Origin of the sequence: Rheinheimera pacifica (assembly GCF_024809855.1) — a bacterium.
In the GTDB taxonomy this organism is placed as follows: domain Bacteria; phylum Pseudomonadota; class Gammaproteobacteria; order Enterobacterales; family Alteromonadaceae; genus Alishewanella; species Alishewanella pacifica_A.
This window is the reverse complement of record NZ_JANUEM010000016.1, coordinates 57672-103923: the sequence shown is the minus strand read 5'-3', so window position 1 is coordinate 103923 and position 46252 is coordinate 57672. Positions and strand designations below refer to the sequence as shown.

Annotated in this window: 50 protein-coding genes and 6 tRNA genes; 18 read left to right on the top strand and 38 right to left on the bottom strand. The window is 47.7% G+C overall.

Annotated elements, in window-relative coordinates; all coding sequences use genetic code 11:
* Positions 1–129: 129 nt before the first annotated feature.
* Positions 130–993, bottom strand: coding sequence for a protease HtpX (htpX, locus tag M2404_RS17480; protein WP_259241030.1), 864 nt, complete (start codon positions 991–993; stop codon positions 130–132).
* 143 nt (positions 994–1136) lie between these two features.
* On the opposite strand from htpX, the gene pepE reads away from it, so the two are divergent.
* Complete coding sequence (gene pepE / locus M2404_RS17475) at positions 1137–1835, top strand: dipeptidase PepE (protein ID WP_259241029.1); 699 nt, start codon at positions 1137–1139, stop codon at positions 1833–1835.
* 119 nt (positions 1836–1954) lie between these two features.
* Here the strand turns inward: pepE and bioD are convergent, their stop codons facing one another.
* Genes bioD through bioB form a run of 4 tightly spaced genes read right to left on the bottom strand, consistent with a single transcriptional unit; the run spans position 1955 to position 5661 of the window.
* Positions 1955–2641: a dethiobiotin synthase gene (gene bioD / locus M2404_RS17470; protein ID WP_259241028.1), complete on the bottom strand. Its 687-nt coding sequence runs from the start codon at positions 2639–2641 to the stop codon at positions 1955–1957.
* A complete protein-coding gene (locus tag M2404_RS17465; protein ID WP_259241027.1) occupies positions 2631–3470 on the bottom strand; it encodes a methyltransferase domain-containing protein in 840 nt (279 codons plus the stop codon). The genes bioD and M2404_RS17465 overlap by 11 nt, the downstream gene beginning before the upstream one ends.
* Positions 3467–4618 carry an aminotransferase class I/II-fold pyridoxal phosphate-dependent enzyme gene (locus M2404_RS17460; protein ID WP_259241026.1) on the bottom strand — a complete coding sequence of 384 codons (1152 nt, stop codon included), beginning with the start codon at positions 4616–4618 and terminating at the stop codon, positions 3467–3469. The genes M2404_RS17465 and M2404_RS17460 overlap by 4 nt, the downstream gene beginning before the upstream one ends.
* A gap of 2 nt (positions 4619–4620) precedes the next feature.
* On the bottom strand, positions 4621–5661 hold the full coding sequence (gene bioB, locus M2404_RS17455) for a biotin synthase BioB (RefSeq protein ID WP_259241025.1): 1041 nt from the start codon (positions 5659–5661) through the stop codon (positions 4621–4623).
* A gap of 106 nt (positions 5662–5767) precedes the next feature.
* Between bioB and bioA the strand changes: the two genes are divergently transcribed.
* Positions 5768–7039 carry an adenosylmethionine--8-amino-7-oxononanoate transaminase gene (gene bioA / locus M2404_RS17450; RefSeq protein WP_259241024.1) on the top strand — a complete coding sequence of 424 codons (1272 nt, stop codon included), beginning with the start codon at positions 5768–5770 and terminating at the stop codon, positions 7037–7039.
* Positions 7040–7095: 56 nt separating this feature from the next.
* Here bioA and M2404_RS17445 read toward each other — a convergent pair whose 3' ends face one another.
* Complete coding sequence (locus tag M2404_RS17445) at positions 7096–7470, bottom strand: hypothetical protein (RefSeq protein ID WP_259241023.1); 375 nt, start codon at positions 7468–7470, stop codon at positions 7096–7098.
* A 101-nt stretch (positions 7471–7571) separates the two neighbouring features.
* On the opposite strand from M2404_RS17445, the gene asnS reads away from it, so the two are divergent.
* Positions 7572–8972: an asparagine--tRNA ligase gene (gene asnS / locus M2404_RS17440; RefSeq protein WP_259241022.1), complete on the top strand. Its 1401-nt coding sequence runs from the start codon at positions 7572–7574 to the stop codon at positions 8970–8972.
* Positions 8973–9064: 92 nt separating this feature from the next.
* Here the strand turns inward: asnS and M2404_RS17435 are convergent, their stop codons facing one another.
* The 9 genes from M2404_RS17435 to M2404_RS17395 form a co-directional block, all read right to left on the bottom strand.
* Positions 9065–9361, bottom strand: coding sequence for a hypothetical protein (locus M2404_RS17435; RefSeq protein ID WP_259241021.1), 297 nt, complete (start codon positions 9359–9361; stop codon positions 9065–9067).
* A 41-nt stretch (positions 9362–9402) separates the two neighbouring features.
* Positions 9403–9672 (bottom strand): type II toxin-antitoxin system BrnA family antitoxin, encoded by a 270-nt coding sequence (gene brnA / locus M2404_RS17430; protein ID WP_259241020.1) that lies wholly within the window; start codon positions 9670–9672, stop codon positions 9403–9405.
* 186 nt (positions 9673–9858) lie between these two features.
* On the bottom strand, positions 9859–10158 hold the full coding sequence (locus M2404_RS17425; RefSeq protein WP_259241019.1) for a hypothetical protein: 300 nt from the start codon (positions 10156–10158) through the stop codon (positions 9859–9861).
* Between the two features lie 459 nt (positions 10159–10617).
* Positions 10618–11208 (bottom strand): hypothetical protein, encoded by a 591-nt coding sequence (locus M2404_RS17420; protein ID WP_259241018.1) that lies wholly within the window; start codon positions 11206–11208, stop codon positions 10618–10620.
* A 95-nt stretch (positions 11209–11303) separates the two neighbouring features.
* Positions 11304–11942, bottom strand: a complete 639-nt coding sequence (locus tag M2404_RS17415) for a hypothetical protein (protein ID WP_259241017.1) — start codon at positions 11940–11942, stop codon at positions 11304–11306.
* 631 nt (positions 11943–12573) lie between these two features.
* On the bottom strand, positions 12574–13197 hold the full coding sequence (locus tag M2404_RS17410) for a hypothetical protein (protein ID WP_259241016.1): 624 nt from the start codon (positions 13195–13197) through the stop codon (positions 12574–12576).
* A gap of 319 nt (positions 13198–13516) precedes the next feature.
* A complete protein-coding gene (locus M2404_RS17405; RefSeq protein ID WP_259241015.1) occupies positions 13517–14014 on the bottom strand; it encodes a GNAT family N-acetyltransferase in 498 nt (165 codons plus the stop codon).
* A gap of 115 nt (positions 14015–14129) precedes the next feature.
* A complete protein-coding gene (locus tag M2404_RS17400) occupies positions 14130–15056 on the bottom strand; it encodes an electron transfer flavoprotein subunit alpha/FixB family protein (RefSeq protein ID WP_259241014.1) in 927 nt (308 codons plus the stop codon).
* The gene (locus tag M2404_RS17395) at positions 15056–15805 is read right to left on the bottom strand and encodes an electron transfer flavoprotein subunit beta/FixA family protein (RefSeq protein WP_259241013.1); all 750 of its coding nucleotides are present in this window, start codon (positions 15803–15805) and stop codon (positions 15056–15058) included. Before M2404_RS17395 ends, M2404_RS17400 begins: the two co-directional genes overlap by 1 nt.
* A gap of 201 nt (positions 15806–16006) precedes the next feature.
* On the opposite strand from M2404_RS17395, the gene M2404_RS17390 reads away from it, so the two are divergent.
* Both M2404_RS17390 and M2404_RS17385 read left to right on the top strand, forming a co-directional pair.
* On the top strand, positions 16007–17641 hold the full coding sequence (locus M2404_RS17390; protein ID WP_259241012.1) for an electron transfer flavoprotein-ubiquinone oxidoreductase: 1635 nt from the start codon (positions 16007–16009) through the stop codon (positions 17639–17641).
* 329 nt (positions 17642–17970) lie between these two features.
* Entirely contained in the window at positions 17971–20034 is a 2064-nt protein-coding gene (locus tag M2404_RS17385) for a hypothetical protein (RefSeq protein WP_259241032.1), read from the top strand.
* A gap of 78 nt (positions 20035–20112) precedes the next feature.
* On the opposite strand, the gene M2404_RS17380 is transcribed toward M2404_RS17385, so the two are convergent.
* Positions 20113–21072: an aldo/keto reductase gene (locus tag M2404_RS17380; protein ID WP_259241011.1), complete on the bottom strand. Its 960-nt coding sequence runs from the start codon at positions 21070–21072 to the stop codon at positions 20113–20115.
* Between the two features lie 100 nt (positions 21073–21172).
* Between M2404_RS17380 and M2404_RS17375 the strand changes: the two genes are divergently transcribed.
* The 3 genes from M2404_RS17375 to M2404_RS17365 all read left to right on the top strand — a co-directional run bounded on the left by M2404_RS17375 (position 21173) and on the right by M2404_RS17365 (position 24351).
* The gene (locus M2404_RS17375; RefSeq protein WP_259241010.1) at positions 21173–21931 is read left to right on the top strand and encodes a pseudouridine synthase; all 759 of its coding nucleotides are present in this window, start codon (positions 21173–21175) and stop codon (positions 21929–21931) included.
* Between the two features lie 53 nt (positions 21932–21984).
* On the top strand, positions 21985–23427 hold the full coding sequence (locus M2404_RS17370; RefSeq protein WP_259241009.1) for an SLC13 family permease: 1443 nt from the start codon (positions 21985–21987) through the stop codon (positions 23425–23427).
* Positions 23428–23658: 231 nt separating this feature from the next.
* Positions 23659–24351: a hypothetical protein gene (locus tag M2404_RS17365; protein ID WP_259241008.1), complete on the top strand. Its 693-nt coding sequence runs from the start codon at positions 23659–23661 to the stop codon at positions 24349–24351.
* A 14-nt stretch (positions 24352–24365) separates the two neighbouring features.
* Here the strand turns inward: M2404_RS17365 and M2404_RS17360 are convergent, their stop codons facing one another.
* Complete coding sequence (locus M2404_RS17360; protein WP_310503110.1) at positions 24366–24698, bottom strand: hypothetical protein; 333 nt, start codon at positions 24696–24698, stop codon at positions 24366–24368.
* Here M2404_RS17360 and M2404_RS17355 point away from each other — a divergent pair.
* Positions 24669–25289 carry a TIGR03747 family integrating conjugative element membrane protein gene (locus tag M2404_RS17355; RefSeq protein WP_310503109.1) on the top strand — a complete coding sequence of 207 codons (621 nt, stop codon included), beginning with the start codon at positions 24669–24671 and terminating at the stop codon, positions 25287–25289. The genes M2404_RS17360 and M2404_RS17355 overlap by 30 nt on opposite strands.
* A gap of 97 nt (positions 25290–25386) precedes the next feature.
* Complete coding sequence (locus tag M2404_RS17350) at positions 25387–26013, top strand: DUF4019 domain-containing protein (protein WP_259241007.1); 627 nt, start codon at positions 25387–25389, stop codon at positions 26011–26013.
* Positions 26014–26221: 208 nt separating this feature from the next.
* Here M2404_RS17350 and M2404_RS20390 read toward each other — a convergent pair whose 3' ends face one another.
* The 11 genes from M2404_RS20390 to M2404_RS17300 form a co-directional block, all read right to left on the bottom strand.
* Positions 26222–26419 (bottom strand): phage integrase central domain-containing protein, encoded by a 198-nt coding sequence (locus M2404_RS20390; protein ID WP_473091817.1) that lies wholly within the window; start codon positions 26417–26419, stop codon positions 26222–26224.
* Between the two features lie 30 nt (positions 26420–26449).
* Positions 26450–26839 (bottom strand): Arm DNA-binding domain-containing protein, encoded by a 390-nt coding sequence (locus tag M2404_RS20385; protein ID WP_473091816.1) that lies wholly within the window; start codon positions 26837–26839, stop codon positions 26450–26452.
* A 211-nt stretch (positions 26840–27050) separates the two neighbouring features.
* A tRNA-Gly gene (locus tag M2404_RS17340) sits at positions 27051–27126 on the bottom strand.
* 31 nt (positions 27127–27157) lie between these two features.
* Positions 27158–27244 (bottom strand) — tRNA-Leu (locus tag M2404_RS17335).
* A gap of 58 nt (positions 27245–27302) precedes the next feature.
* Positions 27303–27376: transfer RNA gene (locus tag M2404_RS17330), tRNA-Cys, on the bottom strand.
* A 30-nt stretch (positions 27377–27406) separates the two neighbouring features.
* Positions 27407–27482, bottom strand: a tRNA-Gly gene (locus tag M2404_RS17325).
* Positions 27483–27617: 135 nt separating this feature from the next.
* On the bottom strand, positions 27618–28172 hold the full coding sequence (pgsA, locus tag M2404_RS17320) for a CDP-diacylglycerol--glycerol-3-phosphate 3-phosphatidyltransferase (protein WP_259241006.1): 555 nt from the start codon (positions 28170–28172) through the stop codon (positions 27618–27620).
* A gap of 33 nt (positions 28173–28205) precedes the next feature.
* Positions 28206–30023 (bottom strand): excinuclease ABC subunit UvrC, encoded by a 1818-nt coding sequence (gene uvrC, locus M2404_RS17315; RefSeq protein WP_259241005.1) that lies wholly within the window; start codon positions 30021–30023, stop codon positions 28206–28208.
* Positions 30023–30667 carry a UvrY/SirA/GacA family response regulator transcription factor gene (uvrY, locus tag M2404_RS17310; protein WP_259241004.1) on the bottom strand — a complete coding sequence of 215 codons (645 nt, stop codon included), beginning with the start codon at positions 30665–30667 and terminating at the stop codon, positions 30023–30025. The genes uvrC and uvrY overlap by 1 nt, the downstream gene beginning before the upstream one ends.
* A gap of 209 nt (positions 30668–30876) precedes the next feature.
* Positions 30877–30967, bottom strand: a tRNA-Ser gene (locus M2404_RS17305).
* Positions 30968–31152: 185 nt separating this feature from the next.
* Positions 31153–31243, bottom strand: a tRNA-Ser gene (locus M2404_RS17300).
* Between the two features lie 163 nt (positions 31244–31406).
* On the opposite strand from M2404_RS17300, the gene M2404_RS17295 reads away from it, so the two are divergent.
* The 5 genes from M2404_RS17295 (at position 31407) to M2404_RS17275 (ending at position 33460) form a co-directional block, all read left to right on the top strand.
* Complete coding sequence (locus tag M2404_RS17295; protein WP_259241003.1) at positions 31407–32075, top strand: Bax inhibitor-1/YccA family protein; 669 nt, start codon at positions 31407–31409, stop codon at positions 32073–32075.
* A 77-nt stretch (positions 32076–32152) separates the two neighbouring features.
* Positions 32153–32515, top strand: coding sequence for a sulfurtransferase complex subunit TusD (gene tusD, locus M2404_RS17290; protein WP_259241002.1), 363 nt, complete (start codon positions 32153–32155; stop codon positions 32513–32515).
* Positions 32515–32871 (top strand): sulfurtransferase complex subunit TusC, encoded by a 357-nt coding sequence (gene tusC / locus M2404_RS17285; RefSeq protein WP_259241001.1) that lies wholly within the window; start codon positions 32515–32517, stop codon positions 32869–32871. The genes tusD and tusC overlap by 1 nt, the downstream gene beginning before the upstream one ends.
* The gene (locus tag M2404_RS17280; RefSeq protein WP_259241000.1) at positions 32871–33137 is read left to right on the top strand and encodes a DsrH/TusB family sulfur metabolism protein; all 267 of its coding nucleotides are present in this window, start codon (positions 32871–32873) and stop codon (positions 33135–33137) included. Before tusC ends, M2404_RS17280 begins: the two co-directional genes overlap by 1 nt.
* A complete protein-coding gene (locus M2404_RS17275; RefSeq protein WP_259240999.1) occupies positions 33125–33460 on the top strand; it encodes a TusE/DsrC/DsvC family sulfur relay protein in 336 nt (111 codons plus the stop codon). The genes M2404_RS17280 and M2404_RS17275 overlap by 13 nt, the downstream gene beginning before the upstream one ends.
* Positions 33461–33463: 3 nt before the next feature.
* Here M2404_RS17275 and M2404_RS17270 read toward each other — a convergent pair whose 3' ends face one another.
* The 7 genes from M2404_RS17270 to lrp form a co-directional block, all read right to left on the bottom strand.
* Positions 33464–33610, bottom strand: coding sequence for a hypothetical protein (locus tag M2404_RS17270; protein ID WP_259240998.1), 147 nt, complete (start codon positions 33608–33610; stop codon positions 33464–33466).
* Between the two features lie 64 nt (positions 33611–33674).
* Entirely contained in the window at positions 33675–34964 is a 1290-nt protein-coding gene (gene serS / locus M2404_RS17265; protein ID WP_259240997.1) for a serine--tRNA ligase, read from the bottom strand.
* 5 nt (positions 34965–34969) lie between these two features.
* Positions 34970–35344, bottom strand: coding sequence for a fluoride efflux transporter CrcB (gene crcB, locus M2404_RS17260; RefSeq protein ID WP_259240996.1), 375 nt, complete (start codon positions 35342–35344; stop codon positions 34970–34972).
* A complete protein-coding gene (locus M2404_RS17255) occupies positions 35344–36684 on the bottom strand; it encodes a replication-associated recombination protein A (RefSeq protein ID WP_259240995.1) in 1341 nt (446 codons plus the stop codon). The genes crcB and M2404_RS17255 overlap by 1 nt, the downstream gene beginning before the upstream one ends.
* Before the next feature lie 18 nt (positions 36685–36702).
* Entirely contained in the window at positions 36703–37314 is a 612-nt protein-coding gene (gene lolA / locus M2404_RS17250) for an outer membrane lipoprotein periplasmic chaperone LolA (protein ID WP_259240994.1), read from the bottom strand.
* Complete coding sequence (locus M2404_RS17245) at positions 37315–39771, bottom strand: DNA translocase FtsK (RefSeq protein WP_259240993.1); 2457 nt, start codon at positions 39769–39771, stop codon at positions 37315–37317.
* Positions 39772–39891: 120 nt separating this feature from the next.
* A complete protein-coding gene (gene lrp / locus M2404_RS17240) occupies positions 39892–40389 on the bottom strand; it encodes a leucine-responsive transcriptional regulator Lrp (RefSeq protein ID WP_215397736.1) in 498 nt (165 codons plus the stop codon).
* A gap of 148 nt (positions 40390–40537) precedes the next feature.
* Here lrp and ald point away from each other — a divergent pair, with 148 nt between their 5' ends.
* Complete coding sequence (gene ald, locus M2404_RS17235) at positions 40538–41656, top strand: alanine dehydrogenase (protein WP_259240992.1); 1119 nt, start codon at positions 40538–40540, stop codon at positions 41654–41656.
* Between the two features lie 308 nt (positions 41657–41964).
* The gene (gene cspE, locus M2404_RS17230) at positions 41965–42174 is read left to right on the top strand and encodes a transcription antiterminator/RNA stability regulator CspE (RefSeq protein WP_027670166.1); all 210 of its coding nucleotides are present in this window, start codon (positions 41965–41967) and stop codon (positions 42172–42174) included.
* 120 nt (positions 42175–42294) lie between these two features.
* Here the strand turns inward: cspE and M2404_RS17225 are convergent, their stop codons facing one another.
* From M2404_RS17225 to M2404_RS17215, 3 genes are read right to left on the bottom strand one after another with little or no spacing between them, the layout of a single operon-like run.
* The gene (locus M2404_RS17225) at positions 42295–42540 is read right to left on the bottom strand and encodes a DUF2960 domain-containing protein (protein ID WP_259240991.1); all 246 of its coding nucleotides are present in this window, start codon (positions 42538–42540) and stop codon (positions 42295–42297) included.
* Positions 42524–43399, bottom strand: a complete 876-nt coding sequence (locus tag M2404_RS17220) for an EamA/DMT transporter family protein (protein ID WP_259240990.1) — start codon at positions 43397–43399, stop codon at positions 42524–42526. The genes M2404_RS17225 and M2404_RS17220 overlap by 17 nt, the downstream gene beginning before the upstream one ends.
* The gene (locus M2404_RS17215; protein ID WP_259240989.1) at positions 43396–44526 is read right to left on the bottom strand and encodes a lysophospholipid acyltransferase family protein; all 1131 of its coding nucleotides are present in this window, start codon (positions 44524–44526) and stop codon (positions 43396–43398) included. Before M2404_RS17215 ends, M2404_RS17220 begins: the two co-directional genes overlap by 4 nt.
* Before the next feature lie 184 nt (positions 44527–44710).
* Here M2404_RS17215 and M2404_RS17210 point away from each other — a divergent pair, with 184 nt between their 5' ends.
* On the top strand, positions 44711–46225 hold the full coding sequence (locus M2404_RS17210; RefSeq protein WP_259240988.1) for a leucyl aminopeptidase: 1515 nt from the start codon (positions 44711–44713) through the stop codon (positions 46223–46225).
* Positions 46226–46252 lie beyond the last annotated feature (27 nt).

Genomic DNA, 46252 nt, shown 5'->3' with positions numbered 1-46252 from the left:
TAAATATTCAGTGAAAGAGCAGATCGGAGATTTTAGAAAGAGTTCAAAAAAATCCCCCAGTAAAAACCGGGGGATTTGTGTATAAGAGACAGGCTTTAAGCCCCGTTTTGGTTTATTACCTGCAGCAGGTTAAAAACGTCCGCGCAGTGCTGCAATACGTTTTTCCAGCGGCGGGTGGCTTAAAAACAGCTCAGATTTAGCCGCACCACCGGCAATACCAAAAGCCATCATACTGCCTTCCAGACGGCTTTCGTGGTTATGCTTTAACCGCTCCAGCGCAGCAATCATTTTATTCGGCCCGCCTTCCAGCTTAGCCGCACCAGCATCGGCACGGTACTCACGCTGGCGCGAGAACCACATCACGATAATACTGGCCAGTACACCAAATACCATTTCCAGCACAATAACAGTAGCAAAATAAGCGATACCGCCGCCCTGGTTATTATTACCGTTATTGTTCAGCATGCCAGCTACCAAACGGGCAAGGAAAATAACAAAGGTGTTTACCACGCCCTGAATAAGCGTTAGCGTAACCATATCGCCGTTGGCAATGTGCGACACTTCGTGCGCCAGCACGGCTTCTACTTCGTCTTCACGCATATTGCGCAGCAAACCGGTACTTACGGCAACTAAAGCATTGTTGCGGTTCATACCGGTGGCAAAAGCATTCATTTCCGGTGAGTCGTACACGGCTACTTCCGGCATACCAATACCGGCAGCTTTCGCCTGTCGTGCTACGGTGTTCATTAACCATTGTTCGGTAGCATTGCGGGGCTGTTCAATAACCACAGCTCCGGTAGAACGTTTTGCCATCCATTTTGACATTGCCAGGGATATAAAGGAGCCGCCAAAACCAAACACTGCGGCAAATACCAGTAACCCTCCAATACTGCTGCGATCAACCCCAAGGAAACTGAATACGATATTGAGCACTATGCTCAGTACCAGAATAACCGCCAGGTTGGTGGCTAAAAATAAAACGACTCTTTTCATACTGCATTCCTCAAATGGTTTACTGCTTTGTACTATATGGGCTTGCGGGCCTTTTTCAATTTAATCAGCACGGATTATTTGTAAGAAAAGGTGTCTGCCGTAGAGCTTTTGGCTACAATGGCGGCAACATGAAGGAGTTAGCCATGCAATTACTACTACTGAGCAGTTCGCGCGCTAATAACAGCGCTTATCTGGCCCCCTATATGGCGTGGCTTACACAGCATTTAAGCGGTATAGATGAACTGCTGTTTATCCCTTACGCTGGTATCAGTATTAGCTACGATGTATATCTGGCCAACGTGCAGCAGGCACTGGCGCCACAGGGCATTAAGGTGCGCAGCATTCATCAGTTTACTGATGCGCGCCAGGCTGTAACACAAGCGCAGGCTATCGCCGTTGGTGGTGGCAACACTTTTCATCTGCTTTATCAGCTATATCAACAGGATATAGTGCAGCTTATCAAGAAACGCGTAACCGAAGGTGTACCCTATATTGGTTGGAGTGCCGGTTCGAACATTGCAGGCGCAACCATTCGCACCACTAACGATATGCCGATCATTGAACCAGCCTCGTTTAATGCACTAAACCTGCTGCCACTGCAATTAAATCCGCATTACACCGACTATAAACCGGAGGGCTTTCACGGTGAAACCCGCGATATGCGCTTAGCCGAGTTTATGCAGTTGCATCCGGCCACGCCTATTATTGCCCTACCAGAAGGCACGGCACTAAAACGCAGCGGCAACAACCTGACGTTGCTCGGTAAAGAAGGGGGTTATCTGTTTGTCGGCGGTAATAAAACGTCACTGGCAGAAAACAGCGATTTAACTGAGTTTTTGTAGTAACGCGATAATCATCAACTGCTGAGACCCAGAGGTTAGAATACCCGATCAGTCGACACAGAGTGTCTGAGCGGACGCGCAAGCGGTAGCGAGTTGCTGTGGCGAGCTTATCGGGTATTCTAACCGGCGTTGGTGCAAAGTTGTGTCGCCAGCTCTTGCGCCAACTGCTGATACTGCGCGGGTTCCGGCGCAAAAGGTATTACACCTAAACAAGGCGCAGCTATACGCTGGCGTAAGTCGGCAATATTTTGCTCCAGCAGCGCCATATCCGGTTCAATACAATTTGCTACCCAACCCAACAGCTTGCAGCCACTGCGCTCAATCTCTCGCACCGTTAGCATGGCATGGTTTAAACAGCCCAGTTTTATGCCTACCACCAGCACCACCCGTAACTGGTTATCGGCCACCCAATCGGCCAAATAGCGCTGATGGTTTATCGGCAATAACCAACCGCCTGCACCCTCAATTAATAATTGCTGTACCGGTAATTGTTGCCACTGTACCAAGGCCTCATTTAACTGCGCTTCGTCAATCGGCAACTGCTCAGTAATGGCCGCCAAATGCGGTGCCACCGGCGCCTGATAACAAACTGGATTAATCACTTTATAAAGTAACGCGATACCGGAGTGTCGTTGCAGCAGTAACGCGTCACCATTGCGACCCTGGTCGTCAGCACCTGCCGCTATTGGCTTTACGCCAACTGCTGTTGTACCCAGTGCTTTAAAGCCCTGCAGCAACAAGCTACTAACATAAGTTTTGCCGGCGTCGGTATCGGTAGCGGTAATAAAGTAGCGGTTAACTGGCATTTTTATAGCCGGTAATAATAAGCACCTGATAACTGGCCGGTAAGCCCAGCGTGGTGCGATTAAGATCATAAGCAGCCGCCAGTTGTTGCCAATAGCCCTTGCCGGTTAAGCCGCGACTTTGCCGTCCGGCAACCTGATTGGCGCCCAAAGCCTTTAACTCACGCGCCAGGCTGACAACATCGGTATAAAACAGCGGATAACACCGTTGTTCAAATTGCCAGCGAATATTACTGACAGAACCCGCCGCGGCTACCACATCGGCAGCGGGCAAAAAGTGGTTTATATGCTGCTGTTGATCCAGGCTGGCAAACGCCTGCTTTAACTCTGCCAGAGTGCCATCAACCAGGGTGGTCATCACTATCCGCCCGCCGGGGGCTAATATGCGCTCAGCTTCGGCAAATACCGCAGCTGGTTTAGGGCACCACTGCAGCATTAAGCTGGAAAACAGCTTATCAACACTTTGTGCCGGCAATGGCAATTGCCGTGCATCAGCTTGCACATAGGTTGTAGTTAAGGGTGTAGCTATATGGCTAGCTAGTTGCTGGCTGGCGGCTTTAGCCAGCATACCGGCACTTAAGTCTGCCGCAGTAAACTGATTGCAATAGGCAGCAAAGCGCGGATGGATCCAGCCCGGGCCACAGCCTAAATCAAGCAAATGCCCCTGTTTGTCGGCAGGCAGCAATGTCAGCGCATCCAATGCCACCTGCTGCTGTAAACGGGCTGCCGGTAAATAACTGTCGCAGGCTTTACCAAAACTGTGTGCCACCTGACGGATAAACTCCGGCGCAGCGATAGCCGCTGTCAAAGTAGCTGTCATAGTACCGGTCATCGCACCTGCCTTAATTGTTGCGTCAATAGCGTAATATCTTCTGTCGTATGTGCCGCACTTAGTGTAATACGTAAACGGGCACTGCCCTGCGGCACGGTTGGCGGGCGAATGGCACTAAGCCAGATACCCTGTTGTTTTAATTGCTGGCTAACAGCTAAGGCACGCTCGCTGCTACCCAATACCAGGCCCTGAATAGGACTTTGCGAGTTAAGCAAAGGCAGATCGGCGCCCAGGCGACGAAACAAGGCGATGTTGCTCTGTAGTTTGTCGCGCCGCCAGTTGTCAGCCCGGCACAGCTCAATGCTTGTTAGTACGGCAGCGCAAAGTGGCGGTGGCAAGGCTGTGCTGTAAACATAATGGCGGCCGAACTGTTCGATATAATCGATCACCGTTTTACTGCCACCAACAAAAGCACCGCCAAGCCCCAATGCTTTACCAAAGTTAGCCATGGTGCAAAACAACTCGCTCTGTGCAATACCCTGTGCAGCGGCAGTGCCTTTGCCCTCTGGCCCTTGCACACCCAAACCATGGGCATCATCCAGCAATAACGGCGCACCATAGCTGTGGCACAACGCCAACATGGCTGCTAAGTCGGGGCTATCGCCGTCCATACTGAACACACCTTCAGTTACCACCATCGGCTGGGGTTGTTGCGCCAGCAATTGCTGCAATGCTGATAAGTCGTTATGGGCAAAACGTTTAAAACCGGCTTCACTGTGTAGCGCAGCATCAATTAATGAAGCGTGGCTAAGCTTATCCAGCAGCAGGGTGTCACTTTTGCTGCTTAACGTCAGCAGCATGGCCTGGTTGGCGGTAAAACCGGAAGAGAACAGCAATACCCGCTCTACCCCCAGCCAATCGGCCAGGTTGTCGCTAAGCTGCTGATGCACCGCATGCTGGCCGGTAACCAGTGGTGAACCGCTACTACCAGCACCAAACTGTGCCGCGCCATCGGCAAAAGCTTGCAACACCTGCGGCGCGGTTGCCAGGCCAAGATAATCATTGCCGGAAAAATTAAGGTAACTTTTTCCGGCCACAACCAGCACCCTGCCGTCGTAGCGTTCAAGTGTTACCGGGCTGCGCAGCAGCTGTTGAGCTGCGCGCTGCTCAAGTGCCTGGCTTAACTGCGCCAGCTTAGCCTGTGGCATACTTACTGCGCCGCGTGAAACAGCGGCGGGTTAGCCTGTTCTTTTATCGCGTCGGCCAGTGCCAGTTCATGCGCTTCATCAGACACACCGTGGCGCTGCTCCGGCGTAATGCCCAGTTTGGCAAATAGCTGCATGTCGGCATCAGCTTCCGGGTTGTCGGTTGTCAGCAGTTTATCGCCGTAGAAAATAGAATTAGCCCCGGCAAAGAAACACAGCGCCTGCATTTGCTCGTTCATGCGTGAGCGGCCAGCCGATAAGCGCACATGGCTTTGCGGCAACATGATACGCGCCACCGCAATAGTGCGGATAAACTCAAAGGCATCTAAATCGTCAACATTTTCCAGCGGTGTACCGGCTACTTTTACCAGCATATTAATTGGCACACTTTCCGGGTGCTCCGGCAAATTAGCCAGTTGCATTAACAGCGCTGAACGATCGTTAGCGCTTTCGCCCATACCCAGAATACCGCCGCAGCATACTTTCATACCGGCATCGCGCACATGGCTTAAAGTGTCTAAACGGTCCTGATAAGTACGGGTGGTGATAATTTCACCGTAAAACTCTGGCGAGGTATCCAGGTTGTGATTGTAGTAATCCAGCCCGGCACCGGCCAGGGTTTTCGCCTGCTCACCGGTTAACATGCCCAGTGTCATACAGGTTTCCAGCCCCATAGCTTTTACGCCCTGTACCATTTCAATAATGTATGGCATATCGCGCTGTTTCGGGTTAGTCCAGGCGGCGCCCATACAAAAGCGGCTGGCGCCTTTGTCTTTGGCGGCCCTGGCCTGGGTTAATACTTTTTCTACCTCCAGCAGGCGCTCGCGCTCCAGCCCGGTATTGTAGTGGCCGCTTTGCGGGCAATATTTGCAGTCTTCGGCGCATGCGCCGGTTTTAATCGATAACAAGGTGCTTACCTGCACTTCGTTGGGTTTAAAGTGTTGCCGGTGTACCGTTTGCGCCTGAAACAATAAATCATTAAACGGCAGCGCATAAAGTGCATTGACCTGCGCGAGGGTCCAGTTGTGGCGTACAACAGCCTGCATAAAAATCCCTGTTTAAATTGAGGTTAAAAGTGTTTTCGGCTAGTCTAACCGCCACCTCTGCGTTGTCAACGCTGACCAGAATCACAACTTTACTACAGGTTAAATAATGAGCATTGATTTAGCTTTTGATCGCAGCCATATCTGGCACCCCTACACCTCGATGCAAAACCCGCTGCCGGTGTATCCGGTGGTGGCGGCTGAAGGCTGTGAACTGGTGCTGGAAAATGGTCAGCGGTTAATCGATGGCACCGCATCCTGGTGGTCGGCGGTGCATGGTTACAACCATCCTGCCCTTAACGCTGCAGTTACAGAGCAACTAGATAAAATGGCGCATGTGATGTTTGGCGGCATTACCCATCAACCAGCAGTTGCTTTATGTAAACAACTGCTGAGTATGGTGCCGCAAAATTTAACCAAGGTGTTTTTGGCCGACAGCGGCTCTATCGCGGTAGAAGTGGCGATAAAAATGGCGCTGCAGTATTGGCTGGCAAGCGCCACACCGCAAAAGCAAAAACTGATTAGCCTGCGTAAGGGCTATCACGGCGATACCTTCGCCGCCATGGCAGTGTGTGATCCGGTAGATGGTATGCATGATATGTTTGCCGCCTTGCTGCCACAGCATTATTTTTTACCGGCGCCGCAAAGCCGGTTTGATGGTAACTTTTTACACAGTGATATAACCCCGTTGGAACAAATGCTGGCAGAAAAACACCACGAAATTGCCGCGCTGATTTTAGAACCTATAGTGCAGGGTTACGGCGGCATGCGCTTTTATCACCCGGAATATTTACGCCACGCCCGCGCCTTGTGCGATAAATACCAGGTACTGCTGATTGCCGATGAAATTGCCACCGGCTTTGGCCGTAGCGGCAAACTGTTTGCCTGCGAACATGCCGCTATTCAGCCGGATATTATGTGTGTGGGTAAAGCGCTTAGCGGTGGTTATATTACGCTGGCAGCCACACTGTGTACCGATGAAGTAGCACGCGGCATTAGCTTAAGCCAGGCCGGTGGCTTAATGCACGGCCCTACGTTTATGGCCAACCCGCTGGCCTGCGCCGTTGCAAGTGCCAGTTTAGCGCTGATTGCCAAGGGCGACTGGCAGGCGCAGGTAGCCGCAATTGAAGCACAATTACAGCAGGAGCTGGCTGCCTGCCGTTACTCGCCGCTGGTAAAAGATGTGCGGGTATTGGGCGCTATAGGTGTGCTGGAAATGCATAACAAGGTAGATGTTGCCGCCCTGCAGCAGCAGTTTGTTGAACTGGGGGTGTGGATCCGGCCGTTTAATAACCTGATCTACGTTATGCCGCCGTTTATTATCCGCCCAGATCAGCTAAGCCAGCTGACTGCAGCCATGCGCAAGGTAAGCGGAGTATAAAGTGGCCAATGCTCACAACTTACAACTCAAACCTTAAAACTTAGACCTGCCAATACTCATACTTGCCAATAGAGGTACAGCAGCAAGCCAATGCTGCTAAGCAGCAATATAATAATATTAAAATGCAGGTGATCACCGCGGCGGCGCAAACGCAGCCGGTTAAGTAGTAAACTCAAACCGCTGAAAAAGGCGACTGCCCACAGCAGATACTGCAAATATACCGTTAAGCTGGGGTGCCAGTCGCTACGAATTTCAATACCCCAATAACGCACTAAACCGGTATCCAGCTCCGGGCTGGCATAATGCGCCACCACCAAACCAGCAATAAACAATATCCAACCGGTTATCGCCAGCCAGCCTAAAGCCCGGCACAGTATATCCGGCCCATGGCGGCGCTCATATTTTTCTGGCTTTTCCTGCTCTGTGATCAATTTTAAAGTCCTGATAACTTTTACTTGTGTTGTGCGTTTGGCTCAGTATCATTACAGGCTTTACGCAGTTTGCTAAGTTTACACCCTCTGGAGTTTGATGCATGACGCATGCCGTTATTAAAGATGTTTTAGCTGGTCGCTATGCCGTTGGTGACTCTATCACCGTTAAAGGCTGGATCCGTACCCGTCGCGATTCAAAAGCAGGTATTTCCTTTTTAGCTATTCATGATGGCAGCTGCTTTGATGCGGTACAGGCCGTAGCCCCTTCAGACTTACCCAATTACGAAGCTGAAGTAAAACGCCTGACAACGTCATGCTCTGTAGCCGTTACCGGCACTGTGGCACGTTCTGAAGGCCAGGGCCAGGCATTTGAACTGCAAGCTGCTGCCGTTGAAGTATTAGGCTGGGTAGAAAACCCGGACACCTACCCTATGGCACCCAAGCGCCACAGCATGGAATACCTGCGTGAACACGCCCACCTGCGTGCCCGCACCAATATTATGGGTGCCGTTACCCGTGTGCGGCATTGTTTAGCCCAGGCGGTACACCGCTTTTTCCATGAACAGGGTTATTACTGGATCAGCACGCCAATTATTACCGGCTCAGACGCTGAAGGCGCCGGTGAAATGTTCCGCATCAGTACGCTGGATCTGGAAAACCTGCCGCGTACCGACAAAGGTAATATTGATTACAGTAAAGATTTCTTCGGTAAGGAAACCTTTTTAACCGTATCCGGCCAGTTAAACGGCGAAACCTATGCCTGCGCCATGTCAAAAATTTACACCTTTGGCCCAACCTTCCGTGCTGAAAACTCCAACACCAGCCGCCATTTAGCGGAATTCTGGATGATTGAGCCGGAAGTAGCTTTTGCTGAGCTTAAAGACATCGCTCAACTGGCAGAAGATATGCTGAAGTACGTATGTAAAGCGGTACTGACCGAGCGCGCCGATGATATGGCATTTTTCGCCGAGCGTATCGACCCGACAGCCGTAACCCGCTTACAGCAGTTAGTTGATTCATCTTTTGTGCGGATGGATTACACCGACGCTATCGAAATTTTAAAAACCTGCGGTAAGAAGTTCGAATACCCTGTGGAATGGGGTGTCGATTTGCAATCTGAGCACGAGCGCTACCTGGCTGAAGAGCACATCGGCGCGCCGATCATTATGCAAAACTACCCGAAAGACATTAAAGCCTTTTATATGCGCTTAAATGCCGACGGCAAAACCGTAGCAGCAATGGACGTATTGGCACCCGGCATCGGTGAAATTATCGGTGGCAGCCAGCGTGAAGAGCGCTTGGAAGAGTTTGATAAGCGTTTGGCTGAAATGGGCCTGGATAAAGAAGACTACAGCTGGTACCGCGACCTGCGCCGCTACGGCACAGTACCACACGCCGGTTTTGGTTTAGGCTTTGAGCGTTTAGTATCTTACGTTACCGGTGTAGGTAACGTGCGCGACGTTATCGCCTTCCCGCGTACACCGGGCAACGCTGAGTTTTAATAACTCCCGCAATACACAACATGCAAAAAGGCGCTTTAACCAGCGCCTTTTTTATTGCCCCAAGCAAAGGTTATTCGGTTAGCTACTTTTGTTTAACCATATAAAACAGAGACTACTTTTTCTTGCGGGCTAAATTCTATATCGCAGCTAAGCAAGTGAAAATGCAGTGCGCTGCTGTGAATAATGCGTTTACCCTGCTGCAGGTTTTCCACTTTGTATTCCGATAAATTAACCGTGTCTAATTGCCGGATTACACTTGCGTAAGCAGTGCCTTTACTAAAATTGCCGCAAAGGTAATAAATTTCTTTTCGGGCTTCGTTCGCGAAAAAAGCGAAAACCAATAAGCCTAAGATGCTGATTGCGGCAGCAATAAATTTTAGTTTAAGCATAATCCTGCTGTTGATCCGATGATGTTTCTATAGCGCTAAGCTTATAGTGTGCCGCTGGCGGTGTCATTTTTCAGCAGTTTGTTAGCGGCTTCAGCACGCAAACGCTCAACCAGCCAAACTTTAATAATGGATTGGCGAGTAACCCCTATTCGGGCAGCTTCACGGTCGAGCGAGTCAACTACCCAAGCAGGAAAATCAACGTTAATGCGCTTTGCTTCCTGATTTACCCGGCGTGCCGTCGTGATATCAAGGTCATCAATGATGTCTTCTGCGCTCTCATCGAATTTTGTGTCAAACTCTTTAGCTTTCATACAACTCTACCTCACTCTTACACGAACGCCTTAGTTGTGGAACTCTAAATGATTAGAGTCAGATAAAAAACACAATGTATTCCACTTGGAAAATTCAGAATTTCTTGGCATAAACTGGATTGCACAACCGTAAGCATAATTCGATTTCTCATTGTTTTTTTACATCTGACTATTGTTTAGAGTACGTTACGCTCCTTCGAGGCTAGAAAATGATGCATCACTAACTACCACGCCGTTCCCGTAGCGCAGGCCACCACCTTCTGGAAACTTCACCCTAAGATCTTCAATAGGCAGCATACCTTTCATCACAATGATTCGATCTGGACTCTTGTAGTTCTCTAAATAGATACCATCCAGTTCAAGACCGTGCTCAGAACGCAAGTATTCAACCAAAGGTAGGATGTCCTTTGGCATGTACTTGTTGACATACTCGTCCAGTACACGGCCAAATCTGTAGTTACTTGATATAACTCGGTAATAGGTCATTATTACGCCCCACACATAATGACGCTCCCCACGAGATGCAGCTGACCTCAGGGAACTTGGGTTAGCTTTGCAGCCAGAACCATATTCTATTTGATGAAGATACAATACTGGAAGTCAGGATAATTAACAATAGAATAACTTTTATAGACTTAGATACGGACAAAGACTTCTTTGAAATGACTTACATTGAATGAAACTAACTGGCTTAAAGTCTAACGCCCCGAATAGCGCCAAGTATTTTCAAACACAGGAAGATAACACGCCTCCACCAGATAATCCCACCACTGCTGGGTTGTTTAATTTTCTGCTCGAAGACAAACGTTGCGGCCAAGAGAGAAGAGGAATCTAAGAGAATATTGCTGCATACAGATATTGCATAATGCCCCAGCACGCGCGGCTTTTTCGTAGAAGCGAAACTGTAACTAAGAAGAAGTCGCCATGCCTAGCCGTATTAAAAAATTAGCGGCTACCATTGTAGGTTACGGGTTCCTTGTTGAGGCCAATATCGGCTCTCATAGCATTCGTCAAACATAACGCAGAATTTCTGACGGTTTTCCAACTAGTTTGTTCGCCTTCATAAATCAAAGCGAGCAAGAGATCTATAAATTCATCATTTGCATCCATTACAGACTGTGGAGCCAGCATCGCAAGATATCCGTAGATCCGCAGCCTGTCGTTTTCAAACGCCTCTTTCTCTTCAATGGACAAATCGCCCCTCTCTCCGATAACCAAAAGCTCAACCTTGGCCAAAATGGGAACAATCGTATCGAGTGCACCACGATAGATCGCCAGCTTATCGTTGTGTTCGCGTAAATATGCCTGCTTGAAAATTTCAAAGTCACTTGATATTTCAGTCAATTGCTTATCATTCTGAGCTTTTAATGAAGCCCGTAAAGCTTCTAAATCCCTCTCATGCTTGTGGCGCTCGTTATCCATCAATCTGGTAGCCCAAACCTTTCCGAGCCAACTGGAGAGTCCAACAACAATTACACCCGCGCCACCGAGCGATCCCAAAATTGCAGCCGATATTCGAAAATAATACTCCATCATTTCCCCTAATTTTTAACGCCCCAAATTGGCACGGAAAGTCGCACAGAAGATTGACGTCGCAGCCTGCGCTTGTTGTTGGCGATAAAATTTAATTTTTAGCATAAAACTGGCTTTTTGATAGCTTTTTTGATACGAAATACGACTAATAGTAGTGATGTACTTGAGTCGAAACCGTAAGCTCCTGCATCCATGACTTTATATCTACAACTTACATTTACAGCATCGCCAAGTTGCTCTACTAAAAATTCTAGGCGTGTATCCAGCAATTGATCGACATCGTAACTTCTGGCTGTTGAGCCTAATCTGCTGATCGCAGCAATATAGCCAGTTTCAAGACGCTTTGATTGGTGACCTTCTGCTGCTAATGCTTTTAGCCTTTTTGACTCTTTGAGTAACTGTCGTTTACTTAATGAGCGCTTTACTTCGATGATATGCCTCAGCTTTCTTGATCCTATACTGATAATTGCGATATAAAATTTTCCATTTATTCTTAGCTCTTGTGGGCTTAGGTATTGACTCAGACCAAACCCATTTAAAGCTTCTTTAACCGGCATTTCAAGTCGATAACCAAGTGTCGGAAATTTATTTGAAAGCTCATTCGCAATGATTACATTTAAAAAATACTCTGGCATTCTTCGAATATGAACACCTGATTTTTCAAAAGCATCACTAGATGCCTTCTCCATAGCGTCGATAATAGCATCTTGAAGTTGTATTTTTGTGGCTCGAGTCAAGCATTAATCTCCGAAAATTACTAGCATCAAATAAACATTATTTTTTTCGGCCTTTTATTTTTATCTGACTCCACCTATTTGAGAAAATAACGTCGAAATTATCAGGGCGTATTATGCGTTGGCTGAACTTCCTTATCAGCTGATGCTTCGCCATGCAAGTAAGCGCGCAATATGTACATAATTAGCACGCCTGAAATCAGGCATGATGCATATATTACTGCTCTCAGTCCGTAAACGGGGTTAGATAATAGATTCTGGCTAAATTCAACAATTACACCATCGATCTTTGTAAGTAGGTAGCCAGACAAAAACGCCGATATAACTGCAGCATACTTTGTGAAAGCTTTTGACTCACTAGCATCTACGGGCGATGATAAAATACCAATCATCCATCCGCACAACACCCCAAAGACACCGATTATCGGTGTAACCAAAATCCATTATCGCCAATATTTCGGTGTGTGTAATAAGTTCCGAAGGCCATTAGAACATACATAGTGTTAATTACAGCAATCGACAACAACGCATTTAATCTATTCATGATTAACTGCCTCCCGTTAACGCTCATAGCACAGGCCGAACTCCACGGCAATTGAGGTCCAGCTGCAGCAGTCGCAGACTGTGACGCTTGTTATGCATACTTACTCTCAAAATCAGCGACTTTAATAAATGTATATTGTTCAATAAAAATCGCTAACTGCCCAGGATGCGAGAACGTATTTTTGAATGACTCCTGCTCATCTGCAGTCACCCTGGTGATCTTCACAGTGTACTGATTACAATCTTTCGTAATCTGAACTTTTGCTCTTGCCAGCCCAACCTGCTTTTCTAATTCCAGCTCTGGAACTTTGTCCATCAAAGCACTGATAATATTTCCTTTAGTATTTTCTTCGGTATTTATCCAAAAGCTTTGTTCAGCCTTGCTGTACTGGTATAAAGCAAAAATCATTGGGATAGAAAAAACTGATCCGAATATCGCATCTATTAACGCATGTTCTATACTGGAAAAGACTCCTACGGTGAGCATAAGTGCAGTTCCAAAACAAATTAAGTAAAAAAATCTCCGCCAGATGACTGCCGTCCATACTCGCTTTTCAAAAATATAACCAAACAAACCAATCAGGTAGATTATTGAAAAAACAGAGCTAAATATATTTAATATAGAAAAGGCATTATTTGATATCAAATAGTATGCGCTTAATAATATTATAGCCATGTTCAGAGCGGCATAAACCAGCCAAAACACCTTTTTCAATGTTTACTCCTATTTTATTTTTAAGCATGCCCAATTTTCATACTCACACACAGGAAGCAATAATTTATTGAGAAATAAACGTGCGCTATATTTCTGCTTCTTGCAGGTGTAAGCAGTTAACTTAGCTAAAGCATTTAGAATTCGCAATATATATGTGCCGTGCAAACGGAATATATCACCTATTTTGGCTGTGCTGATAAAGATAGCTGAGCAGTTATGCGCAATGACGTACTGTATTGCAGGCAGTAAAAAGCCGGGCGCTGTGTTAACAGCCCGGCGGTTAGTTTGGTGTGAGTCAGCTTAGATATAGTATAAATGTTTAAACAGAACCGGTATTGATACGCGCCATACATAACGCATTGACATAATTACCGTATTGAAAAGCAAAATCGGTTAGCTCTGCCTCTACTTCAAAACCAAAGCGTTCGTATAACGCTATTGCTGCTTCATTGCTAGTGTAAACAGTAAGCTCCATACGGCGGATATTCAGCCAGTTGTCGGCCATTTCTAACGCCGAGCGCAATAGCGCCGAGCCAATACCCTGCCCCTGATATTCTTCCGACACGCCCATACCAAGCTCGGCCACATGGCGGCGGCGTGGGTTCTGGCACACCTGTAACCCAAGCTGACCTATTACTTTGTCTTCTACCTCAGCTACCAGGTTATAAAAACCGGCGCCTGCGGTATATAGCTTTTGCCAGTTTGCCACCGGCTGATAAGGCAACTGCAGCGTATTGGCATACACAGTAGGTTGGTCATAAATAGCTTTAATAGCGTCAATGTCAGCGGGTTCAGCATGACGGATCACAGCGGGCATAATGGCGTCCTTCACAATATACAGGCAATTATCTTAAGGGGGTTTAGTTGCAATCAACAAGGGCTAAAATGCAAAAAGCCAGCAAGATGCTGGCTTTATCGCACACTTGCTAGCTTCAGAGTTGCTGTTCGAGCTCTGGCAGTACGGTAAATAAGTCGGCTACCAGGCCGTAATCCGCAATTTGGAAGATTGGCGCTTCGGCGTCTTTGTTAATTGCTACGATAACTTTAGAGTCTTTCATACCGGCAAGGTGTTGAATAGCACCGGAAATACCTACTGCGATATACAGCTCTGGCGCTACAATTTTACCGGTTTGGCCAACCTGCATATCGTTTGGTACAAAGCCCGCATCTACCGCTGCGCGCGAGGCGCCAATGGCGGCACCTAACTTATCAGCAATGCCATTTAGCAACGCAAAGTTTTCGCCATTTTGCATACCACGGCCACCAGAGATCACCACCCGGGCGGCTGTTAACTCAGGACGCTCAGATTTAGTCAGCTCTTGTGCCACAAAGCGCGATATACCGGCATCATGCACAGCCGTTAAGTTTTCTACCGGGGCGTTGTTGCCGGTTTTGGCTTCGCCAAATGCTGCCGGGCGTACAGTAAGCACTTTAATCGCATCAGCAGATTTTACCGTTGCAATGGCGTTACCAGCATAAATTGGCCTGACAAAGGTATCAGCGCTTTCAATGGCGATAACATCAGAAATTTGTGCTACATCCAGCATAGCCGCTACCCGTGGCAGAAAGTTTTTGCCGGTGGTGGTCGCCGCAGCCAGAATATGGCTGTAGCCTTTACCCAGCTCAGTGACCAAAGCGGCAATATTTTCTGCCAGCTGATGCTCGTATGCAGCGTTATCAGCATGCAGTACCTTTGTTACACCAGCTATCGCCGCCGCTTCGGTTGCCGCTGCGGCACTGTTAAAACCGGCTACCAGCACGGTAATGTCACCACCAATAGCAGTGGCAGCCTGCACCACTTTAAGGGTTTCGCTCTTCAGGCTTTGGTTGTTATGCTCTGCAATAATTAAAATAGCCATCAGATCACCTTCGCTTCATGCTTTAACTTATCTACCAGCTCTGCTACTGATTCCACCTTGATACCGCCCTGACGGGTTGCCGGCGGCACCACTTTTAGCAGCGTAACATTAGAGCTTAAACTGACACCAAAGCTGTCGGCGGCTTTAACATCCAGTGGCTTTTTCTTTGCCTTCATAATATTAGGCAATGATGCATAGCGCGGCTCGTTTAAGCGTAGGTCGGTTGACACTACCGCAGGCAGTGGCAGTTCTACCGTTTGTAAGCCACCGTCTATTTCACGGGTAACCTGCACTTTGCCATCAGCCAGTTGTACTTTAGAAGCAAAAGTACCCTGCCCCATACCGGTTAATGCCGCCAGCATCTGGCCGGTTTGGTTGTTGTCGGAATCAATCGCCTGCTTGCCTAAAATAACCAGGCCTGGCTGCTCATCGGCTACCACTTTGGCCAGCAATTTTGCCACCTGTAATGAATCCAGATTTTGATCTGTTTCAATGTGCAGCGCACGATCTGCACCTAATGCCAACGCAGTACGCAGTTGCTCTTGCACCGCGCTGCTGCCAATAGACACAACAACAATTTCTGTTGCGCTACCGGCTTCTTTTAGCCGCACTGCTTCTTCTACCGCAATTTCACAAAAGGGGTTTAACGCCATTTTCACGTTGGCCAGATCAACACCTGATTGGTCAGCCTTTACCCGTACTTTTACGTTGTAGTCTATTACCCGTTTCACCGGCACCAGTATTTTCATATATTCCTCATTCTTTTCCTGCAACAGACAAACCGTTTTGCTACAGGTTTACGTTAAGGTAAAGCTAGCACGCTTTGGATTGCCACAATCTACTTACTGTTGACGTTAACGTCAACCTGCAATACCCTAAACAGCATGATAAAAGCAGTGTAAGCTGTAAATAATAAACTCCAAGAGGCCAGGGCTGTGGAAAGAGAATCAATGGAATTCGATGTAGTTATAGTAGGTGGTGGCCCTGCAGGGTTGTCGGCTGCTATCCGTTTGATGCAGCAAGCCAAAACGGCAGCAAAAGAACTCAGCGTTTGTTTGGTTGAAAAAGGCTCTGAAGTAGGCGCGCATATCTTATCAGGCGCGGTATTCGAGCCACGGGCGTTAAATGAGCTACTACCCGACTGGCAACAGCAAGGCGCGCCTGTAACCGTGCCTGTTACCCATGATGATATTTATCTGCTGAAAAATGCGCAAAGCGCAACCAAATTACCGGGCTTTGCTGTGCCGAAAACCATGCATAATAGTGGTAACTATATTGTATCGGTGGCTAACCTGTGCCGCTGGCTGGCACAGCAAGCCGAGCAACTGGGGGTAGAAATTTTCCCCGGCTTTGCTGCCAGCGAAGTACTGATTGAAAACAACGTGGTAAAAGGCATTGTGATTGGTGATATGGGGCTGGACAAACACGGCCAGCCCAAAGACAGTTATATGCCCGGTATGGAGCTACGTGCAAAGTACACCGTTTTTGCAGAAGGCTGCCGCGGCCATTTGGGTAAGCAGCTGATAAAGCACTTTAAACTGGATGAAGGTAAATCACCGCAGCATTACGCCATTGGCTTTAAAGAAATCTGGGATGTACCGGCAGCCAAGCATCACGCCGGTTTGGTGGTGCATTCAGCAGGTTGGCCGTTAGCCAGTGACACTGCCGGTGGTGGCTACTTATACCATGCAGAAAACCAGCAAATTGTGGTTGGCCTAATTATTGACCTTAGCTACAGCAACCCGCACTTAAATCCGTTTGAAGAATTTCAGCGCTATAAACAGCACCCGGTGATCAGCCAGTACCTGAATAATGGTAAACGCGTTAGTTATGGTGCCCGTGCTATTGCTAAAGGTGGCCTGAACAGCCTGCCAAAAATGAGCTTTAACGGCGGCCTGCTGATTGGTTGTGACGCCGGCACCCTTAACGGCGCGAAAATTAAAGGCAACCACACGGCTATGAAATCCGGTATGCTGGCTGCAGAAACGCTGTTTAACGCTATCAGTGAAGCTGACGAAGGCGGACAGGATCTGACAGCCTTTGCCGATGCGATAAAAAACAGCTGGCTGTATGACGAGTTATACCGCTCACGCAACTTTAGCGCAGCAATGCATAAATTTGGTACCTTCTGGGGCGGCGCCTTTAACACGCTGGAACAAAACTGGTTTGGCGGTAAATTTCCGTTTACCCTAAAAGACAACAGCCACGACTACGCCCAGCTAAAACTTGCCAGCGAAGCCCCGGTCATCAACTACCCGAAACCCGACAATGTGTTGAGTTTTGACCGCTTGTCTTCGGTGTATTTATCCAACACCAACCACGAAGAAGAACAGCCCTGCCACCTTAAACTGGCTAATAGCCAAATCCCGGTTAGTGTTAACTTACCCAAATATAATGAACCGGCACAACGTTATTGTCCGGCAGGGGTATATGAGATTATACAAAACGAAAATGATGAGCCGCAGTTTCAGATAAACGCACAAAACTGCATTCATTGTAAAACCTGTGATATTAAAGATCCGTCGCAAAATATTACCTGGGTAACCCCCGAAGGCGCTGGCGGGCCTAACTACCCTAATATGTAACAATAAACCAACAGCGCCTGGGCCGGTTCTTGCGAGAATATGGTGTTAAGGCGCTGTTTTACTTACTACATTTTAATTTACTGATATTTACTGTTTATATACTGGTGTTTTTACGTTTTTCATTGTATTAATTTTAAACAACAACTACCTTTGGTATAGGTATTGTTTAAATTAACCGCTGAAAGGCTTCGCCAGAGACAGGAAGTAGTGTGATGACAAATAAAATAAATACGGAACGCACCGTACAAGATGATGTAGTAATAGTTAAGAACGCGCCGAAAAAAAATTCACCTCCCACTCTGCCCCCCTCTTTCGCCAGCGATCGGTATATGTATTTTACTGAGCGCGATCTGAATAAAATTCTAACGAATCTGGATGCACTGCGTAGCAGCGTTTTTCCGCTGGTTAACCCTGACAACGAAATAGCCAGCCGTAAGCAACAAAACTTCCCCTCAGTATGCCTGATAGGCCTTGGTCGCTGTGGCTCGAATATTGCGCTGGATGTCGCCTCGCTGGTTTATAACGCGCGTAATTTTTACCTGAACGAATTTAACAACGAAGAAAAGCAAACCCGTGAGCAGGAATACCGGCCCATGCGCTGGATTAAACGCAGCCTGAATTTATCAAATACACAGGCCGTTAAACCGGTGTTTTTAATTGAACCCCTGGTAATGCTTGGCGACCTGGACAAAGACATTGAAGGCCGGATCCGCTTTTCACACAAGGGCGAGAAAAGCGGCTTTTTGCATGATTACACCAAAATGAAAATTATGGACTTGTCTGAAGTGCATGCCGGTGGTGCCGGTAACGCCCCTATTCTTGGCCAGTATCTGGCAAAAATTATTCTTAACAAAGACACACAACGCTTTGCCAATGCCGACTGGAAACACATTCATTCTTACCTGATTGACTCCTGCGGCATTAAAGCTAATCAATCCAGATTGTACTTTTATATTTTTAGTGCCGGCGGTGGTACAGGCTCAGGCATGGCATCTGAGTTTGGTTTAGCGCAGCAATACGCCTACATGAGCAAAACCTTTGACACCCGCATGACAGGTGAAGACGAAGGCAACCGTGGCCACTCCTTTGTATTTGAACCGATCTTTACCAGCGGTATTTGTATTTTGCCGAACATTTCTGATCATGGTGTGGAAATGTCTGAGGCGCTGCATATCAACGCCGGGCGTTTATTGTGCAAATATCTGGCTGAAGAATGGGATTTCTCATACAACTTTGATAACGAAGACAGCAGCGAATCCAGCGTAATGCACCGCATCCGGCCGTGGAATGCCATGATGCTGATCTCCAACGACATTATGCGTTACGCCGAAGAAACCGACGACGGTGGCATTCAGCATATCGACGTTAATGCGATGGAGAAATATGCAAATCAGTACATCTCGCAGCAAATTTTTAATATTCTGACCGCCCAGGCCGTAACCACAGATTACGACGAAAACTATTTCCGCCGTGCAGGTATCGATATCGGTGAAACTATCCGTCTGGATGCCAATGATTTATTTATGAGCCTGGCCGGCCCCGTTGCCGTAGCCTATGCAGAATCTGTTATACCGGGCGATAGCAGCAACGCAGAAAGACTTAAGCTGTTTGAGAAAACCGGTACCGGTTTAAATATTGATGACCTGTTTTTCCGCTCTATCGATTTGCCACACTTTAACAAAGTAACCCAGGCCATTGAGGGTATAAGCCTGCTGCCGATTGAATCCGGCCGCTACCGTGAAACGCTGGCCAGCTACGTAAAAAATGGTTATAACGCTGCCGAGCTCAAAGATCTGCATTTCTTTAAAAACTGCTCTTCGGTCGTGTCTATCGTATCACTGCCGAAAGACTATAAACTGTCTTATATGGATTTAAACCGGCTGAAATCGCACTTAAATTCGTTATTCCCCAATACCACATTAAAGCGCTATGCGCTGGTTATTGGTGCGTCAGCCAACATTTCACTGACAACGCTGATAGTGAAAAGCCCCTGCTTAAGCGACGACTTTTTAACGCTGATTGTCGCCTTTATTAAACGCTGTTTTGCCAAAGATAATTATCGCTTTGACGAGCAATTGGATCAGGCGATGCTTGAGTTTATCCGCGCCGAACATTTTGACGAAGAAGCACTGGATAAAATGCTGCACGAATTTGAAAACCCGGCCAAGATACTCGACACTAACTGGTATGCCATTAAGCCCATGTACGAGAAAAAGTACCGCGAACTTATTCATAATAAAGACAAATTTGTCTCAATTAATGATATCCGCTTAAGCCGCGACAGCGTAAAAAAAGCCATTAAGTACCTGCGCGAAATTTACCGGCACAAGATTAGTAAAACCAAGGTTATTTCACTTAACCCGCAAACACATAAAAAAGCCACTGCAGAATAAGCGGGCGGCTGAGCTAAAAGGCCTGGCATTTATTGCCAGGCCTTTTTTATCTCTGCTATCAGGGTTGTCTGGCGGGCATTAAGGTAAAGGTGCGCCACGGCTACTGACATACAACTGATACCAGTGCTCACGGCTTAATTGCACCTGGCTTGCTCCGGCACATGCCGCTATGCGCTGTGGGTTAGCGGTGCCAATTACCGGTTGAATCGCCGCAGGATGGCGCATTAGCCAGGCCAGTACAATAGCTTCTCGGCTGCACTGATATTGCCCGGCTAACTGCGCCACTAACGCTACTGTGGCACGTTCAGTGTCGGTTTGTGTTTGTGCCCCGCTAAACACACCTTTTGCCAGGCTGCCCCAGCTTTGCAGTTGCACACCCCGTTGCTGACAGTATTCGACAGTGCCATAACTAAAGTGCTTGTTGCTGCCCTGCGGCATGCCCGTTAGCACACTTTCTTCCAGCCAGTCGATGTCGGCCAGGCTCATTTGCAACTGATTCACCAGCAACGGCTGAGACAATGCCGACTGTAACCACTGCATTTGCGCCCAGCCCATATTCGATACGCCAAAGTGGCGCACTTTACCTTGCTGTAGCAACTGATCGAATGCCTGCGCTACCTGCTCTGGCTGCATCAGTGGATCAGGCCGGTGCAATAACAACAGATCCAGGTAATCGGTATTTAGCCGCGTTAAACTCTGCTCCACAGAGCGGATAATGTAGTCTTTAGAAAAATCATAGCGCCCCGGCCCCTGTTCGTCGGCAAAGCGGATAGCGCATTTGGTTTGGATAAACAGCTCTGTACGTTTTGCCGGTGCAGCGGCCAGATAGCGGCCAAATACCTGCTCGGCTTTACCACGGGTATAAATATCGGCGTGATCAAAAAAGTTAATGCCATTGGCCAGTGCCGCATCAATAGCAGAAAAAGCATAGTTTTGCTGTTCAGTTGTGGTGCTATTGCTGTCCCAGCTGCCGCCCAGGCCCATACAACCAAACGCCAGTGAACTGATACCAGGCAGATGCTGTGATAAAGGGATCATAATAACTCCAGACAATGAAATACCGCGATAGTGTAGCGAAAAACAGCCTGAACCCCTACACTATCGCCATTATTAAATGCTACCGGAACACTTCTGCGTTATGTCTGATGCCACTTTGTACAGGTTAAACAAATTTATCAGTGATACGGGCTTTTGCTCGCGGCGTGAAGCCGATAAATTTATAGAAAATGGTCAGGTTACTGTAAATGGCGCTGTAGCGCCGGTTGGCCTTAAAGTTACTGATGCAGATCAGGTACTGATTGACGGTAAACCGTTAAAAGCCAAACCAAAACGGGTTTATCTGGCATATAACAAACCAGTAGGTATTACCTGTACTACAGAGCGGCATATTCACGGCAATATCATTGATGCCGTGCGCTACCCCGAGCGTATCTTTCCGATAGGCCGGCTGGATAAGCCCTCTGAAGGCCTGATTTTTCTCACCAATGATGGCGATATCGTCAACAAAATTCTGCGCGCCGGCAATGCGCATGAAAAAGAATATGTGGTGACAGTGAATAAGCCTATTACTGAGCGTTTTATTCAGCAGATGGCCCGTGGCGTGCCTATTCTTGATACCGTAACCCTGCCCTGTGTTGTGCAGCAACGCTCAAAGCAGAGCTTTTCTATTATTCTAACCCAGGGCTTAAACCGGCAAATACGCCGCATGTGCGAACACCTGGGCTACGACGTACAAACGTTAAAACGTACCCGCATTATGCATATTCGTAGCGCAGGCTTAAAACCGGGGCAATGGCGCTTGCTGGATGATATTGAAATACGAATGCTCGAAGCACAACTGCTAAGCTCCAGCAAAACCGTAGATAATGCACCGGGCAACGATAGCTTTGACGATTAATGCAGCTTTGATGATTAAGGCTACCAGGATAATAGACGCAACCGCGAGGCGTTATGCACATTCAGGTTAAATTGCCGTTTTATATTACTTTGCTTTGCGGGCCGCTATTGTTTTTGCTGACCTTAGTATCAGAGCCCTGGTTTAGCGGCATGTCGGCAAATGCCTGGCTGATCACCGGCCTTACCTGCTGGATGGCACTCTGGTGGATAACTGAGCCGGTGCCAATACCGGTTACAGCTTTACTGCCTATTGTAATAGTGCCTCTTGTCGCACTAGATACCATCGGCAACGTTACAGCACCTTACGCTCATCCGTTGATTTTTCTGTTTCTGGGCGGCTTTATGCTGTCAATTGCTATGGAGCGCTGGAGCCTGCACAAACGCATCGCCTTGTTAACCATGTTGCTGGTTGGCACTAAGCCCAGCCAGCAAATTGCCGGCATTATGCTGGTAACAGCATTTTTATCGATGTGGATGTCTAATACCGCCACTGCGGTTATGATGCTGCCTATTGGTTTATCTATTATTGCTATGCAGCAGGAGCAAGGTATTAACAATGATAATTTTGCTAAAGCTGTTTTACTGTCCATTGCTTACGCTGCCAGCATCGGTGGTATTGCCACCCTAATTGGCACACCGCCTAATGCCTTGCTTGCCGCCTATCTGGAGCGCAGTTATCAGTTACAACTCAGCTTCAGTGACTGGATGTTGTTTGGTGTGCCACTGGCTATCAGCCTGTTATTGGTATGCTGGGTATGGCTGACCCAATTTCATTTCCGGCTGGACAAGATGCCGTCAGTAGACAGCCGCGCGTTATACCGGCAAAAGCTATCAGCTTTGGGTGTTATGCATAATGCCGAAAAGTTAGTACTGATGGTGTTTTCCCTGGCCGCTTTTTTCTGGGTATTTCGCGGGCCACTTAGCAGTATCAGCGGCATTAAACTGGACGATACGTTAATTGCTGTCTTTGCCGCCTGCTTGCTGTTTATCTTGCCCGTGTCGTTAAAAACCGGCCAGCGTATTTTAAACTGGGAAGACTGCCAGAAACTGCCCTGGGGTGTGTTGCTGTTATTTGGCGGCGGTTTAACGCTGGCAGCCCAAATCGACAATTCAGGCTTATCCGGCTATATCGCTACACAAATTGGTCAGCTTGGTAGCATCAATCTGATTTTACTGATTGTGCTGGTAACCACTGTGATTATTTTTCTGACAGAAATCACCAGTAATACCGCTACCGCTGCCGCATTCCTGCCTTTACTGGGCCCGGTTGCGGTGTCGCTGGACACCTCAGCTGCTATGCTGGTGATCCCAGCTGCAGTGGCAGCCAGTTGCGCCTTTATGATGCCGGTAGCCACCCCGCCCAATGCCATAGTGTTTGCATCCGGCAAGCTGAAAATTATTGATATGGTAAAAGCCGGGCTGGTGCTAAACCTGGCAGGCATAGCGCTGATTACATTAGCCGTGTTATTTCTGGCACGTTATATTTTTAATTTTTAACCCCACTTGGCTTGTGGGGGGGCTATGTGACTCTTATTCAATAGACTGTCTGGCCAGAAAACATTGCAAATGCAATTTCCGGTATTACAGATACAAGATTGACATTCGATCCTTACTCTGATTGATGGCAAGTATTTAACTGAGCCAACTTAAGCCAGTGTAGCTCAAATGTTTACCCAAGCCTGATAGAGGGATTACTATATCTGGAGTAATAAGTTAGTTGAGCCTAATATGAGCAAGTCAGCAAGTAGTTATAAATGGGGTTTTATTATAAAGGGGCCTCGTTCTGCATTGGATTACCTGCTTCAGAATAAAAATGTGCCGTGGTGGAAGCTGATGAACCGGGGAGGAGAGTGGGAAGCATGGCTCCCGGATGTGCAGCATGAGACTTGCCCAAATGCCCAGTTTGACCTGGTGCAGCAGTCGATAGTGAGAATGAATGGACTCCTGAACAGCAGGAACCTTCCCGGTTTAATAGAAATGACTCATTTCGTAAACAACGAGGCGGAGCAGAGAACGGTCTCTATACCTCTTCCTCTAGTTATTAGAGTGACGAACCTGGGAGGGTTGGGAGCTGTAAAACATTCTTTTATTGATTTTTCATGTATAGAACCGGCTGATCTCTCTAACTTGAAAAATTTAATGGACTATTGGGGGCAACCAAATGCAGAAACCTATGAAGGGTTATATAAGATTTATGAGTGGATTCAGTCAATTCGACATGATTTGGTAACGGAAATTCCAAAAAAACAACGGGAGCGTCTTACACATACATGCAATCATTGGTCATCGGGTCCAACAGCTAGGCATGCAACCCGAGGGAGAGAGCCCCCTAAAAATCCAATGCCGCTCAGAGAGATTAAACAGATAGTGATGTGTTTATCTGATAGCTATGTACAGTCTGTCCAATCTTCGGTTGCTTAGTTTTTACATACACATCAGGAAACTACACTACGTAGCTTTCGGCGTGCGTTGGCGAATTTACCGTTTAACGTGCGTTCGGTGATCCCCATAGCGCCGCTATGATTGGCGATCAAAGCACTGATGATGGCCTCTTGAGTTCTGAAGCTGGAGTAAGGGTTACCTGAAGGAGACTGCCCTAACATCAGTTCAAGCATTCCGCCAATAATATGCAAATATGTGGATTCAGCCCGATCAGTTATAGCGCAATTGCTGCAGGCAGTGGCGGCTGTACTTTTTTTCAGTAATCCATCGTATTGCTCTTGCAGGATTTGCAGTTTTTGGCGTTGTTGTTCGAGTTCAATTTGCAAGGCTTGCCGCTCAATCAATATAGCTTATCCTATTTCCATCGTGATGATCGGGTGAGCGAGCTGTTCTGGCCCGAGCAAGGCTGGCGTCACGCACAAGGCATGCTGCAGTACGAACTGAGCCACCGCAGCGTCATCGTGCAGGAATCAGGGCGCACGGCGCATCAGCTTGTAGAAACCGGCTATTATGAGTGGGTTTTCGTAAAAACCGGCCTGCTGGGGCAGATCAGCTCGTCCGCCGAACGCGCCCGCGCACCAAGCCGCAACGCCAGCCGGGGTTTTCGCTACTACCTCAGCCAAGCCTATATCAGGGCAGAGAACTTACTGTCACTGCTGCTGTTTCTGCTGGCGGCATTCGTCAGCCTGGTCGATGGCTTGGTGCGGCGCGATATCCGTAAATTCGGCGTCGGCCGCGAATCAGGCTTCCTTTATCACCGCGCTAAGGCCTCATTGCTGCCACTAGCCGTACTACCCTGGGTTATCGACCTAAGCATGCCGATATCACTGCATCCACTACTGCTCTTACTACCCCGCATGGTATTGTTGGGACAGGCGGTAAACCTGACTGCTGGGAGCTTTAAGAAATATTTGTGATAAGTTTGCCTGACAATTATAAATCCCGTCCTAAAATCAATAATTAGCATTCATAAAATCCTACCTGCCACAACGCAACTCATAAGGAAGATAACAGATGATCGAAGGAATAGATGTTTCACGGATCCTGAGTCTGGGAACAATCGGCCTAGGGTTTCTCTTGGCTTTACTGGCGTTCAGGTTGCTAAATAGAGAACAAAACATAGAACTGCCACGAAATGAAATTCTGACAGCCATCAACCGGTTTATGTTCTTCTCGTTTCTTCTGTGTATCACCGGGCTCACATCAGAACTCTACCGGATTTACTCTTCCCACAACTACAACTCACAGCCGCCTACTGCCTCGCTACCGCAAGGGTACTTTACGTTATTACAACCCGATGAGGTGCCGTCCGCCAGTTCTGCAGCAGAGAAATTTCTAATCCAACTTGATGAGGGTGACTATCAGACAGCCTACGACGAGCTACCAGGTCAAGTTAAAGCAGCCCTTAGATTCAACGACTTTAGAACTCAGGCAGTTAGGCTATCAGGATTCACTGGTGACTTTCAGGAAAGAAGATACTACTTGGGCCACAAAGGAGTTGGGCTAACACCTGACGGGCCATCCATGCTTTATTACATCACATTCCTGTCTTCATATAGCGAAATAAAAAGCGCAGCAGACGTAGTCGTTCTTATCAAAAACGACAATATATTCAAGGTTATAAACTATTATAAACTATAAGCCATTTTCCACATTACATCACCCCTTGAATCCGCCCTTTATACCCACGCAGCTTCTTCAAAAAAATCGGCAATTCACCCATTCGCAAAAACGGATTATGCTCAGGTGAAGGTTCAGGTTCAGGTTCAGCAACTACATCAAGATCTGATGCAGGATTGATTTCTAACCCCTCCACGAGAACAATAGCATAACGAAAAAGTTGTCGGAGCTAAGTCCTAACTTTTTCAGCCATCGTATAGGCCTTACGCTTCTCAATCCTGGCAACCTTCTCCAGAAGCAAAGCGCGCTTTATATCATAGATAAGTATCTTGTTTAATGCAGGCAGAACGTCTTTACCGAAAATACGTTTGATTTGCGCATGCGTGCTTTGTCGCCTTTCTTCGCCCTCCCCGGCATCATCACCAATTTCCCAGAGTTCTTTTTTACGATGTTCAAATCACAGCAGAAAGATCGCACCAAAAGTATTCGCGGACACCAAGCGCGCAGCATGACGTTTTTGTTTACGGTCAGTATGAGGATTCATACCTTTGGCTAACAAGGCACGAGCGTCATCACGTAGCGCTCGCGCCTCACGCAAACTAACTTCAGGATAACCTCCCAGAGAGATGCGTTTCTGTTTGCCCAACCAATAATAACGGAAGTGCCAGCTTTTACCACCAACCGGTGAAACTACTAACCCAAGGCCATCTGCGTCAGGGAGGGTATAGGTTTTTCCGGTAGCTTTAGGCTGCCGAATGATTAAATCACTAAACCTAAAACCAGGGGACTGGCGAAGATAGTCATAGGGGATTTGAGGCTGCTGGGTAGTCAGATTAAAATGTGCCATCACAGAGCTCCTAAGTTGAGACTTAGGTCAATGCTCGTCATGGTGCCCACTTTATCCCAGCAACAATACGGAACCGTTCCTTCCGTATTGTTTGGCCTTAAAAAGCTGACCGTTAGTAGATTCCGGTAGCCTTTTCTGTAACGAAAAAAGGAGCCTAAACTCCTTTTTTCAATATCTTACAGACTTCAACAGATGTCTGTAGATAATAATTTGGAGCGAGTAACGAGGTTCGAACTCGTGACCTCGACCTTGGCAAGGTCGCGCTCTACCAGCTGAGCTATACTCGCGAAAATCTGGTTAGTTACTCTTAATGAGTAATGGTGCCCGGGGCCGGACTTGAACCGGCACGCCCTTTCGAGCGAGGGATTTTAAATCCCTTGTGTCTACCGATTTCACCACCCGGGCAGACAACTTTGTTGTGTTACTTTGTCACTGTTCTGGTTTTACCAGATAAACTGTGTGATGGAGGCGGGTCCCGGAGTCGAACCGAGGTGGACGGATTTGCAATCCGCTGCATGGCCACTCTGCCAACCCGCCATTCAAACAATTTTCACTCTTTGAAAGAGTTGGAGCGAGTAACGAGGTTCGAACTCGTGACCTCGACCTTGGCAAGGTCGCGCTCTACCAGCTGAGCTATACTCGCGTCGTTATGGCCATGTGCCTTAACACGAGACGCATTCTACTGTTTTAATTCAGCCAGTCAATAATAAATTTTTGCTTTTATGACTGACTGATTAAAATTTGACTGAGTTGTGCTAATAAGCAACAAAAACAGTTATTAATGTATCAAATCGCGCCACGCTGCTTTGAGGTAACTGTACATAGACCATATTGTCAGTACCGTTGCGACATACAATAACAGCATACCTACCGGCGTAAACCAGCTTAATAGCCAAAACTCCGGCCGCCAGATCAAACCAATTAACGCCAGCATCTGGGCGATAGTTTTATACTTGCCCAAATTAGACACTGCCACATTAGCCCGCTTGCCAAGCTCTGCCATCCACTCACGTAGGGCCGAAATGACAATTTCGCGGCCGATCATAATAATGGCGGGTATCGTTACCCAAAGCGATACACTGTCTACCGCTATCAGCACCAATGCTACCGCTACCATCACTTTATCTGCTACAGGGTCAAGAAAAGCGCCAAACGGCGTAGATTGTTCCAGCTTACGGGCCAGATAACCGTCCAGTGCATCGGTAATGGCGGCAAGACAAAATACAAACGATGCCCAAAAGCGGGCGTTTTCCGCACCTGAATAAAAACATAAAATAAAAACCGGGATCAGAAACAGTCTAAACAGGGTTAACAGATTGGGAATATTCCACATCTTAATATTCTCTACGGCATGTATGCCGCTATGCTACTTGTTATGACAGGCATGGTAAATCTTTTCTGCCTGTGCCTTTGATATTCCCGGCACTGAGCTAAGCTCGGTAACGGAAGCGCGCATTACGCCCTGTAAGCCACCAAGATACTGCAATAACGCCTGACGCCGTTTTTCACCTATGCCTTTAACCTGCTCCAACGGGCTTTTAATTAACGCTTTGCCACGTTTATTACGGTGTCCGGTAATAGCAAAACGGTGCGCCTCATCACGAATTTGCTGAATTAGGTGCAAAGCCGGTGCATCAGCCGGTAAATTAATGCTGCGCCCGCTTTGTGCCAGAATAAGGGTTTCAAGACCTGGCTTGCGGCTGGTGCCTTTGGCCACGCCGACCAGCAAGGGCATTTTAGCATGTGGCCAGTTAGAAAATTGTGCTATAGCGATATTTAACTGCCCCTGCCCACCATCAATAAAAATAATATCCGGTATTTTCTCGGCATCCTGCAGCTTGGTGTAACGCTTGTCCAGCGCAAACTGCATCGCGGCATAGTCATCACCACCGGTAATACCGGTAACATTATAACGGCGGTACTCTGCTTTATATGGCCCCTGACCATCAAATACCACACAGGATGCTATGGTAGCCTGCCCCATCGTATGGCTGATATCAAAGCACTCCATCCGTGTTATCGGCTGCTCTAACTGCAACAACTGTTGTAACTGCTGATAGCGTAATGCCATTTTTTGGCTAAGCGATTGCTTATTGTCGCAAGAGAGCTGAGCATTTTTTTGCGCCAGACTAAGATACTGTGCTTTCTCGCCGCGCTGGGCATAGGTAATACGTACTTTACGCCCGGCAATTTCACTGATAGCAGCCGCCACTGCGTCTGCCTCGGGCAATGGTTTGGCAATAACAATTTCCCGTGGCATTTGCTGGGTACCATAACCATCGAGATAAAACTGCAGTAAAAAAGCACTGAGAATTTCGCTTTCCTCAGTATCTGCCGGCACTTTAGGAAAATACGCTTTGCTGCCCAGCACCTTTTGCTGGCGGACAAACAATACGTGCACTGCGGCAACACCATGTGAATAAGCAAAGCCGATAATATCCATTTCGTCATGCTCACCGCTGACACTTTGCTGCTCCTGCACTTTTCGCAGCGCAATAATTTTATCGCGTAGCTGAGCGGCCTGTTCAAACTGCAGCGCTTCACTGGCCTGCGTCATCCGTTGTACCAGGTTATCAATAACCTGCTGATCTTTACCCTGCAGAAATAAACTGGCCAGCCGTACCTGCTGCTGGTATTCCTCATCAGAAATTTTTCCGACACAGGGTGCAGAGCAAAGCTTCAGCTGGTACTGCAGGCAAGGCCGGGTTCTGGCCCGGTAAAAGCCATCTTCACACTGGCGGATGGGAAAAATTTTCTGCAGGCTTTTCAGGCTTTGCCACACTGCCCCGGCATTAGGGTAAGGGCCAAAATACTGGCCACCACTTTTACGCGGTCCGCGGTGCGAGCTGATACGCGGGTGTTTATGATCACTGATTAAAATATAAGGGTAAGATTTATCGTCCCGCAGCAATACGTTGTAACGTGGTAAAAATTGCTTAATCAGGTTGTTTTCCAGGATCAGCGCTTCGGTTTCGCTATGCGTAAGGGTATATTCCACCTGTTCTATCTGGCTAACCAGAGAACGGGTTTTAACACTGTCTACATTAGCTCGAAAATAACTGCTTAGCCTGGCGCGCAGATCTTTGGCTTTACCAACATAAATAACCTGCTCCGCGGCGTTTATCATGCGATAAACGCCGGGCTGGTGAGGCACCTGTTTTAAAAAGGTTTTAGCGTCAAACATCAGGCTTTAGCGATGTCGATCATGCCGTGGCGCAATGCCATATGGGTAAGCTCTACATCACCACTGATTGCCAGCTTTTCAAACATCCGGTAACGATATGAATTCACCGTTTTAGCGCTAACATTCAGTTGATCGGCAATATCATTCACCTTTTGCCCCTGCGTAATCATCATCATGATTTGCAGCTCGCGATCAGATAAATCGTCAAACGGGTTCTGGCTGTGGTTATTTACTTTGCTCATCGCCATTTTCTGCGCCACTTCATCAGAAATATGCCGGGCACCAGAATACACTTTGCGTATTGCGGCCACCATTTCACGTGGCGGTGAATTTTTTGAAATAAACCCTGCCGCACCCAATTGCATGACTTTAGTCGGCACCGGCTCTTCGCAGGATACCGACAACGCCAGTACTTTAATGTCCGGGCAGTAATGTAAAATACGTTTGGTTGCAGTCATACCGCCCATACCGGGCATATTCATATCCATCAACACCACATCGGGTTCGTGTTGACGGCAAAATTGTAATGCTTCTTCGCCAGAGCCAGCCTCGCCAATCACTTTGATACCGCGCTCATCCATTAGTATGCGACTGATCCCAGTACGAACAAGCTCATGATCATCAACTAACAGAACGTTAATCAATTTCGCTCTCCGGATTACTGGATATTAGAATTATTCTAGCTGTCTAGCATAGCCGAGCATCGGCCATTTTGCTAAACAAATTAAAGCAATAAGTACTGTTTTGCACTGTTGCTGCCTAGTGTGCCAGAAAGGTTAACCATATGAAACAAAACTATATGATTTCAGATGATTTATATGCAGGTAATTGATAACAGGGAATAACAGGAAAGTGGCGGAGGGAGAGAGATTCGAACTCTCGGTGGGCTATTAACCCACGCCGGTTTTCAAGACCGGTGCATTAAACCGCTCTGCCATCCCTCCGCGTTACAGGGCGCATATTAGAAACTGCCTGCAGCTTTGTAAAGGGCTTTTTTGCTATTTTCAGCCGTTTGCTTAGTAAAGCATCAACAAAGTCATTTATTGGACAATTAATCTAAAGAAAACACTGCGCTAAGCCTAACTTAATTGTACCCAAACAAAAAAACCACCGGTAAAGGTGGTTTTAGTGGCGGAGGGAGAGAGATTCGAACTCTCGGTGGGCTATTAACCCACGCCGGTTTTCAAGACCGGTGCATTAAACCGCTCTGCCATCCCTCCGGCGACGCGTATATTAATCAGTTAGAACAGCAAAAGAAAGCACTAAATGCAAAAAAATAACGCTATTATCAATTTGTCCGTTCAGGTACTGGTCTGGCGGGAACTAACTGGGTATGATGTCATCAAATGTGTTAATAAACCTTTGTATCAGGAGAACATAATTATGTCATACAGAGAAACTTCTACTCTCAGCACTGCCGGACGTAGTGTCGAGATTAATAAAGTACTGCGCAACACCTACTTTTTGCTGGCAATGACGTTAGCATTCAGTGCAGTAGCCGCTGGCGTGGCCATGGCACTGAACATGTCACCAATGATGTCGCTGGTATGTTTTGTTGCCGGCTTTATTATGCTGTTTGTGGTAAATAAAAAGGCAGACTCAGCCAGTGGTATTTTTTGGGTGTTTGCTTTTACCGCTGCAATGGGTGCATCGTTAGGGCCAATGCTTAATCATTATGCCGGTTTACCAAATGGTACTGCACTGATTATGCAGGCACTGGGTGGCACCGCGCTGATTTTCTTCAGCCTGTCAGCTTATGCTCTGACTACACGTAAAGACTTCTCTTTTATGGGTGGTTTTTTAATGGTTGGTCTTATTGTTGTGCTGGTAGCGGCACTGGCCAATATTTTCCTGGCCATTCCGGCGTTAAGCCTGACGATCAGCGCCGCTATTATCCTGATTATGTCAGCACTGATTCTGTTTGATACCAGCCGTATTATTAATGGCGGCGAAACCAACTATATCCGCGCTACAGTAAGCTTGTACCTGAATGTATTTAACATTTTCGTCCACCTGCTGCAGCTGCTGGGTGTTTTTGGTGGTGATGATTAAGCACAGCGCTTTGCCTTAACAAGGTTATTCGCTAAAATGCCCCGCCAGTCGGGGCTTTTTGTTTTTTAGGATCCGCTATGACACGCTTTGGATTACTGCTTACCAGTAATAGCTTTGCCAGCCAAAGCCTGGCCAGTGCGCTGTTATTTGCTAAAACAGCGGTCAATCATGGCTACTGTATCGACCATATTTTTTTATATCAGGATGCCGTCTGCAGTGCGGCACAGCATATCGATTTGCCCGCTGATGAACCGGACCTAAGCGCTGAACTGGCACAATTTTGTCAGCAACATAATATTGCTTTACTGTTTTGTGTCACTGCAGCAGAAAAGCGTGGAGTGGTAAGTGATAAACTCGATGCCAGAGAGGGTTATACCAGCGCTGGCCTGGCCGAATTTGCTATGCGCCAGAGCAATATTGATAAACTGGTGCAATTTTAATGCGTAATATTTTGCTATTACAACGCAGCAGCCCCTTTAATGACAGTAAAGGCCGTGAGGCACTGGATATGATACTGGCAATGGCTGCCGTTGAGCACAATATCAGTGTGCTATTCAGCGCTGACGCGGTTTATCAGTTACTGCCCACACAAGACCATACAGATTTTAAGCTTAAAGCTTATCCACGTAGTTTTAAGCTGTTTACCCTGTACGATATTGAGCAGGTATATGTTTGCCAGCAGTCACTTAAACAGCGCGGCATTAATGCCGCAGATTTAAGTATTGACGTTACCGTGCTCGACAGCAACGGCATTGCAGAATTATTCGCCCGCCAACATCAGGTTATCAGCAGCTAATGAAATTAATCAGTGTTATCAGCCCGTCGGTGAGCTTAAGTGAGCTGAGCCTTATATGCCAGGCTCAGGATATTATTTTACTGCGCCAGGATGCTGTGTATTTGTGTTTACGCAGCGACCTCAACTGGCCGGCTCAGCTTTACGCGCTGGATGTAGATATCCAGGTAAGGCAAATCACGCCGGTAACCAATGTAACCGTTATTAACGCCCGGCGTTGGTTAGAACTGAGTATTAACGCAGAGCAGAATCTGTTATGGCAGAATTAATCGTAAATGATACGCCACTGGCGCTGGATAAACATGGTTATCTGGCCGATATGCAACAGTGGAATAAGCAAGTGGCAGAGGAATTTGCCCGACTGGAAAGTATTGCCCTGACGGATGCGCATTGGGAAGTGGTACACTTTGTACGGCAGTTTTATCTGGAGTTTAGTACCTCTCCGGCAATCCGCATTCTGGTAAAAGCCATGGCACAACAGCTTGGCCCGGATAAAGGTAACAGTAAATACCTGTTTATGCTATTTCCCCAGGGCCCAGCCAAGCAGGCAACCCGCATAGCGGGCTTACCTAAACCGGCAAAGTGCCTTTAACCGTTAAACGGCGTCGCCGACAATACCCACTATAGCTTCCAGAGTAATAAGGACAAACACGGCAACAATACCGATAATAATAGCCCAGTAAATAGCCCGCATCAGGGCCGGATTACTGTGTTTTATACTTTTACGCGGTTTTGGCGCCATTTGCCTATCCTTTTAAAGCTCCGTCCGTTAGCTTGGGATGGAGCACAAGACAACCAGCAGCTTATCAGCCTAATTGCTGTAAACCACCCATATAAGGCCGCAGCGCTTCAGGCACAACAACAGAGCCATCTGCCTGCTGGTAGTTTTCCAGAATAGCAACAAGAGTACGGCCTACAGCCAGAGCAGAGCCATTTAACGTATGAATAAGTTCTGGTTTTTTCATCTCAGTGCTGCGATAGCGTGCCTGCATACGCCGGGCCTGGAAATCACCCATATTGCTGCAGGATGAAATTTCGCGGTAAGTATTTTGTGCCGGTAGCCATACTTCCAGATCATAGGTTTTGCTTGCACCAAAACCCATATCACCGGTACATAACAGCATTACGCGGTATGGCAAACCTAGCAGCTGCAACACTTTCTCAGCGTGGCCGGTTAACTCTTCCAGCGCCTGCATTGAGTGCTCAGGCTGCACCAGTTGCACCAGCTCTACTTTGTCAAACTGATGCTGGCGGATTAAACCACGGGTGTCACGGCCGTATGAACCGGCTTCACTTCTGAAGCATGGCGTATGGGCAGTATATTTAACCGGTAATTCGCTGGCATCAAAAATAGTGTCACGGGCTAAATTCGTCACCGGCACCTCGGCCGTTGGAATAAGCGCCATACCCTGCCCCTCTTCGGTGGCAGGTTGGGTGTGAAATAAATCGCCACCAAATTTGGGTAACTGACCGGTGCCGTATAAGCTGGCATGATTAACCAGATAAGGTACATAAAGCTCAGTGTAACCATGCTCGTTGGTGTGTAAATCCAGCATAAACTGGGTTAACGCACGATGCAGCCGGGCAACCTGGCCGCGCATTACCACAAACCGTGAGCCCGCTACTTTTACTGCACTTTCAAAGTCCAGCCCTTTATCCAGCGCTTCACCCAGTGCCACATGATCCTGAATAGTAAACTCAAACTCACGTGGCTGGCCGAAACGACGTACTTCTACGTTTTGAGTTTCGTCTTTCCCGGCTGGTACTGAAGCGTCCGGTAAGTTGGGGATCGTCAGGGCGATTTGCTCTACTTCAGAGAGCACGGCATCCAGTTGCTGTTTGGCTGCATCAAGCTGAGATCCCAGGCCGTCAACTTCCGCCAGCAGTGGCGTAATATCTTCACCACGGCTTTTCGCCTGACCAATCGCTTTAGATTTGGTATTACGCAGGTTTTGCAGCTCCTGCGTGTCTACCTGTAAAGTGCGACGCTGTTCTTCGAGCGCAGTTAAACGCGCCACATCCAGTACAAAGCCACGCTGGGCCAGACGGTTGGCCGTTTCAGTTAATTCGGTACGTAAAAATTTCGCATCTAGCATAGTAATTACTTCATTGAACCCAGTTTAAGCCCTAACCAGGCAAGCGTTAAACACAACAACACATTTAATAATACGTTGGCGATTGCTTTTAGCCAGTCGCCTTGCTGTATCAGCAAAACAGTATCCAGCGAAAAGGTTGAAAACGTGGTAAAAGCACCAATAAGGCCAATAGCTATCAGTGCCCGCCAGGGTGATACCGCCAGTACACCACTACTGAACAGTGCAAATAACCACCCCAGCACAAAAGAGCCAAGAATATTAACCAGCAAAGTGCCAAAAGGGAATGACTTACCTAAAACATTCACCATCAGTTCGTTAATGCCAAAGCGTAAACATGCCCCGACGGCACCACCGACAGCGACCGCCAGATAGGTCAGCATTACTTATCTCTCTTACATGAGCTGTCAGCATCAAGCTGCTTTAAGTAACGCAGTTTTTCTGCCAGTTGTTTTTCCATGCCACGCTCTGCCGGTTGATAGAAGCGCTGCCCGGCAAGCTCGGCCGGCAAATAACGCTCGCCGGCGGCATAGGCGCCGGCTTCATCATGGGCATAACGATAACCTTCACCAAAACCCAGTTGTTTCATTAACTTTGTTGGCGCGTTACGCAAATGCAGTGGCACCTCAAAAGCAGGCTGTTCTGCCACCAGTTGTTTCAGTTGATTAAAGGCGCTGTACACGGCGTTACTTTTTGGCGCCAATGCCAGATACACCGCGGCTTGCGCTATAGCCCGCTCACCTTCGGCAGGACCCACCCGTTCAAAGGTATCCCAGGCATTTAATGCCAGTGTCAGTGCACGTGGGTCCGCATTGCCAATATCTTCACTGGCAATGGCCAGCAACCGCCTGGCAACATACAGCGGATCGCCACCGCCTGCCAGAATACGGCAATACCAATACAAGGCGGCATCCGGATCCGAGCCGCGCACTGATTTATGAAAGGCGGAGATCAGGTCATAAAACAGATCACCCTGATTATCAAAGCCCGGTAACTGCTTTGGCACCAGATTTTTCAGCGTGTCAAAGCTTATCATTTTGCCGTTGCTATCAGCCTCAGTAAGCTCTGCGGCCTGTTCCAGCAGGTTGAGTAATTTACGTGCGTCGCCGTCTGCCAGTTGCAGCAGCAACTGCTCAGCATCAGCAGCCAGATGCACAGCTTCAAGCCCCAAACCACGCTCTTTATCTGTCAAAGCCTGTGCTAGTACCTGCTGTAAATCGGTATCGCTTAGCGGTTTAAGCACACACACCCGGGCACGGGATAAAATAGCGTTATTCAGCGCAAAAGAAGGGTTTTCAGTGGTGGCGCCAATAAAAATAATGGTGCCATCTTCTATAAAAGGTAAAAAGGCATCTTGCTGGCTTTTATTAAAACGGTGTACCTCGTCAACAAACAGCAAGCTACGTTGCTGATATTGCTGCTGGCGTTGCTGTGCCTGCGCAATTGCCTCGCGAATTTCTTTAATACCACAGGTTACTGCCGACAATTTACTAATAGCCGCATCAGCGTGGCGGGCTATAACTTCTGCCAAAGTGGTTTTACCGGTACCCGGTGGCCCCCATAAAATAAGCGAAAACACCCGCCCGGCTTCAATGGCTTTTTTAAGCGCGGTGCCTTCACCAATTAAATGTTGTTGCCCGGCATATTCGGCCAATGTCTGTGGCCGCATTCTGGCGGCCAGAGGTCGAAAATCATCAGCAAAATCAAGTGGTAATGAGTTCACAAAATTATCTTTAGGTTGCTATCGCTGACGCTGATCGTCAATATCAGTATGCTCTGGCGGGGTAAACCGGAATAAAGCTTTATCCAGCTCAATATTCAGCTGCATTAAAGTGAAGTTAAATTCGCTGGTTTGCTGATTCATGTCCAATACCTGCATGTTAGATAATGCCGCGCCGGAAAAACTCAGGGTTAATTGTTTTACCGGGCTATCAGCGTCTTTTGAGCGGATAACAAACTGCTCGCCTTGTTGCTCCACGTTATACTGCGCCCAAAGCTCAGGTTTGGTAGATGTGAGTAACACAAACGGCGTGCGGTTTACCTCACTAGCAGCGTCATAAATGGTTAACTGCTCCAGCGCTTCATTATAAAACCACAGGCTTTGGCCATCGCCAATAAACAGATTTGGCTCGGGCTCAGTGGTTTCAAAGCGGAACAGTGCTGGCTGCCTGATCATCAGCTCGCCTTTGCCCTGTTGCAGCAACTGCTTTTGTGCATCAAACACTTGCTGCTCAAAACTGGCAGAAAAACTTTTAATACTGGCCAGTTTACGTTGTAGCGTCTGCTCGGCATTTTGCGCCACAGCAGAAACAGAACTACACAACACAATAACCGCTAGCAAACTACGTAGCATTTAATATCCTTTGGGTGGCGGTGGTGCCATCACTTCACGATTACCATTGTGGCCGGGGCCACTGACAATGCCGCTATGCTCCATTTGTTCAACCAAACGGGCGGCACGGTTATATCCTATACGAAACTTGCGCTGCACACCGGACACCGAAGCACGACGGCTTTCGGTAACAAAGGCTACAGCCTGATCATACAGCGGATCGGCTTCGCCATCCTCACCTTCCAGGGTTTCGCCTGGCAGCAGATTCTCTTCAGTGGTTTCTCCACTTAAAATTTCAGCAATATAGTTTGGCTTACCGCGTTTTTTCCAGTCGGCAACCACAGCATGCACTTCGTGATCATCGACAAAGGCACCATGCACCCGGTTTGGTACACCGGAGCCTGGCGGCAAATACAACATATCACCCTGCCCCAATAAGCTTTCTGCGCCTTGCTGATCCAAAATAGTGCGGGAGTCAATTTTTGATGACACCTGAAAGGCTATCCGGGTAGGAATATTAGCTTTAATTAAACCGGTGATAACGTCTACCGACGGCCGTTGGGTTGCCAGGATCAGATGGATACCTGCCGCACGGGCTTTTTGCGCAATACGGGCAATCAGCTCTTCTACTTTTTTACCGACAATCATCATCATGTCAGCAAATTCGTCGATAACCACCACAATAGACGGTAATTTCTCTAATAATGGTGCTTCAGTGCGCATATTATCTGACGGGCGCCACAGCGGATCTTTTAACGGCGCCCCCTCTGCAATGGCTTCTTTTACTTTGGCGTTATAGCCTTTAAGGTTACGCACTCCCAGCGCCGACATTAATTTGTAGCGCCGCTCCATCTCGCCGACACACCAGCGTAAGCCATTAGCGGCATCTTTCATATCGGTAACAACTTCAGTTAGCAGGTGCGGAATACCTTCGTAAATAGATAATTCCAGCATTTTCGGGTCGATCATTAAAAAGCGCACATCATCCGGCGTCGATTTATATAATAAACTACAAATCATCACGTTTACGCCAACCGATTTACCCGAACCGGTTGTACCAGCCACCAGCAAATGCGGCATTTTCGCCAGATCAGCCACTACCGACTTACCGGCAATATCTTTACCCAAGACCATTGTCAGCGGAGATTTAGAGCTTTCAAATATCTCATCACCAATCACTTCAGATAACCGCACAATTTCACGGTGCTGGTTTGGCAGCTCTAAACCAATATAAGATTTCCCCGGAATAACCTCTACTACCCGCACACTGATGGCAGATAACGAACGCGCCAAATCTTTGGCCAGGCCGGTAATTTTACTGACTTTAACACCGGGTGCTAAATCAAGCTCAAAACGGGTTACCACAGGGCCTGGGTGTACGCCGACTACTTTAGCGTCAACGTTAAAATCAAGCAGCTTCGCCTCTACCAAACGCGACACCCGCTCTAAATCAGCCGGGTCAATCGGGTTTGCGGCTTTGTCCGGCCGGTCCAGTAATGCCAGTGACGGCAGCTCTTCCATCAGGTGAGAGACTTCTTCACTGTCATCTTCTTCATCTGCAATTTCAGTCAGGATGGTTTCAATTTCAGAGTCTGGCGGTAAATCCAGTTGTTGCAGGGTATCGCTCCAGCGTGCAGCGTCCGGCTCATCAATCGCACTGAACGACAATTCCTCATCAGCCAGCGTATCCACACTGTAAAACGCCTTGGCTTCGGTTTTGGCATTTAACGGCGTGATCGGCAACGTATCTGCCACCGGCTTACTCAGCTGTGGTGTCTTGCGCGGCTTTTCGGCTATAACCACGGGTTCGTCGTCAAACTCGTCCTGCTCTGGTTCTGCGGCAAAAGGGTCATAGTCGTCTTTACTGCGCTCACGCAGGCGCTGTGGTACAGAGATCGCAAACTGCACAGCGCTATAACAGGCTGCGCCCAGCGCATCGGCTACCGTTAGCCAGGATATCCCGGTCATCAGGGTTAAGCCGGTAGCAAAACCGCACAACAACAGCAAAACAGTACCGATAAAATTAAAGTACGGCAGCAAGGCGCCACTAACTACATCACCGATAACGCCACCGGAAGAAAAATAAAAAATATCATTAAAATTCATACTGCTTATTGCCGTTGCTGTGAGCAGTGTTAATACCAGGCCAATCAGGCGCAGGCCCAGGATCAGATAATCCAGGCTCATTACGTCGTGAAAACGCTTAAACAACAAATAACCGGCAAGTGCCACCAAAAACGGGATCAGATAAGCAATCCAGCCAAAACTGAATAACAATAAATCAGCCAGCCAGGCACCTATTGGCCCGGCGTAGTTATGAATGCTGGTTTGGTAACCGGTTTGCGACCAGCTGGGGTCAGCCGGATCAAAAGACAACAGTGCCAGTAACAGAAATAAGGCAAAGCCGGAAAACACAATTAATCCGACTTCCAGCAAGCGCTGTACACCGTTTAGCGGAAAATAAGCTCGGTTTTGCAAATGAAAGGCCCTACCTTTTTTATCATCGTTTTTGTTCAAGCGCACCAGAGTGTAGTACTGCAGGCTAAGATACCAGAGACACTGTAAAAGTGCATCCGTGAAGCACGGCTGAACTGCTAATTAGCTGCTTATGGCACTTATCGCAACAAAAGTGCTTTGCTTCACCTCTTCCATCACTACATAAGTGCGGCTTTCACGCACACTGGGTAATCTGAGCAGGGTTTCTCCCAACAGTTCCCGGTAGGCAGCCATATTTGCCACCCTGGTTTTCAGTAAAAAGTCGAAGCTGCCGGATACCAGGTGGCATTCCTGAATTTCTTCCAGTTTTTGCACCGCTTTGCTGAATTCGTCAAAATCTTCCGGCGAGGTTTTACTTAAGGTAATTTCGACAAACACTAATAAGGCTGCGCCAACTTTATGCGGATCAATTTGTGCGCTGTAGCCTAAAATCACGCCCTCAGCTTCCAGCTTACGTACCCGCTCCAGGCAAGGTGTCGGGCTTAGCCCTACCCTGCGCGCCAGTTCTACATTGGCTAAACGGCCATCACGCTGCAATTCGAGCAGTATTTTGCGATCTATCCTGTCTAACTTCTTGATACTTTTACTTAAAGAGTACATGGCAGCTAAAAAATTTGCTTTTTAAATTTAAACAGAATTTTGCACTACTGCGGCGCCATAAAACAAGCATTAATTCTACAAAATTAGCAGTATACTGCGCACAAATTTTACCTTAGCCAACATTTACCTCAGAAAAGGGCATAACATTATGATAATTGGCGTACCAAAAGAAATTAAAAACCATGAATACCGCGTAGGCATGACACCGGCCAGCGTGCGTGAGCTGGTAAATAACAAGCACAGCGTACTGGTTGAAACAAACGCCGGTATGGGCATTGGCTTTACCGACGACGATTACGTCGCCGCCGGTGCGACTGTACTGGGCACTGCTGCAGAAATTTTTGCCAAAGCAGAAATGATTGTTAAGGTAAAAGAGCCTCAGGCAGTTGAGCGCGCTATGCTGCGTGAAGGCCAAATTCTGTTTACTTACCTGCACCTGGCACCGGATTTACCGCAAACACAGGATCTGATCAAATCTAAAGCTATTTGTATTGCTTATGAAACTGTTACGGATAACCGTGGCGGTTTACCGCTGTTAGCGCCAATGTCTGAAGTGGCCGGCCGGATGTCAATTCAGGCCGGTGCCCGTGCCCTGGAAAAATCATGCGGCGGCCGCGGTATGTTATTAGGTGGTGTACCAGGTGTTGCTCCGGCTAAAGTTGTCGTAATTGGTGGCGGTATGGTGGGTACTAACGCTGCACAAATGGCTGTAGGCTTAGGTGCTGACGTTACCGTACTGGATCGTAGTGTTGATGTACTGCGCCGTATTAATGCCCAGTTTAACGGTGCCGTAAAAGCTATATACTCTACTGCTGACGCGCTGGAACAGGAAGTGCTTGCAGCAGACTTAGTTATCGGTGGTGTGCTGGTGCCTGGCGCTGCAGCACCTAAACTCGTTACCAAAGATCATATCAAGCGGATGAAGCCTGGCTCAGCTATTGTTGATGTTGCTATCGATCAGGGCGGTTGTGTAGAAACCTCTAAGCCAACTACCCACGCGGAACCAACCTATATCGTAGACGATGTTGTGCACTACTGTGTAGCTAACATGCCTGGCGCTGTGCCACGCACCTCTACCTTTGCACTGAACAACGCTACCCTACCGTTTATTATCCGTTTAGCTAATAAAGGCTATAAGCAGGCGCTGCTGGATGACCAACACTTAATGAATGGTTTAAATGTAATGCACGGCCATGTAACGAACCAAAGTGTTGCAGAAGCGTTAGGCTTTAGCTTTGTTGAGCCTAAAGTTGCGTTAAATGCTTAATGCTCAATAAATAAACAACTGAGATAAAGGCTGCTTTTGCGGCCTTTTTTATTTTTAAGGCTTTTTTATTGCCAGACAACGGTTTATTTGCATTTTGCTATATACATTCATATCAGACCTGCTATAGTGATTGCCGGCCTGTAAAGCAGACCTATGTAACAAAATGTTTATGAAAACTTCGCTACACAGCTTCATTGTAAGTCATGTCCTGAAGATTCACGCACGTTTGGCCGCATAAGTAAGGTAACAGTCAGGCTAAAAGCGCAATTAAGCGTCAATTAGTTTTATTAAATTTTTAGGAGTCATTCATGGCTAAAGTAACTGGTGTAGTAAAGTGGTTCAACGCTGATAAAGGTTTCGGTTTCATTACTCAGGATAACGGCGGCGCTGACGCATTCGTTCACTTCCGTGCAATCCAGACTGAAGGTTACAAAACCTTAAACGAAGGCCAACGCGTAGCTTTCGAAATCGAACAAGGCCAAAAAGGCCCACAAGCTGCTAACGTTACAGTTCTGTAATTTTAAGCACTTGCTAAAAAAAGGACACCGCGGTGTCCTTTTTTATTGCCTGTAATTTAATATAAAGAAATAAGCGCCCGGATACCGGGCTCTGTTTACACAGGCGGTAAGGCCAATACCCTACTGCTCTTCTCTGACAAAAGCGATATCAGCAAACCCCATACGGGCAAACTCTTGCTGCCGGTAGTTTTTCACTGCTGCCCCGCGCTTGGCTGCCATGGCAACCTGCTGCTCCATCGCCAGAAAGCGGGTTAAATCTATGCCCTCAGCAGCTGCTACGGCTTCATACATATCGTGGTGCTTGTCATAGCTGAAGTTGATCACTTTACGCTGCTTATTAAAGGTATAGCTAATTTGTCTGGCCATTTACCACTCCGGGTTTTACTGCACTGTGCACAGGCTTACACAACATACAGGATAGTATTAATAACACCGAACCTGCTGCCAGAGTCAGTAAATTTTCATTACGGTTCCACAGCAATATATTCACCAGCAAACCGGCCGGGATCAGCATATTGTTCATTACTGCCAGCATGCCGCTGCTTACCAGGGTAGCGCCTTTATTCCACCAATAGTAGCCACCACCAGATGCTACCAAACCCAGCCACAACAACACTGCCCAATGTATGTTGTGCTGCGGATACTGCGCCGAACCTAATAACAACCAGGCCGGTAACACAACAACAAGCGCTCCCAGATAAAACCAGCCAAACAGCTGATGCTGCGCCAACTTAACCGGCTGCCTGGCCAGCAGTACTTTATACCCTACCTGGCCGATGGCAAAACACAGATTGGCCCCCTGCACTACAGCAAAACCAAGCCAGTATTCCTCCGTTAAGCCTTTATAACGCATTAGCGCCGCGGCAATAACAGCCAGTAAGGCCGCCAGTAAAAAGCGATATTGAAACCGGCGCTGCAGCGCGTCATAAAGTAAGGTGATATATACCGGCGTAAAAATGGTAAAAATTAATACTTCCGGCACCGTTAGTAATAGAAATGACTGATAATAAAATAAATACATCAGCCCAAGCTGCACCGCGCCCAAGGCTGACAATTTACAGGCAAGTTGCCAGGGTAGCGGGCGCATAAACGGCAAAAACACCAGCAGAGCCAGCGCAACACGTAGCAAAACAGCAAAGTAAGCATCAACCTGCCCAGCCAGATAGACACCAATCAGGCTAAAAGAAAATGCCCATAGCAGAGTTACCCCAACAAGGTAGCTCAAGCACAGTTTTCCGTTTGCTGTTGCAATTGCTGCTTAACCAGCGGTGCGGCATAAAGTGCACTTAGCATAGGGGCTGCCGCTGCTGGTAAGGCTTGTAAACGCTGCTGCCATAGTTCAATAACCGCATGATCCACCGAGGCGTGCTGCTGGCCTGCTGCCAGGTAATTTACCGGAAATAAGCGGTACTGCTGCCAGATTTGCTGGTCAATTAACGCAGCAAGTTGCTCCGGCTCTGCCGGCACAGTAGTTAGGGGTTTGCCAAAAGCAACATGCACCCGGCCTTTATAACCAACAATGCCTTTGATAATACTGTCGATATCTTCAAACTCGCCTTTTTGGTATGAGCCCTCTGTGCGCTTTTGCCACAACTCTTTTATTTTATTGATATCACAAGGGTCGTATTCGTATGACAGGCACACCGGCACTATGTTTAAACCGGCCATGTAAGTGGCAAAATCTTCGCCGCGTTTTTTGCCTTCCATATAAAACATTTTCAGAATAGCCGGATCGGTTTCATCATTACCGTCTTTGGCGCGGCCTTCTTTTTGCGCAATCCATACCGAATGCTGCTGTTGCAGCGAATGCTTAATATAGGCCGATAACTGCGAGAAGTTTTTCAGCATCTCGCGCGGGCCTTTGGCGCCACGCTTTACAATAAAACTTTTATTCAGCTTCATCAGCTCGGTAGCGCAGGCTTTGCGCAGCAGGTTATCGCCAATGGCAATACGTACTGTATTAAAGCCATTATGATGCAGGCACCAATTTACCAATGCCGGATCCATAGCAATATCACGGTGATTAGACACAAACAGATAGGCCTGGCTGGCTGTCAGGTTTTCTAAACCCGATACGGTGATTTTATTGGTGGTGCTGTCTATCATGCGGTCCATAAAACTGGCAACCTGCTTTTGCACCGCATGCACGCTGTTTAATTTTGCCCAGCGCCGCTTTAAGGCAAATTTAACCATAGGCGACAACAACCAGCCGAACGGGCCGGATAAATGCGGAAAACGGTAATGCAAAATAGCCTGAATAAACTCGTCATCAGCAATTAAACGGGCTATTGCCGGAGCAACTTCATCATCATTGTACGGCCGGATATCGGCATATAAATCTTGGTCTGACACTGGGATCACTACGTATGAGGCTCAAAGAGCGAACTATTTTACTGAGTTAATCAAAATTCACCAGTAGCGAAAGCCAATTGTTTTTCAACACGGCGGGCATAACCCCCCGTTGCCTTATCGCATAAGTCTTGCAACCAGCAATTTTATACAGACAATACAAAAAACAACATAAGGACCGCACCAGATGCACAAAATAATGATAACAGCGTTAATGCTGCTAAGTTTTACCACCTATGCTACCGCCTTTGATATCCGCTTTAACGAGCAGGCCAATACCGACGCCGATACATTAATCCTGCTTGCTGCCAGCAATGCCCCCCTGCAACAGGAATCGCTAAAACAGCTGGCTGACAGCGAAAATTTCAGCGGCAAAACCGGCCAGAGCCTGCAGTGGCTTACACCGGCAGCGCCCTATAGCAACTATAAGCGTGTAGTGCTTTTAGGTGTTGGTAACGCAGCAGAGCATACAGCAAATACTGCGGCTACCGTAGGGGCTGATCTTGCCCGCTTGCTGGCTAAATCTGCGGCAAAAAATATTGTTATTGATGCCAGCCAGATTAACAGCAGCCTGGCTGATACCGAACTGGCAGCACAACTGGCTTTCGGTGCAACGCTGAGTGCTTATACCTTTACGCGCTACAAAGCCAAACCTGCTGATGCCAAAACTGATACTAAAGGCCAGCAACTAAACTTTGTTGTTGCCAATCCCAACGAAGCTCAACGCCGTCATACCCAGTTAAACGCTATTGCCAATGGTGTCACTCTGGCACGGGACCTTACCAACGAGCCGGCTATGGGGCTGTCGCCAGCCAATTTTGCTGACAAAACCAGTGAGCTGAAAAAACTGGGCGTAAAAGTTACTGTTTTTGATGAAAACGCGCTGCAAAAAAACAATATGGGCGCCATTTTAGCTGTTGGCCGCGGCAGTGCCCGCCCGCCACGGTTGGTTATTGCCCATTGGCAAGGCAGCCAGCAGGCTCCTCTGGCTATTATCGGTAAAGGCATTACCTTTGACACCGGCGGTTATAACCTGAAAATCCAGGCAGATTCTATTATCCGTATGACCAGCGATATGGCCGGTGCAGCCGCCGCTCTTGGTACTATCGCCGCTTTAGCTGAGCAAAAAGCAGCGGTAAATGTAGTGGCTGTAATGGCACTGGCAGAAAATATGATTTCTGACCGCGCCTACCTGCCGGGAGATGTGGTTAATACAGCGGCCGGTATCAGTGTTGAAATAATTAACACCGATGCTGAAGGCCGTATGGTAATGGCTGATGCGCTCTGGTACGCCGAAAAACACTACAAGCCACGCGCTATAGTAGATATAGCCACCCTGACAGGCGCTAAAGTAACCGCACTGGGCGCTTACTATGCCGGCGTATTTAGTAAGAACGATAACCTGGTGACGCAACTACAACAGGCTGGTGAGCAGGTAAACGAGAAGCTATGGCGCCTGCCGCTTAGCGACGACATGTTGCCAGAGCTAAAAAGCCGTATTGCCGATCTGCGCAACGGTGGCCGCAGTGCCGGAGCCTCAACCGCAGCGCTGTTTTTGCAGCAGTTTGTTGGTAACACACCCTTTGCGCATATTGATATTGCCGGTAATGCTCTGGCTAACAGCAATAGCGGAATAACCCCTGAAGGTGCAACCGGTTATGGCGTACAACTGCTAACGCAATGGGCACTAACCCAGCCTTAATAAAAGCCACTGCCTGAGGCGCCAGCC

What these genes read in the sequence shown, in the direction of transcription:
- htpX (WP_259241030.1), bottom strand. Translation starts at nt 993, where the DNA reads ATGAAAAGAGTCGTTTTATTTTTAGCCACCAACCTGGCGGTTATTCTG.
- pepE (WP_259241029.1), top strand. Translation starts at nt 1,137, where the DNA reads ATGCAATTACTACTACTGAGCAGTTCGCGCGCTAATAACAGCGCTTAT.
- bioD (WP_259241028.1), bottom strand. Translation starts at nt 2,641, where the DNA reads ATGCCAGTTAACCGCTACTTTATTACCGCTACCGATACCGACGCCGGC.
- M2404_RS17465 (WP_259241027.1), bottom strand. Translation starts at nt 3,470, where the DNA reads ATGACCGGTACTATGACAGCTACTTTGACAGCGGCTATCGCTGCGCCG.
- M2404_RS17460 (WP_259241026.1), bottom strand. Translation starts at nt 4,618, where the DNA reads ATGCCACAGGCTAAGCTGGCGCAGTTAAGCCAGGCACTTGAGCAGCGC.
- bioB (WP_259241025.1), bottom strand. Translation starts at nt 5,661, where the DNA reads ATGCAGGCTGTTGTACGCCACAACTGGACCCTCGCGCAGGTCAATGCA.
- bioA (WP_259241024.1), top strand. Translation starts at nt 5,768, where the DNA reads ATGAGCATTGATTTAGCTTTTGATCGCAGCCATATCTGGCACCCCTAC.
- asnS (WP_259241022.1), top strand. Translation starts at nt 7,572, where the DNA reads ATGACGCATGCCGTTATTAAAGATGTTTTAGCTGGTCGCTATGCCGTT.
- M2404_RS17435 (WP_259241021.1), bottom strand. Translation starts at nt 9,361, where the DNA reads ATGCTTAAACTAAAATTTATTGCTGCCGCAATCAGCATCTTAGGCTTA.
- brnA (WP_259241020.1), bottom strand. Translation starts at nt 9,672, where the DNA reads ATGAAAGCTAAAGAGTTTGACACAAAATTCGATGAGAGCGCAGAAGAC.
- M2404_RS17425 (WP_259241019.1), bottom strand. Translation starts at nt 10,158, where the DNA reads ATGACCTATTACCGAGTTATATCAAGTAACTACAGATTTGGCCGTGTA.
- M2404_RS17420 (WP_259241018.1), bottom strand. Translation starts at nt 11,208, where the DNA reads ATGATGGAGTATTATTTTCGAATATCGGCTGCAATTTTGGGATCGCTC.
- M2404_RS17405 (WP_259241015.1), bottom strand. Translation starts at nt 14,014, where the DNA reads ATGCCCGCTGTGATCCGTCATGCTGAACCCGCTGACATTGACGCTATT.
- M2404_RS17400 (WP_259241014.1), bottom strand. Translation starts at nt 15,056, where the DNA reads ATGGCTATTTTAATTATTGCAGAGCATAACAACCAAAGCCTGAAGAGC.
- M2404_RS17395 (WP_259241013.1), bottom strand. Translation starts at nt 15,805, where the DNA reads ATGAAAATACTGGTGCCGGTGAAACGGGTAATAGACTACAACGTAAAA.
- M2404_RS17390 (WP_259241012.1), top strand. Translation starts at nt 16,007, where the DNA reads ATGGAATTCGATGTAGTTATAGTAGGTGGTGGCCCTGCAGGGTTGTCG.
- M2404_RS17385 (WP_259241032.1), top strand. Translation starts at nt 17,971, where the DNA reads ATGTATTTTACTGAGCGCGATCTGAATAAAATTCTAACGAATCTGGAT.
- M2404_RS17380 (WP_259241011.1), bottom strand. Translation starts at nt 21,072, where the DNA reads ATGATCCCTTTATCACAGCATCTGCCTGGTATCAGTTCACTGGCGTTT.
- M2404_RS17375 (WP_259241010.1), top strand. Translation starts at nt 21,173, where the DNA reads ATGTCTGATGCCACTTTGTACAGGTTAAACAAATTTATCAGTGATACG.
- M2404_RS17370 (WP_259241009.1), top strand. Translation starts at nt 21,985, where the DNA reads ATGCACATTCAGGTTAAATTGCCGTTTTATATTACTTTGCTTTGCGGG.
- M2404_RS17365 (WP_259241008.1), top strand. Translation starts at nt 23,659, where the DNA reads ATGAGCAAGTCAGCAAGTAGTTATAAATGGGGTTTTATTATAAAGGGG.
- M2404_RS17350 (WP_259241007.1), top strand. Translation starts at nt 25,387, where the DNA reads ATGATCGAAGGAATAGATGTTTCACGGATCCTGAGTCTGGGAACAATC.
- M2404_RS20385 (WP_473091816.1), bottom strand. Translation starts at nt 26,839, where the DNA reads ATGGCACATTTTAATCTGACTACCCAGCAGCCTCAAATCCCCTATGAC.
- pgsA (WP_259241006.1), bottom strand. Translation starts at nt 28,172, where the DNA reads ATGTGGAATATTCCCAATCTGTTAACCCTGTTTAGACTGTTTCTGATC.
- uvrC (WP_259241005.1), bottom strand. Translation starts at nt 30,023, where the DNA reads ATGTTTGACGCTAAAACCTTTTTAAAACAGGTGCCTCACCAGCCCGGC.
- M2404_RS17295 (WP_259241003.1), top strand. Translation starts at nt 31,407, where the DNA reads ATGTCATACAGAGAAACTTCTACTCTCAGCACTGCCGGACGTAGTGTC.
- tusD (WP_259241002.1), top strand. Translation starts at nt 32,153, where the DNA reads ATGACACGCTTTGGATTACTGCTTACCAGTAATAGCTTTGCCAGCCAA.
- tusC (WP_259241001.1), top strand. Translation starts at nt 32,515, where the DNA reads ATGCGTAATATTTTGCTATTACAACGCAGCAGCCCCTTTAATGACAGT.
- M2404_RS17280 (WP_259241000.1), top strand. Translation starts at nt 32,871, where the DNA reads ATGAAATTAATCAGTGTTATCAGCCCGTCGGTGAGCTTAAGTGAGCTG.
- M2404_RS17275 (WP_259240999.1), top strand. Translation starts at nt 33,125, where the DNA reads ATGGCAGAATTAATCGTAAATGATACGCCACTGGCGCTGGATAAACAT.
- M2404_RS17270 (WP_259240998.1), bottom strand. Translation starts at nt 33,610, where the DNA reads ATGGCGCCAAAACCGCGTAAAAGTATAAAACACAGTAATCCGGCCCTG.
- serS (WP_259240997.1), bottom strand. Translation starts at nt 34,964, where the DNA reads ATGCTAGATGCGAAATTTTTACGTACCGAATTAACTGAAACGGCCAAC.
- crcB (WP_259240996.1), bottom strand. Translation starts at nt 35,344, where the DNA reads ATGCTGACCTATCTGGCGGTCGCTGTCGGTGGTGCCGTCGGGGCATGT.
- lolA (WP_259240994.1), bottom strand. Translation starts at nt 37,314, where the DNA reads ATGCTACGTAGTTTGCTAGCGGTTATTGTGTTGTGTAGTTCTGTTTCT.
- lrp (WP_215397736.1), bottom strand. Translation starts at nt 40,389, where the DNA reads ATGTACTCTTTAAGTAAAAGTATCAAGAAGTTAGACAGGATAGATCGC.
- ald (WP_259240992.1), top strand. Translation starts at nt 40,538, where the DNA reads ATGATAATTGGCGTACCAAAAGAAATTAAAAACCATGAATACCGCGTA.
- cspE (WP_027670166.1), top strand. Translation starts at nt 41,965, where the DNA reads ATGGCTAAAGTAACTGGTGTAGTAAAGTGGTTCAACGCTGATAAAGGT.
- M2404_RS17225 (WP_259240991.1), bottom strand. Translation starts at nt 42,540, where the DNA reads ATGGCCAGACAAATTAGCTATACCTTTAATAAGCAGCGTAAAGTGATC.
- M2404_RS17210 (WP_259240988.1), top strand. Translation starts at nt 44,711, where the DNA reads ATGCACAAAATAATGATAACAGCGTTAATGCTGCTAAGTTTTACCACC.